Source organism: Clostridium sp. 1001283B150210_160208_E6, assembly GCF_015669365.1.
Classification (GTDB): Bacteria; Bacillota; Clostridia; order Clostridiales; family Clostridiaceae; genus Clostridium; species Clostridium paraputrificum.
Genome location: NZ_JADPAA010000001.1, coordinates 173,015 through 230,685 on the forward strand (window position 1 = coordinate 173,015; position 57,671 = coordinate 230,685).

At 30.2% G+C, this 57,671-nt stretch carries 59 protein-coding genes, 1 tRNA gene and 3 other annotated features (1 of these 63 cut by a window edge); of the genes, 16 read left to right on the forward strand and 44 right to left on the reverse strand.

Annotated elements, in window-relative coordinates:
* From pheS to ytxC, 8 genes are all read right to left on the reverse strand, one after another.
* Positions 1–641, reverse strand: partial view of a phenylalanine--tRNA ligase subunit alpha gene (gene pheS, locus I4V16_RS00960; RefSeq protein ID WP_099329472.1) — the 5' portion only. 379 nt of this gene lie to the left of the window's left edge; the window shows 641 of its 1,020 coding nt (coding positions 1–641); its start codon is at positions 639–641; its stop codon lies off the left edge, out of view.
* A gap of 84 nt (positions 642–725) precedes the next feature.
* Positions 726–945 (reverse strand) — a binding site (T-box leader).
* A gap of 36 nt (positions 946–981) precedes the next feature.
* On the reverse strand, positions 982–1,773 hold the full coding sequence (locus I4V16_RS00965; protein WP_049177558.1) for an RNA methyltransferase: 792 nt from the start codon (positions 1,771–1,773) through the stop codon (positions 982–984).
* Between the two features lie 14 nt (positions 1,774–1,787).
* Positions 1,788–2,456 (reverse strand): TrkA family potassium uptake protein, encoded by a 669-nt coding sequence (locus I4V16_RS00970; protein ID WP_049177559.1) that lies wholly within the window; start codon positions 2,454–2,456, stop codon positions 1,788–1,790.
* Between the two features lie 11 nt (positions 2,457–2,467).
* Positions 2,468–3,814 carry a TrkH family potassium uptake protein gene (locus I4V16_RS00975; protein ID WP_049177628.1) on the reverse strand — a complete coding sequence of 449 codons (1,347 nt, stop codon included), beginning with the start codon at positions 3,812–3,814 and terminating at the stop codon, positions 2,468–2,470.
* A gap of 236 nt (positions 3,815–4,050) precedes the next feature.
* Complete coding sequence (gene rplT, locus I4V16_RS00980; protein WP_049177560.1) at positions 4,051–4,410, reverse strand: 50S ribosomal protein L20; 360 nt, start codon at positions 4,408–4,410, stop codon at positions 4,051–4,053.
* 24 nt (positions 4,411–4,434) lie between these two features.
* Positions 4,435–4,632 (reverse strand): 50S ribosomal protein L35, encoded by a 198-nt coding sequence (gene rpmI / locus I4V16_RS00985; RefSeq protein WP_027097618.1) that lies wholly within the window; start codon positions 4,630–4,632, stop codon positions 4,435–4,437.
* Positions 4,633–4,653: 21 nt separating this feature from the next.
* On the reverse strand, positions 4,654–5,175 hold the full coding sequence (gene infC, locus I4V16_RS00990) for a translation initiation factor IF-3 (protein ID WP_027097617.1): 522 nt from the start codon (positions 5,173–5,175) through the stop codon (positions 4,654–4,656).
* 25 nt (positions 5,176–5,200) lie between these two features.
* Positions 5,201–5,328: a sequence feature (ribosomal protein L20 leader region), on the reverse strand.
* A gap of 40 nt (positions 5,329–5,368) precedes the next feature.
* A complete protein-coding gene (ytxC, locus tag I4V16_RS00995) occupies positions 5,369–6,259 on the reverse strand; it encodes a putative sporulation protein YtxC (RefSeq protein WP_049177561.1) in 891 nt (296 codons plus the stop codon).
* A 142-nt stretch (positions 6,260–6,401) separates the two neighbouring features.
* On the opposite strand from ytxC, the gene I4V16_RS01000 reads away from it, so the two are divergent.
* Entirely contained in the window at positions 6,402–7,103 is a 702-nt protein-coding gene (locus I4V16_RS01000; RefSeq protein ID WP_195963235.1) for a DUF6873 family GME fold protein, read from the forward strand.
* A 149-nt stretch (positions 7,104–7,252) separates the two neighbouring features.
* Here the strand turns inward: I4V16_RS01000 and I4V16_RS01005 are convergent, their stop codons facing one another.
* Positions 7,253–7,876, reverse strand: a complete 624-nt coding sequence (locus I4V16_RS01005) for an HD domain-containing protein (protein ID WP_065423160.1) — start codon at positions 7,874–7,876, stop codon at positions 7,253–7,255.
* 115 nt (positions 7,877–7,991) lie between these two features.
* Here I4V16_RS01005 and I4V16_RS01010 point away from each other — a divergent pair.
* Positions 7,992–8,065 (forward strand) — tRNA-Cys (locus I4V16_RS01010).
* A gap of 219 nt (positions 8,066–8,284) precedes the next feature.
* Here I4V16_RS01010 and hslO read toward each other — a convergent pair.
* From hslO to I4V16_RS01025, 3 genes are all read right to left on the reverse strand, one after another.
* On the reverse strand, positions 8,285–9,172 hold the full coding sequence (gene hslO / locus I4V16_RS01015) for an Hsp33 family molecular chaperone HslO (protein WP_049177565.1): 888 nt from the start codon (positions 9,170–9,172) through the stop codon (positions 8,285–8,287).
* Between the two features lies 1 nt (position 9,173).
* Positions 9,174–9,923, reverse strand: coding sequence for a class I SAM-dependent methyltransferase (locus I4V16_RS01020; RefSeq protein WP_049177567.1), 750 nt, complete (start codon positions 9,921–9,923; stop codon positions 9,174–9,176).
* Positions 9,924–9,989: 66 nt separating this feature from the next.
* Positions 9,990–10,241 (reverse strand): small, acid-soluble spore protein, alpha/beta type, encoded by a 252-nt coding sequence (locus I4V16_RS01025; RefSeq protein WP_027097611.1) that lies wholly within the window; start codon positions 10,239–10,241, stop codon positions 9,990–9,992.
* Positions 10,242–10,418: 177 nt separating this feature from the next.
* Between I4V16_RS01025 and I4V16_RS01030 the strand changes: the two genes are divergently transcribed.
* The 4 genes from I4V16_RS01030 (at position 10,419) to I4V16_RS01045 (ending at position 13,371) form a co-directional block, all read left to right on the forward strand.
* Entirely contained in the window at positions 10,419–11,408 is a 990-nt protein-coding gene (locus tag I4V16_RS01030) for an aspartate-semialdehyde dehydrogenase (protein WP_049177568.1), read from the forward strand.
* A gap of 16 nt (positions 11,409–11,424) precedes the next feature.
* Positions 11,425–12,303 carry a 4-hydroxy-tetrahydrodipicolinate synthase gene (dapA, locus tag I4V16_RS01035; protein ID WP_049177569.1) on the forward strand — a complete coding sequence of 293 codons (879 nt, stop codon included), beginning with the start codon at positions 11,425–11,427 and terminating at the stop codon, positions 12,301–12,303.
* An 11-nt stretch (positions 12,304–12,314) separates the two neighbouring features.
* Positions 12,315–13,070 (forward strand): 4-hydroxy-tetrahydrodipicolinate reductase, encoded by a 756-nt coding sequence (dapB, locus tag I4V16_RS01040; protein WP_049177570.1) that lies wholly within the window; start codon positions 12,315–12,317, stop codon positions 13,068–13,070.
* A 145-nt stretch (positions 13,071–13,215) separates the two neighbouring features.
* Positions 13,216–13,371, forward strand: coding sequence for a hypothetical protein (locus I4V16_RS01045; RefSeq protein WP_165438808.1), 156 nt, complete (start codon positions 13,216–13,218; stop codon positions 13,369–13,371).
* A 110-nt stretch (positions 13,372–13,481) separates the two neighbouring features.
* Here I4V16_RS01045 and I4V16_RS01050 read toward each other — a convergent pair whose 3' ends face one another.
* Positions 13,482–13,997 (reverse strand): cob(I)yrinic acid a,c-diamide adenosyltransferase, encoded by a 516-nt coding sequence (locus tag I4V16_RS01050; RefSeq protein ID WP_049177571.1) that lies wholly within the window; start codon positions 13,995–13,997, stop codon positions 13,482–13,484.
* Positions 13,998–14,113: 116 nt separating this feature from the next.
* Between I4V16_RS01050 and dapD the strand changes: the two genes are divergently transcribed.
* Positions 14,114–14,824: a 2,3,4,5-tetrahydropyridine-2,6-dicarboxylate N-acetyltransferase gene (gene dapD / locus I4V16_RS01055; protein WP_049177572.1), complete on the forward strand. Its 711-nt coding sequence runs from the start codon at positions 14,114–14,116 to the stop codon at positions 14,822–14,824.
* 106 nt (positions 14,825–14,930) lie between these two features.
* Here dapD and I4V16_RS01060 read toward each other — a convergent pair whose 3' ends face one another.
* Both I4V16_RS01060 and pdaB read right to left on the reverse strand, forming a co-directional pair.
* Complete coding sequence (locus tag I4V16_RS01060; RefSeq protein ID WP_049177573.1) at positions 14,931–15,587, reverse strand: single-stranded DNA-binding protein; 657 nt, start codon at positions 15,585–15,587, stop codon at positions 14,931–14,933.
* 107 nt (positions 15,588–15,694) lie between these two features.
* On the reverse strand, positions 15,695–16,453 hold the full coding sequence (pdaB, locus tag I4V16_RS01065) for a polysaccharide deacetylase family sporulation protein PdaB (protein ID WP_195572328.1): 759 nt from the start codon (positions 16,451–16,453) through the stop codon (positions 15,695–15,697).
* 100 nt (positions 16,454–16,553) lie between these two features.
* Here pdaB and I4V16_RS01070 point away from each other — a divergent pair, with 100 nt between their 5' ends.
* Entirely contained in the window at positions 16,554–17,087 is a 534-nt protein-coding gene (locus I4V16_RS01070; protein WP_049177614.1) for a DUF4364 family protein, read from the forward strand.
* On the opposite strand, the gene I4V16_RS01075 is transcribed toward I4V16_RS01070, so the two are convergent.
* Complete coding sequence (locus tag I4V16_RS01075; RefSeq protein ID WP_195966361.1) at positions 17,080–17,961, reverse strand: YncE family protein; 882 nt, start codon at positions 17,959–17,961, stop codon at positions 17,080–17,082. The genes I4V16_RS01070 and I4V16_RS01075 overlap by 8 nt on opposite strands.
* A gap of 154 nt (positions 17,962–18,115) precedes the next feature.
* Here I4V16_RS01075 and I4V16_RS01080 point away from each other — a divergent pair, with 154 nt between their 5' ends.
* Complete coding sequence (locus I4V16_RS01080; RefSeq protein WP_049177617.1) at positions 18,116–18,364, forward strand: TIGR03905 family TSCPD domain-containing protein; 249 nt, start codon at positions 18,116–18,118, stop codon at positions 18,362–18,364.
* A gap of 31 nt (positions 18,365–18,395) precedes the next feature.
* Here I4V16_RS01080 and I4V16_RS01085 read toward each other — a convergent pair whose 3' ends face one another.
* The 4 genes from I4V16_RS01085 to I4V16_RS01100 all read right to left on the reverse strand — a co-directional run bounded on the left by I4V16_RS01085 (position 18,396) and on the right by I4V16_RS01100 (position 25,119).
* Entirely contained in the window at positions 18,396–20,282 is a 1,887-nt protein-coding gene (locus tag I4V16_RS01085; RefSeq protein ID WP_049177619.1) for a hypothetical protein, read from the reverse strand.
* Positions 20,283–20,306: 24 nt separating this feature from the next.
* Positions 20,307–21,614 carry a folylpolyglutamate synthase/dihydrofolate synthase family protein gene (locus I4V16_RS01090; RefSeq protein WP_049177620.1) on the reverse strand — a complete coding sequence of 436 codons (1,308 nt, stop codon included), beginning with the start codon at positions 21,612–21,614 and terminating at the stop codon, positions 20,307–20,309.
* Between the two features lie 142 nt (positions 21,615–21,756).
* Positions 21,757–23,529 carry a M3 family oligoendopeptidase gene (locus tag I4V16_RS01095; RefSeq protein ID WP_049177621.1) on the reverse strand — a complete coding sequence of 591 codons (1,773 nt, stop codon included), beginning with the start codon at positions 23,527–23,529 and terminating at the stop codon, positions 21,757–21,759.
* Between the two features lie 147 nt (positions 23,530–23,676).
* Entirely contained in the window at positions 23,677–25,119 is a 1,443-nt protein-coding gene (locus tag I4V16_RS01100) for a deoxyguanosinetriphosphate triphosphohydrolase (protein WP_049177622.1), read from the reverse strand.
* Positions 25,120–25,245: 126 nt separating this feature from the next.
* Between I4V16_RS01100 and I4V16_RS01105 the strand changes: the two genes are divergently transcribed.
* Together I4V16_RS01105 and I4V16_RS01110 are read left to right on the forward strand one after the other, a co-directional pair.
* Complete coding sequence (locus tag I4V16_RS01105; RefSeq protein WP_111937294.1) at positions 25,246–25,656, forward strand: DUF3944 domain-containing protein; 411 nt, start codon at positions 25,246–25,248, stop codon at positions 25,654–25,656.
* A 52-nt stretch (positions 25,657–25,708) separates the two neighbouring features.
* Positions 25,709–26,191: a hypothetical protein gene (locus tag I4V16_RS01110; RefSeq protein ID WP_099329028.1), complete on the forward strand. Its 483-nt coding sequence runs from the start codon at positions 25,709–25,711 to the stop codon at positions 26,189–26,191.
* 188 nt (positions 26,192–26,379) lie between these two features.
* Here I4V16_RS01110 and I4V16_RS01115 read toward each other — a convergent pair whose 3' ends face one another.
* The 13 genes from I4V16_RS01115 to glyA all read right to left on the reverse strand — a co-directional run bounded on the left by I4V16_RS01115 (position 26,380) and on the right by glyA (position 43,900).
* Positions 26,380–27,594 (reverse strand): hypothetical protein, encoded by a 1,215-nt coding sequence (locus tag I4V16_RS01115; protein ID WP_153061829.1) that lies wholly within the window; start codon positions 27,592–27,594, stop codon positions 26,380–26,382.
* Positions 27,595–28,076: 482 nt separating this feature from the next.
* On the reverse strand, positions 28,077–29,267 hold the full coding sequence (locus tag I4V16_RS01120) for an ABC transporter permease (protein ID WP_111937296.1): 1,191 nt from the start codon (positions 29,265–29,267) through the stop codon (positions 28,077–28,079).
* Positions 29,260–29,991, reverse strand: a complete 732-nt coding sequence (locus I4V16_RS01125; protein ID WP_111937297.1) for an ATP-binding cassette domain-containing protein — start codon at positions 29,989–29,991, stop codon at positions 29,260–29,262. The genes I4V16_RS01120 and I4V16_RS01125 overlap by 8 nt, the downstream gene beginning before the upstream one ends.
* A gap of 126 nt (positions 29,992–30,117) precedes the next feature.
* Positions 30,118–31,389 (reverse strand): dicarboxylate/amino acid:cation symporter, encoded by a 1,272-nt coding sequence (locus I4V16_RS01130; RefSeq protein WP_049177626.1) that lies wholly within the window; start codon positions 31,387–31,389, stop codon positions 30,118–30,120.
* Positions 31,390–31,571: 182 nt separating this feature from the next.
* Entirely contained in the window at positions 31,572–34,067 is a 2,496-nt protein-coding gene (locus I4V16_RS01135) for a glycosyl hydrolase family 18 protein (RefSeq protein ID WP_195616902.1), read from the reverse strand.
* Positions 34,068–34,084: 17 nt separating this feature from the next.
* Positions 34,085–36,541 (reverse strand): glycosyl hydrolase family 18 protein, encoded by a 2,457-nt coding sequence (locus tag I4V16_RS01140; RefSeq protein WP_080351800.1) that lies wholly within the window; start codon positions 36,539–36,541, stop codon positions 34,085–34,087.
* A 178-nt stretch (positions 36,542–36,719) separates the two neighbouring features.
* Complete coding sequence (locus I4V16_RS01145) at positions 36,720–39,362, reverse strand: valine--tRNA ligase (protein ID WP_195542290.1); 2,643 nt, start codon at positions 39,360–39,362, stop codon at positions 36,720–36,722.
* Positions 39,363–39,427: 65 nt separating this feature from the next.
* Positions 39,428–39,635 (reverse strand) — a binding site (T-box leader).
* Positions 39,636–39,684: 49 nt separating this feature from the next.
* Positions 39,685–40,194 (reverse strand): DUF1648 domain-containing protein, encoded by a 510-nt coding sequence (locus I4V16_RS01150; protein WP_099329032.1) that lies wholly within the window; start codon positions 40,192–40,194, stop codon positions 39,685–39,687.
* Between the two features lie 105 nt (positions 40,195–40,299).
* Complete coding sequence (locus I4V16_RS01155) at positions 40,300–40,545, reverse strand: hypothetical protein (protein WP_049180321.1); 246 nt, start codon at positions 40,543–40,545, stop codon at positions 40,300–40,302.
* A 30-nt stretch (positions 40,546–40,575) separates the two neighbouring features.
* On the reverse strand, positions 40,576–40,701 hold the full coding sequence (locus I4V16_RS17570; RefSeq protein ID WP_271805043.1) for a CPC_1213 family protein: 126 nt from the start codon (positions 40,699–40,701) through the stop codon (positions 40,576–40,578).
* A gap of 63 nt (positions 40,702–40,764) precedes the next feature.
* Positions 40,765–42,033, reverse strand: coding sequence for a hypothetical protein (locus I4V16_RS01160; RefSeq protein ID WP_195966363.1), 1,269 nt, complete (start codon positions 42,031–42,033; stop codon positions 40,765–40,767).
* A gap of 12 nt (positions 42,034–42,045) precedes the next feature.
* Positions 42,046–42,597, reverse strand: coding sequence for a hypothetical protein (locus I4V16_RS01165; RefSeq protein ID WP_195542288.1), 552 nt, complete (start codon positions 42,595–42,597; stop codon positions 42,046–42,048).
* Between the two features lie 70 nt (positions 42,598–42,667).
* Positions 42,668–43,900 carry a serine hydroxymethyltransferase gene (gene glyA / locus I4V16_RS01170; protein ID WP_049180327.1) on the reverse strand — a complete coding sequence of 411 codons (1,233 nt, stop codon included), beginning with the start codon at positions 43,898–43,900 and terminating at the stop codon, positions 42,668–42,670.
* Positions 43,901–44,029: 129 nt separating this feature from the next.
* On the opposite strand from glyA, the gene I4V16_RS01175 reads away from it, so the two are divergent.
* The 4 genes from I4V16_RS01175 (at position 44,030) to I4V16_RS01190 (ending at position 47,125) form a co-directional block, all read left to right on the forward strand.
* On the forward strand, positions 44,030–44,797 hold the full coding sequence (locus I4V16_RS01175) for a threonine/serine exporter family protein (RefSeq protein WP_049180329.1): 768 nt from the start codon (positions 44,030–44,032) through the stop codon (positions 44,795–44,797).
* Positions 44,797–45,261 (forward strand): threonine/serine exporter family protein, encoded by a 465-nt coding sequence (locus I4V16_RS01180; protein ID WP_049180331.1) that lies wholly within the window; start codon positions 44,797–44,799, stop codon positions 45,259–45,261. The genes I4V16_RS01175 and I4V16_RS01180 overlap by 1 nt, the downstream gene beginning before the upstream one ends.
* Positions 45,262–45,764: 503 nt before the next feature.
* Positions 45,765–46,640 carry a cation diffusion facilitator family transporter gene (locus I4V16_RS01185; RefSeq protein ID WP_195542287.1) on the forward strand — a complete coding sequence of 292 codons (876 nt, stop codon included), beginning with the start codon at positions 45,765–45,767 and terminating at the stop codon, positions 46,638–46,640.
* 29 nt (positions 46,641–46,669) lie between these two features.
* Positions 46,670–47,125 carry a L,D-transpeptidase gene (locus tag I4V16_RS01190; RefSeq protein ID WP_242979737.1) on the forward strand — a complete coding sequence of 152 codons (456 nt, stop codon included), beginning with the start codon at positions 46,670–46,672 and terminating at the stop codon, positions 47,123–47,125.
* A 49-nt stretch (positions 47,126–47,174) separates the two neighbouring features.
* Here I4V16_RS01190 and I4V16_RS01195 read toward each other — a convergent pair whose 3' ends face one another.
* Positions 47,175–47,576, reverse strand: a complete 402-nt coding sequence (locus I4V16_RS01195) for a hypothetical protein (protein WP_049179227.1) — start codon at positions 47,574–47,576, stop codon at positions 47,175–47,177.
* Between the two features lie 83 nt (positions 47,577–47,659).
* Here I4V16_RS01195 and I4V16_RS01200 point away from each other — a divergent pair, with 83 nt between their 5' ends.
* Positions 47,660–48,058: a DUF2871 domain-containing protein gene (locus I4V16_RS01200; protein WP_111937865.1), complete on the forward strand. Its 399-nt coding sequence runs from the start codon at positions 47,660–47,662 to the stop codon at positions 48,056–48,058.
* Between the two features lie 77 nt (positions 48,059–48,135).
* On the opposite strand, the gene I4V16_RS01205 is transcribed toward I4V16_RS01200, so the two are convergent.
* From I4V16_RS01205 to I4V16_RS01255, 10 genes are all read right to left on the reverse strand, one after another.
* Positions 48,136–49,089, reverse strand: coding sequence for a calcium/sodium antiporter (locus I4V16_RS01205; RefSeq protein WP_049179225.1), 954 nt, complete (start codon positions 49,087–49,089; stop codon positions 48,136–48,138).
* 43 nt (positions 49,090–49,132) lie between these two features.
* Entirely contained in the window at positions 49,133–49,735 is a 603-nt protein-coding gene (locus I4V16_RS01210) for a hypothetical protein (RefSeq protein WP_195616899.1), read from the reverse strand.
* On the reverse strand, positions 49,735–50,592 hold the full coding sequence (locus I4V16_RS01215; protein WP_195616898.1) for a hypothetical protein: 858 nt from the start codon (positions 50,590–50,592) through the stop codon (positions 49,735–49,737). Before I4V16_RS01215 ends, I4V16_RS01210 begins: the two co-directional genes overlap by 1 nt.
* Before the next feature lie 148 nt (positions 50,593–50,740).
* The gene (locus tag I4V16_RS01220; protein WP_049179222.1) at positions 50,741–51,013 is read right to left on the reverse strand and encodes a metal-sensitive transcriptional regulator; all 273 of its coding nucleotides are present in this window, start codon (positions 51,011–51,013) and stop codon (positions 50,741–50,743) included.
* Positions 51,014–51,095: 82 nt separating this feature from the next.
* Positions 51,096–52,475, reverse strand: coding sequence for a radical SAM protein (locus tag I4V16_RS01225; protein WP_195966365.1), 1,380 nt, complete (start codon positions 52,473–52,475; stop codon positions 51,096–51,098).
* Between the two features lie 200 nt (positions 52,476–52,675).
* The gene (locus I4V16_RS01230; protein ID WP_195963228.1) at positions 52,676–53,869 is read right to left on the reverse strand and encodes an LL-diaminopimelate aminotransferase; all 1,194 of its coding nucleotides are present in this window, start codon (positions 53,867–53,869) and stop codon (positions 52,676–52,678) included.
* Between the two features lie 284 nt (positions 53,870–54,153).
* On the reverse strand, positions 54,154–54,993 hold the full coding sequence (gene dapF / locus I4V16_RS01235) for a diaminopimelate epimerase (protein ID WP_195966367.1): 840 nt from the start codon (positions 54,991–54,993) through the stop codon (positions 54,154–54,156).
* 217 nt (positions 54,994–55,210) lie between these two features.
* A complete protein-coding gene (locus tag I4V16_RS01245) occupies positions 55,211–56,119 on the reverse strand; it encodes a ribonuclease Z (protein ID WP_195963226.1) in 909 nt (302 codons plus the stop codon).
* Between the two features lie 62 nt (positions 56,120–56,181).
* Complete coding sequence (locus I4V16_RS01250; RefSeq protein ID WP_195963225.1) at positions 56,182–56,988, reverse strand: hypothetical protein; 807 nt, start codon at positions 56,986–56,988, stop codon at positions 56,182–56,184.
* Positions 56,989–57,188: 200 nt separating this feature from the next.
* Positions 57,189–57,398 (reverse strand): hypothetical protein, encoded by a 210-nt coding sequence (locus I4V16_RS01255; protein WP_195966369.1) that lies wholly within the window; start codon positions 57,396–57,398, stop codon positions 57,189–57,191.
* Positions 57,399–57,671: the final 273 nt, after the last annotated feature.

Below are 57,671 nucleotides of genomic sequence, written 5' to 3' on the forward strand. Positions count from 1 at the left end.
AACCCTTCCATTTGATAGAATATTGGTGAGTGTGTAGGGTCTACTGCATCTGATCTATAAACCTTACCTGGAGATATCATCTTTATTGGTGGTTCTTGATTCTCCATAGTTCTTATTTGAACTGGTGAAGTTTGAGTTCTTAAAACTATATTATCATTAATGTAGAATGTATCTTGTTCACTTCTAGCTGGATGGTTTTTAGGAATATTTAAAGCTTCGAAGTTATAGTGGTCTAATTCTACTTCTGGACCATCTTCAATTGAGAATCCCATAGATATAAATATATCCTTAATTCTTTCAAGAGTTAATTCTAATGGGTGTCTCTTTCCTAATACATTCTTCTTTCCAGGAAGAGTAATATCTATAATTTCATTTTGAAGTTTTTCATTCTTTTCCTTTTCTTTTATAGCGTTAATAGCTGCATCTAGTTTTTCCTCAACAACCTTCTTAACGTCATTAACCATCTTACCAACTATAGGTCTTTCTTCTTTTGATAACCCTCCCATACTTTTTAAAATAGTTGTAAGTTCACCTTTTTTACCTAAATACTTAACTCTTATATCACTAAGAGCTGAACTGTTATTTGCCTCTTCAATTTCTCTTAAAGCAACTTCTTGAATTTGCATTAACTTTTCTTGCATTTTTATTCTCCTTTCTTCTTTACCTCTAGGGCCATTGAATACTTTATAGAAAATTCTCTATAAAATAAAAAAAACCGTCCCTAAAAAAGGGACGGATTATCCGCGTTACCACCCTAATTGGTTCTATAAAAATAGATACCCAACTCTAGTTAATTTAACGGTTCCCCGCTAACTACTACTATTATTTCATAGTTAGAACTCCTGAGCGAACTTCAATATAATTCTCTATAAAGAGGCTTTCAGTCCACGACCCCTTCTCCCTGAAAAAGTTTCTTATATTTACTCTCTCAATCATAGTTTATTTAATATTCTATTACTTTCCTATTATACAAATGTTTTTCTAAAAATTCAACTGATTCTGTCTAACTTTTTCATAAATCACTATAGATGTAGCTATTGCTACATTTAGTGACTCCGCTCCTCCTGGCATAGGTATTTTTACCTTCTTATTAGAAAGGTTATATACTTCTTCACTTACACCATTACCTTCGTTGCCTACGGAAATAATAATCTTCCCGCTTAAATCTTCTTTAAAGAAATCCTTATCACCATCTAAGGATGTAGCTAAAAGAGAAAAGCCCTTATTTATTAAGGATTTAGTAATTGTAAAATCACTATCCTCTAAGATTATTGGAATATAAAACATAGATCCCATTGTAGAACGTATAGTCTTTTCATTATATATATCAACAGTTCCCTTAGTTAGAATTACTCCATCTACACCTGCTGCATGAGCAGTTCTAATAATAGTACCTAAATTACCAGGATCTTGAACCTTGTCGCATAAAATATAAAAACTACCTTCTTTATTTAAGTCAACTTCATTCATCTTAACAACAGCAACAACCCCTTGAGGTTCTTCAGTTGAGCATAGCTCTCTTAACAAGCTGTCTTTCAATGTATAAAGTTTCATATTATTAGTTATATATTTTCCCAAATATTCTTCAAACTTGTTTTCTTCTAACCTATGACTTATAAAAATACATTCTATAGGTAGATTTGCTTTACAAGCTTCTTCTATTAATCTAAATCCCTCTATTAAATACTTAGAGCTCTTATTTCTTCCTTTTCTCTCTTTAAGCTTTTTGGTTTCTTTAAATAAATTGTTATCTTTACTTTCTATAAGAACCAAAGTTTACACCTCAATTATTTAAATTTAACTATTACACCTTCAAGATTTGCTAAATCTTGAGCTGACCCTATAGCAACAATAATATCTTTCGATTCAACAGTATCATCTGCTGAAGGCGTAAGATTAATTTCATCACCTTTCTTAATAGCCATTACATTTATTCCGTACTTACTTCTAAGCTTAAGATCTCTTAATGTTTTATCTTGCCATTCATCTAAAGCCTCAATTTCCATTATACTATAATCAGGTGATAATTCTATATAATCAAGTATACTTGATGAAACTAGATTATGAGCAACTCTAACCCCCATATCTTTTTCTGGTAGAATTACTCTATCAGCACCAATTTTATATAATACTTTTGCATGTAAATCACTATTTCCTTTAGCAATTATATATTTTACACCTAATTCTTTTACTAGCAGTGTTACCATTACACTGGATTGAATATTAGCACCTATTGTAACTACTGCAACATCAAAATTTCTAAGACCTAATGTTCTTAATGCATTTTCATCAGTTGCATCCATTTGTACTGCATGAGTAACACTATCTGATATATCTTGAATTAAATCCTCATCTTTATCAATAGCCAAAACATCATTTCCTAAAGAATATAATGTTTTTGCAACTGAAGCACCAAATCTTCCAAGTCCTATTACAACGAATTGTTTATTAGCCATTAAATCATCCCCTAACCTATTAATATCTTTCCTTCTGGATATTTATAATCAACTTTTTTCTTTCTATTAGTAAGTGCAAGCGCAACAGTTAGTGGACCAACTCTACCAAAGTACATCATTATCATTATAATAATTCTACCTACTGTACTTAGTTTTTGTGTAACACCTGTAGTTAACCCTACTGTAGCAAAGGCTGAAGTTGCTTCATAAAGTAAATCTATAAATTCTATTCCTTTTTCAGTTACTGATAATAACATTGTAACTACTATTATTAATCCCATTGCTATTATCAATAATGCAAAAGCCTTATATACTAATTCCTTGGCAAATCTTCTTCCAAAGGCTTCTGTATCTTCTCTACCTTTAATTACACTTATAACTGTAAGTATTACCAAACCAAAAGTTGCTGTTTTAAGCCCTCCAGCTGTTGAACCTGGTGATCCTCCAATAAACATTAATATAATTGTTAAGAACTTACCTGCTGTTGTCATTCCATCTGTAGATACACTATTAAATCCTGCTGTTCTTGGGCTAACAGATGCAAAGAAGGAATTTAACAACTTATCCTTTAATCCCATGCCACCAATAGTTTCTGGATTGCTATACTCTATAAAAAACATAGCTACAAATCCCCCTATTAATAAAATACCTGTTATTAATAAAACTATTTTAGCATGTACGGATAATTTTTTTAATCCTTTATACTTATAGCTATATATTTCAAGCCATACTGTAAAGCCTAACCCTCCAATAATAATAAGTGCACTTATTGTTAAAATTACTGCTATATTGCTTGAAAATCCAGTAAGACTTGAAAATTTACCAAACAAATCAAAACCAGCATTACAAAAAGCAGATATTGAATGGAATATACTGTAAAAAAATCCCTTTTTAAGTCCAAACTCAGGTATAAACTGTGTTGATAACAGCAATGCCCCAAAGAATTGAACCGCAAATGTGAACCCAAGTACATATTTAACCATTCTTACAAGACCTTGTATACTAAATGTATTCAAAGCTTCTTGCACTATTAATCTATCTCTAAGAGTTATCTTTTTACCTAATAATATTGCTACAAAAGTAGTAAATGACATGAAACCTAGGCCACCAATTTCTATTAGTAGTATGATTACTGTTTGCCCAAATGCATTCCAATGAGTCCCTGTGTCCAATGTTACTAAACCAGTAACACATACAGCAGAGGTAGACGTAAATAGAGCATCTAGTAAATTGGTACTCTCTCCACTTGCAGAAGATATAGGTAAACTAAGTATCAATCCTCCCATAATAATTAGAGCAATGAAACCAAGGGCTAACGTCTGTACCCCATTTAATTTATATTTATTAATCCTCTTCATTTTTTGCATATAATCACTCCAAAAGTTAATGCTTTATTATACCTCTTTATAAACCAAATCAATTTTCTTTTGTTTTATATTTATATAAAAGTAAGAGTATATAATATCCTGCCAATAGTATTATCATACTGAGCAAGACATAATATACCCTAAGTAACTTTTTTCTTTAGATAATAAAGCAATTTACTACTTTATTAATATTAAAAGAAAATGCGACCTTAGGCCGCATTCTTATATTAAGCGTTTAATTGCTTCTTAGCTAATTCAACTAAGTCTGCAAATGCTTTTGGATCGTTGATAGCTATTTCAGATAACATCTTTCTGTTTATGTCAACTCCAGCTAACTTGATTCCATTCATGAATTTTGAATAAGAAAGACCATTCATTCTTGTAGCAGCATTTATTCTAGCTATCCATAATCTTCTGTAATCTCTCTTCTTTAATCTTCTTCCAACATAAGCATTTCTTAATGCTCTAATAACTGATTCGTTAGCAGTTTTAAATAACTTGCTCTTCCCACCGTAGTATCCTTTTGCAAGCTTTAAAACTTTTTTATGATTCTTACGAGAATTAACCGCTCTTTTTACTCTTGCCATTCCTTAAACCTCCTGTACCAATTCTTATAGATATGGTAATAATTTCTTCATTGCTTTTTCTTGAGTAGTTGAAACATATCCTGTCTTTCTAAGATTTCTCTTTCTTTTTGAGCTCTTCTTAGTTAAGATATGGCTCTTGAAAGCCTTAGCTCTCTTTAGCTTTCCTGTACCTGTCTTCTTGAATCTTTTTGCTGCACCTCTATGAGTTTTCATTTTTGGCATGATAAATTTCCTCCTCTCAGTTTATGCCTTTTTAGGGCCAATAACCACTGTCATATTTCTTCCTTCTTTTTTAATTGGCTTTTCTATATTACCTACATCAGCCAATTTGTTAGCGAAGTTTTCAAGGATCTTTGCACCTAAGTGACTAAGTTCCATTTCTCTTCCTCTGAACCTAACAGTGATTTTAACTTTGTCTCCGTCTAATAAGAACTTTCTAGCATTTTTAGCTTTAATTTCGATATCGTGCTCTTCTATTGTAAGACTAACTCTTACCTCTTTAATACTAACAACTTTTTGCTTCTTCTTAGCTTCTTTTTCCTTCTTTGATTGCTCATAAATGAACTTTCCTAAGTCCATTATTTTACAAACTGGAGGCTTAGCATTTGGTGATATCATCACTAAATCTAACTCCGCTTCTTCAGCCATCTTAAGGACTTCTTTTGTTTGTAAGATACCTAATTGAGAACCATCAGCACCAATAGCTCTGATTTCCTTGTCTCTAATATCCTCATTCACTATATAATTTTTATTAATAGTTTTCACCTCCGAAAAAATTAAAGCAAACTTTATAATATAAAAAAAACGGCGTAAAACGCCGTTTTCTATTATCGTAATTACTTCACATAAATAATCTAGATAAATAACCAAGCTAACTCAAAGTTGCATGGTGAGAAACGGCTGTTTCTTCTTAACAAATGTTATTTTATCATTGCTTATATACATTGTCAACAACTTTTTACATTTTTATATTAGTTTTTGAACACAATTTACATCCGTCACAAAATACTACTCTTTCACCAAAGACATTTATTATAGTTTCTATAAACTCTTTATTTTTACATTCCTCTCTTTTGTGTATTACTATCTTTTGAGGGGCATTGGTTATCAATCCACTTATAACTATATCTTCAACATTGGCATCAATTCCTATTTTACAGTCTGATAATTCATTTAAAAATGTAGGAAATATATCTTCTCCATATCCATCTGTCACTATATATCCCCCTGATGGTAAGGCTGTTAAGTTAATTTCCTCAACTCTACACTCTTGAATTTCAACAAAGTATTTTAACAGTCGTATAAATTCTCTATATTCTTTTTCAACCATATATCTTTCAACTACTTTATCTATAACATCTTCAATATCTTTTCTCAACTCTCGCATCCTAAAAGTAATGAATCCATTAATATTAATCTCATTATTTTCTTCAATACATTCTTTTATTTTATCTATAATTGCGTTTGTTTTATTAGAATAAAATATAAAATTAGAATCATGAACGCCTTCCTCACAATATAGGACCTTCATTATTTCTTCTTCTACTTCTAATATTTCATCTTGCTTCAAGAAAAAGTATGTGTCTGTCAAATACTCAAAAAGTTCTTTTTCTTTGTACTTTGTAATAACAATTTTATAAAGGATATTACTAATATATAAATTAATTATATTACCTGTTCTATCACTATAATTCGAATCATCACACATAACTTTTATGACATGTGTCTTCCCTTCTAAACTTTCAACCACACCTATTATTATGTGCTTCTTTTTCAATAGTTCCTTTAGCTCTTGAAGTTCTTCAACAAAATCTAGTTCACCTGAATAAGCTAACTGTAGTACAAGCATGGGTTTCACTCCCTTCCATAGTAATAGTATGTATTAAAATCTCTTCAATATACGGAATTTATTTTTACCCCTTTGTACATATTGATTTTTGCTTACATGATATAGTAATGTATTCTTATAGAAATAATTAGGAGTTTTTATCATGTATTGTTTTTTAGACTACAGAATTAGTAATGAAGAATTAAATAATATAATAAATTTAAATATAGAACCTATTTTAATACCAAAATGTTCAAAGGTTTATGAAGCTATAAATGGTCATGTTGATATCCAACTTAACATCCTTGATAAAAAGAATAAGAAAGTTATTGTGCAAAAGGATATTTCTAAGGATTTTTTAAATCTATTATCCTCTAAAGGAATTGGTTATATACTCTCTGAGAATTCTTTAGGAACTAATTACCCAGAAAATATAATTATAAATGCACTAATTACTGATAATCTTTTTGTTCACGATTTAAATTACACAGACCCAAACCTTCTTAAACTTCAGGATAATAAAAAGGTAATTAACGTTAAGCAAGGATATACCAAATGTTCCGTATTACCACTAGGAAAAGATACCTTCATTACAAGTGATAAAGGAATTTATAAAAAATTAATTCAAGAAGACTTAGACGTACTTCTTATTCCCCCTGGAGACATACTATTACCCTCTTTGAATTATGGATTCATAGGAGGAGTTGGCGGAATGATATCCGAAAATAGGTTAGCCTTATTTGGCGAATTAAATTCTTATGCTTATGGCAAAGAAGTTTATAACTTTCTTTACAAGCATGATATAGAGCCAATAGCGTTAAAAAAAGGAAAGCTCATAGACCGAGGAAGTCTCTTATGCATCTAGCTTTCCATATATATTACGTAGGAGTTATAAAAATGTTTCTATGAAAATTATTTACCTTTAAATAATTAAAAATAGGATTAAGCTTTAAAACTTAATCCTATTTATATAAGAAAATATAAAATTTTAATTTGCTATAATCAAAGGTGTTATTATATTTTCATATTAAAAAACTTATTTCTAAATGACTCTACTTCTTTTTCTACCTTCTCTATTTCTTCTTTATCCATTCCTCCTCTACCTAACCTATCACTTAGAAATACATATGATAAATCATGTAGATTAGCTTCTTTTTTCATTCCCTTTATATCTCCATATGGCAATTTATTCATTATAAATAACAAATGCATATGATATCTTACTAATATAGAAACCTTCGTCTTAAATTCTTCATCCAAATTAAAACAACTTAAAAAATCATAGGAATCTTTTCTTCCAACCTTATCATGATCATATGAAGTCCATCTTCCATTTCTTAGCTTAGTTGTACTTCTCTTCCCTAAGTCATGTAATAATAATGCCCACATAAATACCTTTTTATCTTCTACATAATCTCTATAAGAACTCCCTTTATCAACAACCATCATAGTATGTACCCATACATCTCCTTCTGGATGATGTTTAGGTGATTGTTCTATTTTTTCTAGACTTATTAACCAATTAAAAGGTTCTACAGCTAGTTCTCCTGAACTCTTTAATTCATTTAAATATACCGAAGGCTTATCATCTTCTAATAAATGTTTTTCAATTTCATTAAATTTCTCTTGTAATTTCACAAGTATCACCTCCTATTACAACTAGTATTTCCTTTTGTCCACTTCATTATAAATCAATCTTTATAAAAGTAGTATCAAATCTAAGGTTAATGTATACATTATTAATATAAGCTTTGGCGCTGTAGCCAAGTGGTAAGGCAGAGGTCTGCAAAACCTTTATCCCCAGTTCAAATCTGGGCGGCGCCTCCATAAAAAAAGACTGCTACAAAATATTTTATTTTGTAGTAGTCTTTTTTAAGCTATCGAATTAGCATATCATCTCACCAAGATCCATTCAACATCGCATTTTTACTATAACTTCTTAAGTTCTTAAGTTTTTAAAAACTTAAGAACTTATATTTTTGCATATAGAATTTAGAATATAGTCTTGGTAATAGAGAATAAGTTTTCTCTATTGCCACTGTCTCCTTATTTATTCGTAGCTTTTTCTAATAAATCTTTTATATCCTCATTAGTAAATTTGTATTTTCTATTACAGAAGTGGCAAACAACTTCTTCTTCTTTACCATCTTCATATATTTCTCTTAAATCTTTTTCACCTATACTAATTAGGGCTTTTTCTATTCTTTCTCTTGAACAATCACAAACATACTTAGGTTCAACTTCATCTAATATCTTTAAATCCATTCCATCAAAAATGAACTCTAATATTTCTTCAATTGTTTTACCTTCACTTATCATTGTTGTTATTGAAGGTATTTCTTCTAATCTATACATTAATAAATCTGCTAATAATGGATCTGCACCTGGCATCATTTGAATTACAAACCCACCTGCAGCCTTTATTGAATAGTCCTTATCTACAAGCACCCCTAAAGATACTGCTGAAGGAGTTTGCTCAGAAACAGTAAAATAATATGTTAAATCTTCAGCGATTTCTCCAGTTTGTATTGGAACTTGACCTACATATGGTTCTTTTAATCCTAAGTCTTTTATTACATATAATAAGCCATCTTTACCTATTGCTCCACCTACATCTAATTTACCCTTAGCGTTTAGTGGTAGCTCTAAATATGGATTACCTATAAATCCTTTAACTGATGCATTTTGATATCCTGTAACTGTTACTCCCTTAGCTATTCCTCCGCCATTTATCTTTATAGTTACAACTTCATCATCTGATTTTAATGTTCTTCCCATTAAAGCTGCTGCTGTTAACATTCTACCTAGTGCTGCAGATGCTAAAGGTGTACATTCATGAACGCTAGTTCCATCATTAACCATAGTAGTTGTGATACCACCAATTATTCTAACCATACCATCCTTAGCAGTTGCTCTTATAATTTTATCTTTCATACTATACCTCCATATTCTTTCCTACAACATATAAAATTCTTTCACTTTCTTGTTGTACTTCATCTCTATTGTATCCATCAAATTTACCTAATAAAGTAAATCCTACTTGCTTTAAAACTTCTTCTATTTCACTTTCTTCATAAGCTCTCTCAAAATGCTCTTCTTCAAATCTTTCATAAAGTTCATTTTTCTCTTTAACAAAGAAAGTTAAAAACATATTTACAACATTATCTTCAATTGTATTTTCCCAAGTATAAAAAACATCCTCAGAACTGTATGTGTAAATATTGTTTCCTAAAATATTGGTTAATTTATAAAAAGAATTGATATCAAAAATAAATAATCCTCCATCTTTAAGATGTTCATATACTCCTGTGAAGTATTTTTCTAAATCACCATCTTCTATAAGATAATTAGTTGAATCTAATACACATGTTATTACATCAAATTTATGGTTTAAGGAAAGCTCTCTCATATCTTGACATATGATTTTAGCTTTAATCCTTTCAGCTTTAAATTTATCAAAAGCCTCTCTTAACATATCTTCAGATAAATCAACTGCATATGTAGATTTAAAATATTTAGCCATTCTTACGCCAATATTACCTGTTCCGCAGGCTAAATCTAAATAATCAACTGGATTACTTTGATATTTATCAATTATTTCTTTCAATCTTACTACCATTGAATCATAGTTAATATCTTCATTTATTAACTCATCATAAATCTTTGCAAATTCGCCATAGGCCATAACTTTTCCCCCAGTAGTTTTATAATTACTACAAATATATTAAAGCTATTCCTTCATTAAGTCAATTTATTTTCTACCAAGAATTTCATTATTGGTAGGTATATGAAGATCTTTTTTTCTTTTTGTCATAATTCCTCCAATTCTGCCTGTTTCTTCTGCTGTTAGTCCACCCCAACCAAAGGCATCCACTTTATCCTTTAACCCAAGTTCCTCTGCTATTTCGTATTTTATTTTTTCTCTTAACTCCTCTTCAGGTGTTAATTCTTTATTTCCTTTTAATTTAGCTTTTATTACTTTTTTTAATGGTGTCTTACTCAAAACTTTCACTCCCTCTTAAATTTCAAGCTTATTATTCCCCCATAGCTTATATTTATTCCTTCTTGTAAATACAAGAAATTTGTATTATTTTTACCAATACTATTGATATTTCCCAACACTTTAACTATATTAATTGTATATAAGAAATTATATTAATAATATTTAGGAGGGATACTTTTGTATAACGTTGCAATTGTTGGGGCTACTGGAAATGTAGGTAGAAAATTTTTAGAAATATTGGAACAAAGAGATTTTCCAGTAAAAAATTTGTATCTTTTCGCATCTAAAAGATCCGCAGGTACAACATTACAATTTAAAGGAAAGGACTTCATTGTTGAGGAGACTTGCGATGAAAATATAGTAAATAAGAAAATTGATTTTGCTTTATTTTCGGCAGGGGGAAGTGTAAGCTTAGAATTTGCACCTAAATTTGCTAAAATCGGTGCTGTTGCTATTGATAATAGTAGTGCTTGGAGAATGGACCCAATGGTACCACTAGTAGTACCTGAAGTTAATCCTGAAGATATAAAGTGGCATAACGGAATAATAGCTAATCCAAATTGTTCTACTATTCAAGCTATGCCTGTACTAAACGCTATTCATAAGAAGTATGGAATCAAGAGAATTGTATATTCAACTTACCAAGCGGTATCAGGGGCTGGAATTCAAGGAATAAAAGACTTAGAGGATGGTTATAAAGGAATTGAACCTAAAAAATTCCCTTATCCAATAACAGGTAATGTATTACCACACATTGATGTATTCGAAGAAAATGGATACACAAAGGAAGAAATGAAGATGATTAATGAAACAAGAAAAATTCTTCATGATGACACATTAAAAATAACTGCTACAACTGCTAGAGTTGCTGTTTTAAATTCTCATAGTGAAAGCATTAACTTAGAGCTTCAAAATGAATTTGAATTAAATGATATAGTTAACTTATTAAGCAACACTGAAGGCGTAGTTGTATATGATAATACTAAAGAATTGAAGTACCCTACACCTTTATATGTAACAGGAAAAGATGAAATATATGTAGGAAGAATTAGAAGAGACTTTAGTGTGGACAACGGTTTAAATTTATGGGTGGTTGCTGATAACATTAGAAAGGGTGCTGCATTAAATGCAATTCAAATTGCAGAGCTTATGATCGATAAAAAGTAAGATTGGAGGATTTCTAATGTCAATTTTTGAAGGTTCTGGCGTTGCTATAGTTACTCCTTTTAATGATAATGGAGTAAATTATGAAAAGCTTAAGGAATTATTAGAGTGGCACATAAAAGAAGGTACTGATGCCATTATTATTTGTGGGACAACCGGTGAAGCTACAACTATGAGTGAGGAAGAAAAAAAACTTACAATAAAATTTACCGTTGATGTTGTAAATAAAAGAATCCCAGTTATAGCAGGTACAGGTTCAAATAATACTCTATCATCTATAGAAATGAGTAAATATGCTGAAAGTGTTGGTGTAGATGGCCTTTTAGTAATTACTCCTTATTATAACAAAACAAATTCAAGAGGTTTAATAAAACATTTTGAGGCAATAAATAATTCTGTAAACACACCAATTATTTTATATAACGTTCCTAGTAGAACTGGAGTTAACATTACTCCTGAAAACTTAAAGGAACTATCTACCCTTTCAAATGTAGTTGCTATTAAAGAAGCTAGTGGAAATATTAGTCAAGTAGTACAGATGAAAGCTTTATGTGGTGATAAAATAGATATTTATTCAGGAAATGATGACCAAGCTATACCTATATTGTCTTTAGGTGGTAAGGGAGTTATATCAGTACTAGCCAATATTATTCCTAACGCTGTGCACACCATGATAAAGTGCTATTTAAATGGAGATGTAAAAAAAGCTTTAGACCTTCAATTAGAAAATCTAAAACTATCTAACACCTTATTTATAGAAACAAATCCTATTCCTATTAAAACAGCCTTAAATTTAATAGGTAAGGAAGTTGGTCCTTTAAGACTACCACTTTATGAAATGAGTGATAGTAACTTAATGAAATTAAAGGACACATTAAAAGAATATAATTTACTTTAGGGAGTGACCATATGACAAAAGTAATTTTAAATGGATGCTCAGGAAAGATGGGAAAAATGGTTGTTGAATCTGCCAAAAATTTCAGCGATATTGAAATTGTAGCTGGAATAGATAAGTTTCCTTCTGAAACTAGCTTTCCTATTTTTGAGAATGTTCATGATGTAAATATAGATTATGATGTACTTTTAGATTTCTCAAGAGCTGATGCTTTATCAAATCTTCTTGAGTTAACAGAAAAAACTAAAAAACCTTTAGTTTTATGTTCAACTGGATATTCTAAAGAAGATTTAAATTTAATAAATGAAAAGAGTAAAACTCTTCCATTATTTAAATCAGCTAATATGTCTCTTGGAATTAATCTAATAAATTCTCTATTAAAGAAGGTAGTTCCATTATTATATGAAAACTATGATATTGAAATTATAGAAAAACATCATAACCAAAAAGTAGATGCTCCTAGTGGAACAGCTATTCTATTAGCAGATACAATAAAAGATTCTATTCCATATGAAACAGAATATATTTATGGAAGAGAAGGAAATTCAAAGAGAAAAGATAATGAAATAGGTATACATGCTGTTAGAGGTGGCTCCATTGTTGGGGATCATGATGTAATTTTTGCTGGAACTGGCGAAGTTATAGAATTAACTCACAAAGCAATCTCTAGGGAAGTTTTTGCTGTTGGTGCTTTAAAAGCTTGCCAATATATGAGCAAAGTAACTGAGGCAGGCTTATATAATATGGAAAATGTTATAGAAAATAAATAACAGTAAATTAAGCTATTATAGGTAGAAAATTTCTATCTATAATAGCTTCTTTTATATTTTTAATAATAATTTAATTTCACGGTATAAGAGTAATATTAGTTATACATACTAAATTAGTAGATAAAAGTAACGAGGAGTGATTAACTTGACAAAAGATAGCCAACCCGATAATAAGCACGCTAGAATGGAAAAATGTAATTACCAAACTCCAATAACTAGTGAAGAAGGAAAGAATAATAATAGAACTAGAAAGAAACATTCAGTAAAAAGAGAAGGCTTCCAAAGCGATCATATAAATTAGCAAGTATATTTCCTTTGTTTTTTACAAAAGATATCCTTGTGATATTGAATATATCTCCTTACGCATTTTTGACATAGAAAAACATGTGGCTCTTACTAGCCACATGTTTTTTAATACTCTATTCCCTCTCTAGCAGGTACACCTTTTTCATAATAATGTTTTACCATATTCATCTCTGTAATTAAATCTGCCCTGTCTGCTAGCTCCTTAGGCACATCTCTTCCTGTCATAATAATTTCTATATCATGTTTATTTCTATTAATTATTTCTATAATATCTTCTACCGATAAAAAGCCATTCTTTAATACTCCCATAATTTCATCCATTATTAAAAGATCACATTCTTTATTTTCTACAATTTCTAAAATAAAATTATATGCATTAATAACTTCTTTTTTTAGCTCTTCAATTTCTTCTTCATTCAAATTCCAAACAAAATCCCTTTTCTCTTCAAATCTAAAAACTTTAAAATTATCTATTTTCTTTAAAGATTCCAACTCTCCTGTAGGGGTACCCTTAAGAAATTGCACCATATATACCTTAAATCCTCTACCAGCTGCTCTAACGCCTTGACCTATAGAAGCAGTTGTTTTTCCCTTTCCATTACCTGTATATATTTGTATCATACATCCACCTCATTTCTAGTTTATATATATTATAACCAAAAAAATTTATAATTTCTGCAAATATTACTACTCTTAATCATAATTATAATACTAAGAGTAATTTTAGGAGCTTAAATATGGAATACAATTTTACTGATCCCTACGAATTAGCTAGGTTTATCAAACAATCAAAAAAATCCACACCTGTACAAGTATATGTTAATGGTGACCTTTCTAAGGTTAACCTTGAACAAACTGAATGGTATGGATTTAATAATTTTTATATATTATTTGGAGAGTCAAATATAATTACTAATATAATTCTTGATAACAAAGATATAATTAAGCATTTTAGAATCGAAAATGATAGAAGAAATTCTGCAGTACCTATGCTGAATTTACTAGAACAAGATGCAAGAATTGAACCTGGCGCTATAATTAGAAGCAAGGTTAAAATAGGCAGAAATGCTGTTATAATGATGGGTGCTGTTATAAATATAGGTGCTGAGATAGGGGAATCCTCTATGATAGATATGAACTCAGTTATCGGTGCACGTGGAAAGATTGGCAAAAGGGTTCATGTAGGTGCAGGTGCAATTATTGCTGGTGTTTTAGAACCACCTAGTATGTCTCCTTGCGTTATAGAGGATGATGTAATGATTGGAGCTAATTCAGTTATTTTAGAAGGAGTAAAGATAGGCTCTGGATCTGTTGTAGCAGCTGGTTCAGTAGTTACAAAAGATGTTCCAGAAGGTGTTGTTGTAGCTGGCTCTCCTGCTAAGATTATAAAAAATGTTGATGAACAAACAAAGTATAAAACTAAGTTACTTGATGATTTAAGAAAGTGATACATATTGAAAAAGCAGTCTTTCAAAGACTGCTTTATATCTTACTTTATAATTTTCTTGTGGTTTTTCTTATCTTTATCCAAATATGTTTGAAATTTAATTTAATCTACACTGCTCCTTCTTCATCTTGTGAAGCACTCTCTTCTTTACCTACCTTCTCCATCTTAGAAATAGAAACTTCATATGCTATTTTCTTTACTGCTTCTGTTTCTGTTATCTTCTTTTGATATTCCCTACTTTGTAATCTTCCCCACACTCTAATATTGTCACCAACACTTAAAGTTTGACAGAATCTAGAATTTCTTCCCCAAGCTATAGTTGGAATGTAATCTGACTTATTATAAGCTCTATTTACAGCTAATAAAACATCAGCTATTTCTCTTCCAAATGGTGTTGTTCTATATACAGGCTCCTTGCAAATATACCCATCTAAGAAAATTTCATTTGGATTCTTGCTTCTTTCTATACAAGGCTCTATATTTCTAGCAAAAACAGTTAAGATTAATTTATTAGTACCATCCATAAATTTATTGTAGGATCTTAGTTGACCTTCAACAATTATATCTTTTCCTATAGTAATATCTATCCCAGTTAAAAGTCTTTCTGATACAGTAATATTTAACATGTCTACTGAATCACTAAGTCTCATAACCTCCAAATTAAAACTATAGAACCCTTCCCCATACATTTCATGACTGAATTCTAGCTCAGATACTATCTTACCTTCAAGATAGATTTTGTTATTTAACATTAAATTATCCATTGTAACCCCTCTCTCCCTTAGTAATAAAATTGTAAATAAAGAAGATCCCACAAGCACCTATTTCCATTATAATACATTACATATTCCATTTTCAATATTAAATAGAATTATTTTCTATGTTGTACTCCATCTTTGTCAACATAAGCATCTTCTGTATAGATTAATTCTCCTACAGTGACAAATTTATACCCTTGCTTTTGTAGTTCAGGTATTATTCTATTTAAATTACTTGGAGTATATTTAGCATTATTGTGATATAAAAGAATAGATCCTGCTTTTACCTTCTTCATGACTTTGTTATATTCTACTTCTTCACCTTGTTCCTTCCAATCTACAGAATCTGCATCCCATTGAATACATTTATATCCTAAAGATGTTACAGTCCTATATGATTGTGCATTATAATCTCCACTTGGAAATCTAAAAACGCTTGGCTTTTTTCCTGTGTATTTTTCAACAACTTCATCTGTTTTTCTAAGTTCCTCTTTAATTCTTTCTTCTCCTATCTTGCTAAAGATAGGGTGCTTATAACTATGATTCCCTATCTCATGCCCCCTCTCGCTAATCTTCTTTAACTTCACCACATTTTCATCACTATAATTTACCCATCCTCCCATTACGAAGAATGTTCCCTTTACATTATATTTATCCAAGGTATCTAATATGCTATAGATGTAATCATTTTCCGCCCAATTGATATCGAAAGTTAGTGCTATTTCTTTTTCTTCCTTATCTACTGAATAAATTGGTACTTCTGCAACTTCCCCAAAAGTACTTTTAGTCTTTCCATTAATCAAAAAAGATCCACCTATTAAAACAGCTATTAGTAACAAGGATAATCCAATTCTAACCTTTTTCCATTCCAAACTTCTAACCCCTATCATTTCTATCTCTAAATTTATATTCACTTAATAATAATTTATGATATAATAAATCTATACTTTCAGTGGAGATGGAGGTTTTATTATGTTTGAAAACACAGCAGAATTAGCTGAAAATAAGCTATTACTTTTACATATTTTAAAGGAATTAAACAGGCCTATATCAAATACTCAGCTTACAGAAATAGTGCTAGAAAACAATCTTATTAACTACTTTACACTTCAACAATATATAAGCGAACTTGATTCTAGCGAGTTTATAAGATATGAAGACATAAATGAAAAAAAGTTAATAGTACTAACAAAAAAAGGAGAAAATGTTCTATCCTTTTTTAAGGACAGAATTTCCCCTTCAAAAATATCTATAATAAACAATTATATTAACGAAAAAATAGAGTTAATAAAAAAAGAATTAACTATTCAAAGTGATTACACTTTAGCTAAAAATGATAACTTCTTAGTAGAACTAACAGCAATTGAAGATAATTTACCTTTAATTGATTTAAAAGTATCAGTTCCTACTAAAAAACAAGCTTCCTTGCTTTGTAGTAAGTGGCAAGAAAACCCTTCTGAAATTTATAATAAAATAATTAATATTTTATTTGAAGAAACTAATTAATAAGGATCATACCATTAGGTTCATTGCCTATAGGTATGGTCTTTACTTTTTCTTTACTAAAGTCTATAATTCTTAATTTTCCACCCATATAATCTCCTATATATATAGTATATTTTTGCTTTATAATTCCTCTTGGCATTCCACCTACGTATATTTTTTTAGTCTCCCTTAATCTATTTATATCTACCACACTAATAGATCCCTCAGTAAAATTAGATACATATAATTCTTCTCCATCTTCATACATATCAACTGGTGTAATACCTACCCTTACTCTTCCAATGCTTTTATAATTTTCTGTAGAAATTATATCTATATAACCTTCAATGTCATACCCTAAATAACTTTCACATAGGTAAATCTTTTTTTTATCCTTAGATAGTAAAATCTTTGTTGGATACTCTGGTGCTTTAATTCTTCCAATCACCTTGTTATCTAAACAATCTATAATAGATACAGAGTGTCCGTCCATATTACTAATGTACATTCTTCCCTTCTCTTTATCTAATGCAATGCTATGGGGATATGATTCAAGTTTTATATTACATGTTATTTCCTCACTTGCCATATCCATTACTAATAATGAATTACTTTCTCCACAGGCAATATAAGCCTTATTTTCATAAAGCTTAACATCATTAGGATGCGCTCCAACATATAGATTGCTTACCTCTTTCTTTGAATGCATATCTATTAAAGATATGCTATTGCTATAATTATTTGATGTGATTATAGTATTATTTTCATACTCTATCCCATGAGGTCCAACAGGTTTTTCTCCTAAATCTAAGGGGATATGGTCTACTGAATAACTCTCTATATCTATTAAGCTTAAATTATCACTTGATGTATTGCAAATTGCTATAGAATTCATTAAAAACAACCCCTTTAGGAAACCTTATTGTACTTATAATATATGTGTCATTATCTCTAATGGGACAACTTTCACCATATTTTTTACTTTATTTCTATGCCCTTACCATATATAATATAATTTGTTATAAATAAAATTACAGGGAGGTATGTTCATGTATTCATACAAGACAAAGGGGACATGTTCTACAGAAATTACTTTTTCAATAGAAAATGATATTATTAAAGAGGTTAACTTCTTAAGAGGTTGTGAAGGTAATCTTCAAGGTATATCTAGATTAGTAGAAGGCATGAATGTTGAAGATGCAATAAATAAATTACAAGGTATAGACTGCAGAGGGAGAGGTACTTCTTGTCCAGACCAACTTGCTAAAGCTCTTAAAGAGTGGAAAGAAAATAGATAAAAAAGAAACTCAAGTAATAATACTTGAGTTTTTAATCTTCTATAAGAAATTTGAACTTTTCATTTATTATATTACTTAACTCTTTAATTAAGTAATCTCCCTTTTTATATAGACTTATATACATAAAATCTATATTATCATCATATTTTTCAATCTTACCTGCAATCCTCTCTCCTGCCATAATAAGATTCTTAATAACTTCTCCTTCTCTACTGCTTAACTCTCCAAGAACTAATCCAAAGCTAGTAGTAATGAATATTCTATCCTCTTTATATCCATCTAAGCCATTTATAAGAGTCAAAACATCTCCTTCTTTTACTAACTCATTATTATATTTAAGCTTGTTAGCAGTAACTGTAGGTATAATTATATTAGTTAAAAATATATCTTCTCCTTCAATCTCCTCTTCTGGATTATTAATATCAGTAATTATAAAATTGTTGTTATTTTCATATATAATGAAAATTAACTTTTTTCTTATCCAATCAACAACTTCATTTTCAATTGCATCTTCAAGTGAAGATAGGGTTTTTCTTGTCCATCGATCTTCAATAGACCATAATTTATCAATTGCTGATAATCTTATATCTATTAAATCAGCATTTAAGCATTCTACAAGGAAATCTTGATTTCTAATTATGCTCTCTCTTGTTAGAGATTCTAAAGCTATTAAAAGTAATGAATAATCACTACTATCCTCAACATAAACTTCCTTTGATAAATCCTTTGGACCTATAAATATTTCCTTTAAATTTAGAGATTTCTTAACTGTACTTATTAATAAATTTGAATAAGAAGTTTCATTTAACATTTCTATATACTTATACCAAACATAATCTCTAGGATTCCTTTTTAAGATCATGTTTAATTCCTCTACAGATAGGTCCTCATCCATTTCAACAGCTAATTGAAATAATAATGGTGAATCAATAGTCTCATCTTTTATAGCATCATTAAATACTCTTGTCCAATCTATTTTTAAATAGAACTTTTGAGTTTTTTTATAATATTCATCCTCCATTATTGATTCATCAAGTATATATCTATACACATTTCCTAAGGTTAAATAACTTTTAGTGTCTTTACCATACTCCTCAAATAAATCAATATATCTTTTTACTAACCTATTAAATATAGATAGCTTTTCATAATTATAGTATACAAATATATTGTTTACTACTTCTCCAAAAGCCCTGAAAGTTTTCTCATTAATGTTGTCATTATTCAGGAAGTAATCATAACCCACCTTAATTATAGTGGTATTCCAAAGAAAATTCTTAAAATGCTCCCCTTTCCAACCTTCACAGACCATCCACTCTTTCATATTTTTATTGAGTACATCTATATAATTTGTATACATTACTCTTCCTGCTGCCTGAGATACTTTAGCTAAATCAAATAATATCTCATCAGAATCTTTTAACTTTACAAGTAATTTAGCAACATAAAAAGAATACTCATTATATAAGGCTAAAACAAAAAGTTTTTCCTTTATTTCTTCAATTTCATCAAAAAACAAAAGGGTTAATCCAAGCTTTATTTCTTCTTTTGAGCTCCCTTTAAAAGCCATTGATCTTCCAACTTTTATTATATCCCTTTTGCTAATAATATTAGATTCAATTCTTCCATTAATTAATACTATAAACTCCCCATAATACTTTATTAAAGGATGTTCTTCTATGAAAGATATTGCTTCACTAATATTAGATTCATCTTCAATTATTAAGTCAATAATTCTTAATAACCTTTTAGAATTTCCAATCATATCAAAGGTAGGTAAATCATTGCCCATAAAAATCGAATTTACCTCATCTTTTCCTGCTTCCTCAAAGTTTTGGTATGTGTATACCTCCCCTTTATTTTCCTCATAAAATGTTTTTAGGTCCTTGTAGCATATATCCTTTCCTTCACAGGTCATAAAATCCCCACCCTCTAGCATATTTTATTTATTGAATTTCCTTCTAATAATGCCTCTCATATCACCTATCATATATAGTGACCCACTTATTAAAATCAAGTCTTCTTCATTAGCCTCTGATAAAGCTAAATCTAGCCCTTCTTCGTAGCTATCTAGAGCAATACAATTTGAATTGTACTTGTCTATAACCTTCTTTAAATCCTTTGATAACTCTGCCCTATTGCTATGAGGTGTTAGCGCATACACCTTTTTAGCCTCTGGAGTAATAACTTTCACCATATCTTCAACTTGCTTATCAGCTAATATCCCTAATAATAAATATATATTCTTATAAGTGAAATACTTATGTACATTTTCATTTAATGTTTTTATACCTTGAATATTATGAGCTCCATCAATAACAACTAAAGGATTATTTTTCATAACCTCTAGTCTACCTTTCCATTGTACCTTTTTTACAGCTTCTTTTATATCGTCTAGAGTAAACTTAATATTTTCAATTTCCTCAAGCAGGCTTATACCCTTTAAAGCTACTAATAAATTAGTAATTTGATGTTCTCCAAGAAGAGCAAAATCTAATTCTATTTTTCTATCCTTAAATTCTACTTCTACCTTTTGGTATATCTTATCCTTATTAACAACACTTAAAAAATGCCCTTTGTTTTTATCTACTATATATAAGGAAGAGTTATTTTCCTTACATACTCTTTCAATGACAGCCCTTGCCTCCTCTTCCTGAGGATAGCTAATAACAGGTATAGCTTTTTTTATAATACCAGCCTTTTCACCTGCAATTTCCTCTAAGGTACTTCCTAAAAGGTTAGTATGGTCTAAACTTATAGAGGTAATTATGCTAAGTATTGGAGTTATAACATTTGTAGAATCTAGTCTTCCTCCTAAGCCTACTTCAATAACTCCATAATCTATATTTTCCTCTTTAAAATATAAAAGCATTAAACAAGTAATTATTTCAAACTCTGTTGGATGATTATATCCCTCTAAAATAACCTGGTCAACAGAAACTTTTAAAACATCCATTAGTCTACCTAAAGTATCCTTAGGAATATTATTTCTATTAATTTGTATTCTTTCTTCAAACTCCTCTAAAAAAGGAGATGTATACATGCCAACCTTAAACCCCTTCTCCATAAGTAAAGAAGTTATTATAGATGTGGTTGATCCTTTACCATTTGTTCCTGCTATATGTATTAACTTTAATCCTTCTTGTGGATTGCCAAGGATTTCTAGTAGTCTATAGGTTCTTTCAAGGCCATAATTAGATCCGAAATTACCTACCTTATGTATATAATCCATTGCTTCATCATACTTCATTTATATCATCCTATCTATATTGTAAAATCTATCCTTTATCTAAGTATTATAAGTCAAATAGTTATAACTAACAAGTTAATAATACTTCTTCCAAAAAAGAAAGAGATGTATCATAAATATTTTTGATACATCCCTTTTCTATCTATTTAGTTAACTCTATAAATTGTTCTATATCCTCTTCTATTGTCTTTAGGGAATTTTTCCAGAATTCCTTATTATGAATATCAATTCCTACAACTTTAGTTATATCAGCTATAGCATTTTTACCTGTAATTGAAAGAAGATTTTCATATTCAGTAGTAAATTCCTTACCCTTCTTTAAATACTCAGCATATAATCCCTTAGCAAATAATAATCCAAATGCATATGGGAAGTTATAGAAGTTAGAGTCTGCATAATAGTAATGTGGCTTCCATGTCCACATATATGGATGTAAGTATTCTGGGTCTAATCCATCACCATATGCTTCTCTTTGAGCATTTAACATTAATTCTTTTATCTCCTCTACTGATAAAGCACTTTCTCTTCTCTTTTCAAAAAAAGCCTTCTCAAATAAGAATCTAGAATATATATCTACAATAACTTGTGTACAATCTGATATTTCATTTTCTAGAATAGCTAAAGCCTCTTCCTTAGTTGCATCTTTTATAGCAGCTTTTTTAATAATAGTTTCACAGAATGTAGAAGCTGTTTCTGCAATTGGCATTGGATAATCAGAGTTTAATATCTCTTCATTCTTTAAACACTCTCCATGGAATCCATGTCCAAGCTCATGTGCCATAGTTACAACATCACCAAACTGTTCTCCATAGTTTAGTAAAAATCTACTTTCACCTAAGAAATGAAGGTTATGACAGAATGCTCCTCCAACCTTACCTTCTTTAGGCAATACATCTATCCAGCTTTTCTCAACTGCAGTTTTAGCAAAATCAGCTAAATGGTCACTGAAAGTTCTAAAGTTCTTTTCTACATACTTTGCAGCTTCTTCATAAGTAAATTTCATTTCAGCTTCTGAAACAGGTGCATACATTTCATAGAATGGTAATCCATTTTTGTATCCTAAAAGTTCACCTTTTCTTCTTAAATACTTTCTAAATAAAGGCATACTTTCCTTCATAGCTTCAAGCATTGCATCTAATGATTCTTCATCCATTCTAGAATTAACAAGAGTCATATCAAGAGGTGATTTATATCCTCTTAAATCACATACTGTTAAAACCTCACCTTTAATTCCATTTAAGGCTGCTGCTACACCCTCTTCAACTTTTTTATATGATTCAATTTCAGCAAAATAAGCTTTTCTTCTTAATTCCCCATTTGGATCATAAGCCATATTTAATACCACTGTTAAAGGTAGTTCTTTCATTTCACCATCTATTTCTATGTCCACCTTTAAGTTAGATATTAAATTATCCTTTAATTTTAGCCAAGCATTTGATCCTGTATTCTTCATTTTAGAAATTATAGATTCTTCCCTATCTGAAAGAAGATATTTACTCTTTTCTATTATTTCTTTAATGTAAAATTCATGCTCTTTTAAAACTTCTGATCCCTTAATAACAATATCGATATCTTTTATATTACTAATCCATCTTTCAAGCTTTGTAGTTGCTTCAACAATCTCAGTAAGTTTACTATCTAATATATCAGAATATCTTAACCCTTCTGAATTTTTAGTGTCTGCACTTAATGTAAGAGAAATAAAAGCCTCAAGCCTACCAATTAACTCAGATAATTTTGAAGATCTTTTTATATATTCTTCAAGCTTTGGTCTTACATTACCTTCCTCACAAACCACTTCATCAGCCCAAGTATTTAAAGACTTTATACTTTGGTCTAACTTTTCTAAATCATTTTTGAATTCTTCACTTTCAAATGAAGGATATATTTCCTTCAAGCTCCAATTTAATTCCATATTATCCCTCCTCAATAAATAATATAATACCACAATTCATTATTAAATTACTATTACTTTTTAATTTTTTATAACACATACTTAATTATCTCTATATTTTTTCATGCATTTTGTATTTTGTTAGAATAATAATAAAAATTTAATATTTTAAACCCTCATGCCCAACAATTCATGATAAATATAAGCAGCATATGAATCTGTCATACCACATATAAAGTCAGTAACTAATAATAATCTACAATATTCTTCGCTACAATCCTTTTGTTCAATACTATGTTCACATACAAATCTATAATTTTTAGAAATAAGTGAATATAGTTTTCCATCATACCCCTCATAAGGTTTTACATCCTTATTTAACGCAACAGGTATAAAGGTATCTAGTAAAAATTCTATTATTTTATACCCTACAATTTCATTAGATACAATTCTATCATTATTATATACATATTCATTAGATATTCTTCTTAAAAAGGATGATACCTTATTTGCTTTAGAATTTTCTATAAGATTCCCCTTATATTCCCCCCTCATAATCTTATCATAGGAGGATATAAATTCTTCTGAAACACAATCCTTAAAGTATCTATTTAACTTTATTATAAATGACTTTAGGGCATATTCCCCTGGATCTTCATATCCATATTCTTCTTTTGCAATCTCATAATTCTTAGAAAGATAAAAAGATAAGCTTTCCTCAAGGGTTTTCTCTTCATATCCTTCTTCCTTTATAAACTCCCTATATTTATTTTTAAATAATTCATGTGAAAATATTTTCTTGCTAAATGCATCTTCTAAATCCCCTAAGAGATATGCAATATCATCAGCAGCCTCTAGTATATATACTAATGGATTTCTATTTTTACCTATCTTAGTACTATTAACTATATAATTAAAGGTATTCTCCTCTGCTTTAAAATATCCAATTTTCTTGCCACCAAACTTCTTATTTCCTAGTTCTAAGGATGATATAGGATACTTTATAATTGAATTTAAAACTCCAGTAGTTAGGTTCATTCCATATCTATCTATAACAAAATGTAACTTAGTTAAAATTCTAAGACCTTGAGCATTCCCCTCAAAGTTTAAAAGATCTAATGCTTCTTGCCTTTCTAAGTTAAATTCATATTCCTCAAATTTAAAATAGAAACTCCCATCCTTATTTTCTTTTAACTTAGAAGCAAACCATTCTCTAATGGCAACCTCCCCAAAATGTCCAAAGGGTGGATTTCCTAAATCATGTATAAGTCCTGCACAGGATAACACATTCCCTATTTCTTCTACCATTTGAAAGTCTATTTCATCATCTGTTCCTTTAGTTAAAGAGATTAACTGTAGCCCTATAATCATTCCTAAGGATTTTCCAATTGAAGATACCTCTAAGGAGTGAGTTAATCTTGTTCTAACAAAATCTAATTTCTCAAGGGGAAAAACTTGAGCCTTATCTTGAAGTCTTCTAAAGGATGCACTAAAAAGAATCCTATCATAGTCATTTTCAAATTCATCTCTACCATCAAAATTCTTTTTGGCAGATTTATATTCTTTAATTCTATTTTTATTTAAAATATCATTCCATTTAAATGTAGTCATAAATATCATCTTTCCTTATGTTTCAATTATTTATTATATTTTTTACAATATAACTAAAGTTATACTTATCATAAAAATGGAAATAATATTATAGACATTACTATAAGTATTTTTAGGAGGATATAAATGAGTTATAGATATGATCCTGATTTAGAATTTTTACAAAATTGTTCTAATGATGACTTAGAAAAACTAGCTAACTATCTTAACTTAAAAGATTACAAAAATAAGAATACCCCTTGGACCTATATAGCTGAAGATATACAAAAGCTAGGGGCAACTTCACTGCAAGATTACTTTTTAAATGGCTCTGTTTATTATAAAGATATGCTTATTGATATATGTAAGAAACTTAAGATAAATTTTAATTCCAATTATTCAACAGAAAAAATAGAAAGCTGTCTATTAAATGAAATTAAGGAAAACTCAATAGTATACTCAGATTTTAAGTCTGAAATATACAAACAAATAATGCCTTCTTGTATTCAAATTGCTTATATACGAAATAAGTACAACAACTCTGTGAATACTCATTAATTGTTTGTCACATACTAATTTTGTTCAAAATTATATATAGAGGTGAATACAAATGATAAAAAGATATGTAAGTGCTATAGCATTATCTCTTGCTTTAGTTAGTGGATCTTCTGCTATAATAGCAAGTGCTGTAGAATATCCAAATGAAACTACAACAGTTACAGCTCCAGAATCTGAAAAGAAAGATGCTGGAAATAAGGAAGATGAAAGTAGACATCATAAGCATAAGCTTGGTAAAGAACGTGCTGCTGAAGATATTAAGATGCTATCTAAAGCTGAAAATCTAAAATTATTATCTGATGATGATAAAAAGGCACTTGGAGAAATCAATAAGTGTTTACAAGAAAATAACGATCTTTCAAAGGATCAAATTAAGAAATTAATATCATTAAAAAATAAGATAGCTAAATGTAAGTTAGGGGATAAAGATTACGCAAAATTTAAAGAGCTACTAAAGAAATCTAAAAAAGACTGTTTAAAGGATGACGAAAAGAAAGAATTAGATGGCTACTTAAAGAAAATTTACTGTAAATAATTTAAAACAGGAAGGTACTGCCTTCCTGTTTTATTTTCACTCTATATTTGATCTCTAATATAATTTTTATCATTGCCCCTTTGAAGTTCTTAATAAAAAAACGAAGGAAGTAACTTTTCAGTCACTTCACCTCGTCTCTACATACCTAGTAAAATCTTTATATTATATCCTAAATATTAAGTATATACTTAATCTATACCTGCATATTTTTTCATCTCTTCAACAGTACCATTTCTTTTTCCATTCATCGCATCTAAAAATTCCTGCTTATTATATGAAGAAATAGTTTTTGCCATATCAAAATTTTCTGGATTTGTAATTCGTGTAAAGACTGCACGTTTTACTTTTGACATTGTAGTTGTTTGTACTCCATAGCCTTTTGTTATATCTGCTTTAGATCCGTTACTTGACCAATAATAAATAATATCATCACGTTTTCCATTACTATCAGTATTGGGTTCAGAACCTAAATAAACCACCATATGACCTGATTCATCTACTTCCCCACATCCAATATTTTCATTCCAGAAAATTTTCATAAAATCTAAACGTTGTGCTTGATCCCATGCATTATAATATTCTTGTTCTTTGTTATACTCATTACGAGTTCCAACATAAAAGTTTTTGCCAGCTCCTAATTCATGGATAAGAATTGAAAATCCATTTGCGTTTGCATTAGCACGTCCCCAACATCCATAACCATCGTCTTGTCGAGGCTTCTCTTCTGTACCAATAGTAATCGGTTTCAAATTTCTCCATGCAGATTGTGAAACATGACGTTCCTCTTGCTTAGCATCCCAATTTGATATTGTCTTTAATAATAGCATATATGTGGCACTTGAACAAAAGGAAGGTCTTGCTTTAGAAATATCGATTGTTGGATACAAATCATTATCTCCCATCTTAAAGGCTTCATCCATCCCTTGCCATGTAGTTTGTGTAAATCCTTGAGCAATCAAATTGTCATTCAATTTTAAATTAGTTAAATAGCCACCACCATCTTGAAATTCAGATATTGCTCCCAATAATGCTGCCTCCCATGAGTTTAAAGCAATTGGTTTATTTGTTGCCGAATCTCCCTGTGGTCCCTGTACACCTTGTGGCCCTTGTACACCTTGTGGTCCTTGTATCCCCTGTTGCCCTTGTGCTCCAGTTTCACCTTTATGTCCCATCATTCCCATAATGCCTTGCAAGCCATTTACTCCATCTTTTCCATTCTCACCCTGAGGTCCTTGTGCTTTTACACCTGTATCTTCTCCATTAATAGCGAAGTTACCATTTTCTAAAATAGTAATAAGCTTTGCTAAATCTTCAGCATTAACTTCATAAGACTGTGATGGTGCTTGTACAGTTTCATTTTGTTGAGATTTCTCACCACTTTGACACCCACTTAATAAAAGCATTGCGCTGAGAGATCCTAAAATAACTTTCCTGTAACCTTTTTGCATTTATCTTCCTCCTTTAAAATTTTATTTCATATTAATTATACAAAATTTAAAATTATATTTCAATACAAATATGTATTTTTTTGTAATCTATTGCATGAATGTATTTTTTATAGTTCCTTATTAAATTTGAAAATTATTTTTCATAAACTTTAAGATTAAAATAATATATTAAATAGTTAATAAGCATATTTTAGTTATGATATAAATACCGAATAAAAAAGTACAAATATGATGATTTAGAAATGTAAATATAACAGATAACAAGAAAGTGTTTGCAGCATGTAAATAAAGAGACAGGAAGGTATTACCTTCCTGTCTCTTTATTTCTTATAACTATAGTTAATTTGAAGTATCTCTATATGAGAAAATTTAATATAATCCTATTTAAATATTCATATATTTATATAAATATATATTCTTATATTTTTTTATTTATCTTAACTTCTAAAGACAACTTCTTCTCTTGAGAACATTATTTTAGCACCTACAACAGCAGCAATAACATATACTATTTGCCATCCTAATACAAAAAGAATATGCTGAGTATTAAAAATTCCAACCATAGCTTCCTTTATAACACATACAGAATTTATTATTGGTATGTGGAAGAAAACTTCATTAATACTTTTTGCATCTAAGAACATTGGAATAAATGAAAGTATCATCATAGGCATCATTAATCCAGAAAGATAAGTATTAGCTTCCTTTGTGCTTCTAGCAAATAAGCTTATACATATTTGAAGGGCACAAATTATAACTATAAGTAATAATGAGAAAACTATTGTTAATACTATAGACTTTCCACTTAATGAAAGAGCTATTTCTTCTCCTCCTGATAATTCAGAAATATATTGTTTAAATGAAATCCACAAAGATATCATACTAAAGCATAATGTAATTGCTCCCATTATACAAAGGCTACCTATTTTGCCCCAAAGTATTGAGCTTCTATTTCCTGATGTAGATAAAAGAGGTTCAAAAGTATTTTTCTCTTTTTCTCCTGCTCCAAGCTCAGATGCAAGTCCAAGTGTTAAAGATAAAAGAAGTAATACAACCATGCTTGGTAACATTCCTGTCATATAATTTCCTAATTGATTCATATTACCATCTTTACTTACTCCAGATTTTATATCAACATTAAAAGGCGTTAAAAGATCTTCATCTACACCTTGTTCTTGTAATCTTGAAGTTACTATTTGTTTGCTATATGCATCATAAATAGAAGATATAATTCCTGCTGCAGCTGTTGATTTATTGGATTCATCATCCATTAATATTTCTACATCAGTAACTTTTCCACTAGCTATGTTTGCATCAAAATTATTAGGTATATTAATTATTAATTGTATATCTCCACTTTTTAATGCTTCTGATGGGTTTTCCACCTCTTCAATTATTATACCTTCTTGATTTTTTAATAGAGCTGCTATACTTGAGTCCTTGTCACCTTGAAGTACAATTCTACTTTCCTTCTGTGCTTCAGTTGTTGAACTAGTCATTGCTGTTGACATAACCTTAAACATTAAAGGATATATAAGAATAGGTAGAATTATTGTAAAGGCTAAGGTTTTTCTATCTCTAATAATGTCAGTTAATTCTTTCTTTAAAACTGTTAAGAAATTACTCATCCTTATCACCTCCAATTAAAGATACAAATACTTCTTCTAAATCCTCTGTATTATACTTTTCCTTAAGTTCATTTATTCTACCCTGCTCTACAAGCTTGCCCTTATGAATAATAATAACTCTATCACATAGTTTCTCTACCTCAGCCATTGAGTGGCTAGAAAATAAAATAGTCTTATTTTCTTCTTTACACTTCTTTATAAATTGATGAACAACCCTAGTAGCTCTTACATCTAAACCTGTACTTGGTTCATCAAATAACATAACTGATGGATTATGAACTATTGAACGAGATATAGATACTTTTTGTTTCATCCCTCTTGAAAATTTACCAACCTTTTTATCAATATAATCTTCCATACCAAAATCCTTAGAAAGTTCATCTATCCTTTTGTTTGCTTCATCATTTTTAATTCCAAAAAGATTAGCAAAATATCTTATATTCTCTCTTCCTGTAAGTCTATCATAAAGTCCAATATCTCCACCAAAAAGTATTCCAATTTCTCTTCTTACCTTTTCAGGTTCCTTTGAAGCATCATAGTCATTCACTCTAACTTCTCCAGAAGTAATTTTTAGCATTGTTGATATCATTCTAAGAGTAGTTGTCTTTCCTGCTCCATTCTCCCCAAGAAGACCAACTATCTCCCCTTTATTTACATTAAAAGAAAGCTTGTCTACAACCACGGTGTCTTTAAATTTTTTACTTAATTCCTTTACCTCTAACATAATCTTCCCTCCTTTTACTAGTAATATTTTACTATACTCTATTTATTTCATCAAACTTGTAGCTTCCCTAAAAAAATAAGAACTACAACCAATTTATAAACCTTGGTTATAGTTCTTAAATTTAATCTATTTACATTCTTTATCCACTATGTAAGCTGCAAGTCCAGCTCCTGTTACATTAGTAAGAGTTCTTGCCATATCTATTATTGCATCTACACCTAAAATAATAGCCATACCTTCTATTGGAAGTCCTAATGTTGTTAAAATAAGTGTTGTAGACATTGTAGCTGCACCTGGAACTCCTGCAATTCCTACGGAACCAACAACTATAGTTAAAATCATTAAAATATAATGAGTTAATGTAAGTTCAATTCCAAATACATTTGCAACAAATATAGCTACTATAGCTGGGAATACTCCTCCACATCCATTCATACCAACTGTAGAACCTAATGAAGCAACAAAACTTGCTGTACTACTTGATACCCCAATATTATCTTCTAATGATTCTATAGTTACTGGTAATGTTCCAAAGCTACTTTGAGTTGTAAATGCAACAACTTGTGCTGGCCATATTCCCTTAAAGAATTTAATAGGGCTTCTTCTTTTAAAAATTAATATAAACAAGCTATGTACAATAAAAATTTGAAAAGCTAGGGCTAAATAAATTGCTACTACAAAAGTTAAAAGTGGCATTAATGTACTTACACCATTTTTTGCCCCTACAGCTGTCATAAGACCAAATACTCCAAATGGTGTTAATCTTAATACAATTCTAGTTATTCTCATTAATATGGTACTAAATGAATTTATGAAAGCCTTAAAAGGTGCTACCTTTTCCTTATTATTTTTCTCCTCCATAATAATTGCAAAAGCTATAAATAATGCAAAAATTATAACTGGTATAATTTGTCCTTCAGCCATTGATTTTATAGGGTTTGTTGGAAGCATATCATTAAATACATCCATAAAGCTTGGAATTTCCTTAGGAACAAAATTTTCTGCTCCTTCGAATACTATACCTTTCCCAACAGAGAAAATTTTTCCAAATACAATACCAACAATTCCGGCTATAGCTGTGGTTCCTAAAAGCATCCCCATAGCTCTAATTCCTAAAGATTTTAGTTTACTGCTATCCTCAAAATTAGATATACTGTTAATTATAGATACCATTACTAAAGGAATTACAACCATTCTAATTAATGAAATATATACCTTTCCTATAGGTTCTACAATTAGTGAATTCTCTTTTAAAGTTAATCCAAAAGTAAGACCTAATCCTAATCCAATTAAAGTCCTTACTGAAAATGAAACTTTTCTTTTATTAAGGTACCAAAGTAAACCTAAGGCTAATATAGCAAATACAATAGCTGCTAATAATTCAATATTAAATGTCATTTAAACTTCCTCCACTTATCTTTTGTAACTAATAATTCAATTCATACTATTTTACTATGAATAGATTATAGTAGATAACTTATTTCATGTCAAATACTTCTTCTCGAATATTATTAATAAACATTTAAGAGTTTTTTATACAAAAAAGGGGTAAATCAAAATGATCTACCCCTAATAAAATATTAACTAATTTTTTCCCATGCTCCCCATTCTGATGCTCCTGGTATTTCACCTTGAGTCCACCATTTACATTTATAAGTTTCTCCGTTATAAACAACTATATCTCCACCAGTATAAATTGTCTTAGAGTCGTAGGTTGGATATTTTTGATCTTCAACAGTTATATTACATGAAGCTTCTGCCTTGCCACCATCTTTATCTACAACAGTGTAAGTTAATTTATATACTCCTGCTTTAGAAGTGTCTACACTGCCTGTTACCCTAATGGCACTAGTTAAATCTCCATCTTCTTTGTCTGTTGCCTTTACCCCACTTAATGGATTGAAAGTTGATCCAAGTTTTACAGTTTGATCTTTAACTCCAGTAATTTCAGGATTTGTATTTACTACAGGAGCATCCTTATCAAAAACAATAACAACTCTTGTAACTGTTGTTTCTTTACCACTACTGTCTTTAACAGAATAAGTTAAAGTATATTCTCCTGCCTTTAAAGTATCTACAGTTCCTGCTACTTTAATGGCACTAGTTAAATCTCCATCTTCCTTATCAGTAGCTGTAACACCACTTAAAGCATTAAACTTATCACCTAAGTTTATAGTAATATTATTAGCTCCAGATATAACTGGTGCTGAGTTTGTATCACCCCAAATTGTTTGTTTCATAATTTCAGGAGCTGTTTGATACATTCTTTGTGATACTTCAACACTTATAATACTGCTAGTATCTTCAATAGCTTTATCAAGATTTAAATCAAAAGTAAATTCTGTTCCTGGTTTCATTAACTTACCATCTGACATGCCACCAAAGTCTATAACGTAGTAATCTCCTACCTTTGAAACTGGTCCTGCTGGATATTGTGAACCTGTAATTGCTACACCATTAGTCTTAATATAAACCTTCATATTTTTAACAGTTTTAGCTGCGGTTTCAACTGTTGATAACACTTCACCAGACTCACTTAATTTTTCATTATTTTTTATTGATACATTTAGTACTCCACCAGTTCCCCATGCTTGAGTTACTGGAGTTACTGTACAAGTTAAATTAGGATTTGTATATTTTACATCGTACTTAGGTAATTCACCTGAACCAAATAATGCTTCCTTAGTAGCATTTGTTAATTCATCTCTCTTAGTAGATGTTGTAGTTGCATCTTGTGATGCCATCCAAGCAATCATACCACCAAGATTATTTTCTTTAACATATTTAGCTTTTTCTTGAATTGACCTTACATTATCGTAAGTAAAGAATGCACCTGTTTCTGGGTTATATAAATATGGAGCCTTAGCACTATCATCCCAGTACTCTTTTAATCCAGTGTACTTAGCCTTTAACTTATCTAGAGCATTATATCCCCATACTCCACCAGCTCTTCCACCTTCGCCATTCTTCATTGGAGCTTCATTAAGTGCTCCTGGTGTTGGTGAAAGGTCTGCATTCTTATTAACTACTGCAGCTTCTCCAAAAAGTCCTGGATTTTTTGGATCAACACCTTTATCTGAAACTTTTTCCCATCCACGTGTATAGTATGCTGCACCAACAACTATTTTTTGTCTTTCTGCACCTTGAGATATATAATACTTAATACTTTCATCTACTGAAAGCCCCTTATATTCCTCTGGAGCATTCGGATTTGTATATAATGCAGTTTGATGGCCGCTTGTTGTACTCCAAGCTCCTGCCATATCATAAGTCATTATATTAGCAAAGTCTACTATATCAAATAACTTATCAACATCTATACCAGCCTCTATTTTAGATACTCCTGCTGGTAATGCTACAGATAATTCATAAGTTTTTCCAAGCTCTTTACCTTGTTTATTTAAAGCATTCTTTAAATCTTGTAATAACAAGATATAATTATCTTTGTCTTGTGGACTTGCATTTGGTGTTCCTTCATCGTTTGTATTATCAGTCTTATCAGGCTCTCTATAGTCACCAGGATACTCCCAGTCTAAATCAACAAAATCCATATTTGTATATTTAATAAACTTCATAACGTTTTCTACAAACTTAGCTCTTGTTGAAGCATTTGCAGCTATTGTTGAGAAGTCTCCAGACTTAGACCATCCACCTAAAGATACACCTATCTTTAAGTTAGGATTTTCTGCTTTTAACACTTGGAATGCATTTAAGATACCACCATTAACATCACCATAAGTTACACCTGCATTTCCTAATGGATGTCCTGTAGCTGCATCTTTATCACAATAAATCAACTCACCTGAAGCGTTAAAATCCATAAAAGCAAAATTTAAATGTGTTAATTTATCTGCTGGTATATCCTTTGGATAGAAATTACCTTGTCCTCCCCAAATAGACCAGTCACCATAATACATTACATTACGTAACCCTGTAGTAGCTTGTGAAGTAACCTCAGTTGTATTGGAAGACTGAGTTAAAGCACTAATTGGAATACCATTAGTTAACAATAAAGCAGTAATAGCACTAAATGCAACAAAAGTTTTTAAGTTCTTTTTTAACTTTCTCTTTGCCATATTATCATCCTCCTATATTATGATATTTTTTCCCATGGTCCCCATTGAGCACCTGGTGCTTGTCCTTGAGTCCACCACTTACATTTATAAGTTTCTCCATTATAAATAACTATGTCTCCACCGTTATAAATTGTATTAGAGTCGTAAGTTGGATATTTTTGTTCTTCAACAGTTATATTGCAGGAAGTTTCCGCTTTACCACCATCTTTATCCACAACAGTGTAGGTTAATTTATATACTCCTGCTTTTGAAGTATCTACAGTACCTACTACTTTAATAGCACTAGTTAAGTCTCCATCTTCCTTATCTGTTGCCTTTACTCCACTTAATGGATTAAAGGTTCCTCCAACTTTTATAGTTTGATCCTTAACTCCAGTAATTTCTGGATTTGTGTTTACTATAGGTGCATTCTTATCAAAAACAGTAACAACTCTTGTAACTGTAGTTACTGCACCTTTGCTATCTGAAACTGAGTATGTTAAAGTATACTCTCCTGCCTTAGTATTATCTACTTTACCATTAATAGAAATTTTACTTGTTAAATCACCATCTTCACTATCTGATGCTTTAACTCCACTTAAAGGATTAAAAGTATCCCCTAAGTTAATAGTAATATCCTCAGCACCTGAAATAACTGGTGCTTCATTATTACCTATTGGGTTCATTCCATTAAATGTAATATTTCTTACTCCTGAGAAACATAATCCAATCATACCTTGTATTGTAACTGTTGCCCCTGAAGAAATATTTTGCCATGCCCCTGAGGTTAATGTTACTCTAGCAAAGTCACCATTATCTTCTACACTATAAGTACCTCCCCATGAAGACTTATATAAAGCAGACTTTGGTAAATCAAAGGATACAGTCCATCCTCCCTTAATTTCTTCACCAGTATGGTTAGTTATATTTAAGGAATAAGTGTAGTTTGGATGATCATAATTACCTGTAAGATTAACATCTACATTAATAGGTTCTAGAGATGAATTAGAATCTTCAGGTGATTTTGTGCAGTCACCCATCTTTGTTAATCCTTCACTTAATCTCTTTGTTAAGGTATCACCAAATGTATACTTTCCTTCATTAACATCTGTTGAGCCCTCTACATAATTTGGATTTAAGCCATAGTCACCATTCATTACCCAAATTAATGCTCCACCAAGATTTTTGTCTTCAATATAATCTAATCTTGCATCTATAGATTTTTCGTTTTCAAAAGATAAGAATACTTTTTCATTGTTTTGCCAAACATATGGCACCTTAGAAGTATCATCCCAATATACTTTTAAATTAGGATCATTTTCCATAAGATTTAATACGTGCCATAAAGGATTTGCTCCTGCTGGTTCTAAATTACCATCACCATCAAGGTCATCTCCCCATATATTGTATTTGCCTGATGCTGGAGTTTTACTTGTTCCATGAAGGCCATTAGTACCACCCTGGACATTTTCCCATCCTCTTGTGTAGTATGGAATACCCATTAAGATTTTCTCAGAAGGTAAAACGCCTCTGTAATATCTGTATGCCCAATCCATACATAAAGTTGGCATTATTTGAGATACTGTTTCTCTATCCTCTGCATTTGGATATATACCAGCTAAGTGCTCAACAAACTCATTCCAACCACCATGATAGTCATAAGACATTACACTTAAGAAATCTAGGTACTTAGCATAAGAATTATCACTTACACCACCTAATACCCAAGGAGATGCAGTAACAGCAGCAGTTAACAAATAATCTTTTCCATCTGCTTTGGCTGCTTCATCTATTTTTTCTCTTAAAGTTTTTATTAAGATATTATATCTTTCGTTAAGCTTTGATCTTCTTGGTTCTGAAAGATCAAAATCATCTGGATTTCCTGATTGGCTTGTAGCTGAAGGATATTCAAAATCAATATCTACTCCGTCAAATCCATATTGTCTAATAAAATCAACACATGAATTTGCAAAGGTATTTATTCCTGCATCTGTATCTAGCATAGTATAAAAACCTCTTGATCCTGCCCAACCACCAACAGAAATTAATAGATCTACATCTGGGTAACTTTTCTTCATAGTCTGTAAAACATTAAAATGTCCTTTATAAGGTAAAGAAGGGTCTAGTTCTACTTTCTTTCCCTTATAACTTAGGTCATATCCTGCAAAATCCTCTTCAATAGCAGCATGCTTATCCCCTAATGTAATTTTATTAGTTGATGGATCAACCATTGCGAAGGAATATTGGATATGAGTTATAGAATCCCACTGTAGATCTGTTGCATTAAAGTATCCTTGAGCTTCACTTGAATAAGCCCATTCTGGAAAGTATCCTACTATTTTTCTCTTAAGTTCATCTGATTTTTTTTCATTTGTAACGTTAAGCTGTTCATTATCTTTTGCTTCCGTTGCACTAGTACCTACTGTAATTCCTGCTGACGTTAGCGCAACTACTAAAAGTGTCGACAAAAACTGTTTAAACTTTCTAGTTTTCATCCTTCTCCTCCTTTAATAGTTTTTTTGAACTTAACGTTCCTCTTTATTTTAGAATATTCAGAATATTTATTCAATTAACTTTTTGTGAATTTTTCCCACAAAAGATAATCTGTATATATTTCAACTTAAAAAGGTGCTATAAGATTATATCTTATAGCACCTAAATAAAACATATTTTTTAGTTTAAAGCATCTATTCTTCCTTTTACAGCTTCTAACATCTCAATATACTTTTCTCTCTTAGCTTTTTCTCCATCTACAACTGCTTGTGGAGCCTTAGCTACAAATCCTTGGTTATTAAGCTTCTTGTCAATTCTTTCAATTTCACCTTCAAGCTTCTTAACTTCTTTATTTAATCTTTCAAGTTCCTTTTCCTTATCTACTAAATCAAGAAGTGGCATAAATAATTCTCCACCCTTAACAACAACAGATACAGCGTTTGCTGGAACTTCTGACTTATCAGCTATAAATTCAACTTCTGAAGCTGATGCAAGCTTTTCAATATAAGCTGTTCCTGCCATAAATGCATTCTTAGCTTCTTCTCCAATGTAGCAAATAACCTTTGCTTTTCTTGAAGGTGGAACATTCATTTCAGCTCTTACATTTCTTAAAGCCTTAACACCTTCTATTACATATCCCATTTCAGTTTCAGCATCAGCATTATTTAGTTCCTCTGAATATTCTGGCCATACTGAAGTTGTTATAGTTTCTTCACCAGTTAAATGAGTGTAAATTTCTTCAGTGATAAATGGCATTACTGGGTGTAATAATTTTAATCCTGTAACAAGAACAGTATTTAATACGTTATAAGTTACTCCCTTAGCCTTTTCATCATCTCCGTAGAATACAGGCTTAACAAGTTCTATATACCAGTCGCAGAATTCTGTCCACATGAAGTCATATACCTTTTGTAATGCAATACCAAGTTCAAACTTATCCATGTTTTCAGTAACTTCTTTAACTAATGTGTTCATCTTAGATAATATCCACTTGTCAGCTAATGAATATTCCTTACAATCTGCATACTTATTCATAACTTCCTTATCAAGATTCATCATAACAAATCTAGATGCATTCCAAATCTTATTAGCAAAGTTTCTTGCAGATTCAACTCTTTCTGGATAGTATCTTATATCATTTCCTGGAGCATTACCTGTAACTAGCATGAATCTTAAAGCATCTGCACCATAAGTGTCTATTACTTCAAGTGGGTCAACACCGTTACCTAGGGACTTACTCATCTTTCTTCCTTCTGAATCTCTTATAATACCGTGAATTAATACAGTATCAAATGGAGTCTCTTTCATGTTGTGAAGGCCTGAGAATATCATTCTAGCAACCCAGAAGAATATAATATCATACCCAGTAACTAATGTACTTGTTGGATAGAAGTATTCTAGATCTTCTGTTTTTTCTGGCCATCCTAAAGTTGAGAAAGGCCAAAGTGCTGATGAGAACCATGTATCTAAAACATCATTTTCTTGAGTTAAGTTTTCTGATCCACACTTAGAACACTTACATGGAGCAACTTCTGCAACGTTTATTTCTCCACAGTCACCACAGTACCATACTGGTATTCTGTGTCCCCACCATAATTGTCTTGATATACACCAATCTTGAATGTTTTCCATCCAGTTGAAGTAAGTCTTTTCAAATCTTTCTGGTACAAACTTAGTCTTCTTTTCTCTAACTACATCTATAGCAGGCTTAGCTAAAGATTCCATCTTTACATACCATTGATTTGATATCATTGGTTCAACTGTAGTTCCACATCTATCATGAGTTCCTACATTATGAGTGTGAGGCTTAACTTTTACAAGTAATCCTTGCTCTTCTAGGTCTTTAACCATAGCTTTTCTAGCTTCATATCTATCCATGCCTTGGTACTTTCCACCTAGTTCATTTATAATTCCCTTATCATCCATAACCTTAATTTGTGGAAGGTCATGTCTTAAACCAACTTGATAGTCGTTAGGGTCATGAGCAGGAGTTATCTTAACTGCACCAGTACCAAATTCCATATCAACATAATCATCTGCTATTATAGGAATTTCTCTATTTGTTAAAGGTAGGATTAACATCTTACCTACTAAATCCTTAAATCTTTCATCATTAGGATTAACTGCAACAGCTGTATCTCCTAGTAATGTTTCAGGTCTAGTTGTAGCTATTTCAAGTGAACCTGATCCATCAACTAGTGGATAGTTAATGTGCCAGAAGAATCCATCTTGTTCTTCATATTCAATTTCTGCATCAGATAGTGCAGTTTGACACTTAGGACACCAGTTTGTTATTCTGTTTCCTCTGTAGATTAAACCTTCATTATATAATTTAACGAAAACATGCTTTACAGCCTTGTCTAGGTGTTCATCCATAGTAAATGCTTCTCTTGTAAAGTCAGCAGAAACACCCATTTTCTTTAATTGTTGTCTTATCTTTTCTCTATATTCTTCAGTCCACTTCCATACTTCTTCAAGGAAAGCTTCTCTTCCCATTTCCTTCTTATCTAAACCTTGCTTTGCAAGTTCATTAGCAACCTTAACTTCTGTTGCAATTGAAGCATGGTCTTCACCTGGTAACCATAAAGTACAGTAACCTTGCATTCTCTTAAATCTTATAAGCATATCTTGAAGTGTATTATCAAGTGCATGCCCTAAATGCAATTTACCAGTTATATTTGGTGGCGGCATTACTATTGAATAAGGCTTTTTACTCTTGTCTACTACAGGTGTAAAATACTTATTTTCTTCCCAAGTCTTATAAATTCTATCTTCAAACTCTTTAGGATTATAAGTTGTAGATAATTCTTTGTTTTCTAACATATTAATTCCTCCTTTAAGTTAATTGCTTTCTTTATTTTATAAAATAAAAAAGAGTCTTCAATCCAAAAAAGGACGAAGACTCGCGGTACCACCTTTATTCCCACTATTATGGGCTCTTAATTAAATAACGATTTAGAAAAACCGTCTTTAGCTACTTAAATTTCACTAAAGAAGCTCAAAAGCTACCTTCAAAACCTTCCATATAAGGGCTTACACCTTTTCCCTCTCTCTTTGATACTTTCAGTTTTTACTCCTCTTTATCACTGCCATTAAAATTATTAATTTATTTCATAATATATTATTCCACTTTTTTTGTCAATGTTTACTTTAACTTATACATTTTATATATTTTATATCCTAAAGTTATAAATAAAACTACAACAAATACTATAGCAGACCATATTCCTAGTCCTTTAGCTTGTCCTAACGCTACTTGAATACAACTCCACTCTAAAAATGCAAAAAATAATACCATTTCTGTGTTCATATAATTTATTAATTCCCTAGCATTTCTATACTGATTCTCTGCATTTTCTCTTGTTATCTTAACAGAATAATTATATCCATTAGGAAATAAAGTAAATACCATCATTAATCCATAAGTTATGGTACATAATATAGGAAATATCATAAGTGTTCCTTTATTCCCCCAATTATCTACTTCACCTGCCCCATTAAAATGAACTGGAATTTCTTTTGGTAAGTCTCCCCAAGTAATAACTAAGTATATAATTGAAAATAAAATTCCTAGTACTCCTATAGCTATAACAACCTTTTCCCATAACTTATATTCAACTTTTATTTCTGGCCTTATTGAGTCATAATCCTTCATCTCATCCCCCCTATACTTATTATATTACTACCAATAAAGAAAAGGGAGTGGATATTTATTTTTCTTGTTCTAAGTAAAACAAATACCTACTCCTTCATACTAAAATCACTTTATATTTAATGCATTAAATATGGCATTAAATTCTTCTTCATTATTATTTATTAATTCAAATAACTTTTCTTTTGCACTTAAATCTTCACCACTTATTATTCCTCCAGCAAGCCTGTGAAATTCACCAAAAATTTTAGGATTATTCTTTGCAAATTCCTCTATTTCAGGTATATGCCTTTCACTCTTTGTTGCAGTTTTCATCCATTCAAGTAATTTATTAATTCTTTCTTCCTTAGTCATTATATATCTCCTTCTACTTAAATGTAGGTATTACTTAAAAGTTCTTGGAGTAAATTCATCACCCTTAGCTTTAGGTTCTCCAAAAACAGCCCTAGAGCTTTCTGCTTGTGGATCATGATTTATGTGTACTTTATTATTTGTTTTCTTTTTTCCCATAATATCACCTCAAGTATAGGTTGTTCTTTTTAATAAGATTTATTCTACTTATATTATGAATAACTATTTTATTACTTCACTGCTATAAGTCCAAGTAAGTCCATTATCCTCACTTACAAACCTTGCAAACTGGCTTCCTGCTGCTCCATAATCTCCATCGCTACCTTGACCAACTAAAAGTTCTCCTTTTCCATCCTTAAAAGATGGTACTAATGGAGTGTCATAGTATACCCTCAAATCTACAGGCACATCCACTTCAACTGTGCTCCAGGTTTTTCCTCCATCTACAGTTCTCTCTAATCCTGCATTAGTAGAAATAAATCCTATTTTATCTGTTGAAAAGGATATTCCAGTAGATAAACTAGAGCCTCCTTCATCCTCTAACAACCCAATATAATTCCACTTATGGCCACCATCATTACTTGTAAATATAGATGCTGTTTCCCAGCTCATTACCCTATCTCCACATAAAAGTGCATAACCAAATCCATCTTCAGTAAATCCAACAAAGCTTGCTCTTACACCAACAATACCAGCTGGTCCAACTTTAACCTTATCCCATGTTAAGCCCTTATCCTCAGATAATATCATATCTCCTGATGGGGATATAAATGCTGTCTTCTCTGGTGTTATATAATAGCTTCCCTTTGGTAACTCAGGCATATAACTTCCATCTGGTAATTGTGGATTTCTTCCATTATCTACGATATCTCCTATAAAATCACTATAAGTTAGAGAGGTATCAACCCACTGCTCTCCTAAATCATAAGTAACATATATCTTATCATTTTCTATCTTATAACTACACTTATTAGCTTCAGCTACTACCTCCATCAAATTTGTATTGTTATCTAATTGAAGCTCTTTAATTACCTCTTTAGTATCTTTTATATCTATTAATTTATATTTATTTTCATCAATTTTTCTAATTATGAAAGTCCAATTACAATGTATAAGACCATCATCTCCATAAATCCCCCAGTTTACCAAGCCTCCTATATCCCTAGGATTTTTAGGTTCTACCTGAAAAATAGTTGATACTGCAAAAACCTCACTGTCTCCTGCAATAAGCTGGCTATTTTTATATTTATAACTAGCTATATTTATATTTTCCTCTTCATTACTTGTATTATTTACATATTTATTTAAATACTCTTCTAACATTGGACCAGCTATATACCTCATTCTTGATGTATCACTATATTCTATAACTGGATATTTTTCTTCATCATTATATTTCCTATTTTTAAAAATATATATAGAAGAAAATATGCAAAATAGCAATAAGGCTATAGAAGTACATATTAATATTTTTCCTGTTCTTTCCTTCATTTTATTCTCCCCCTATTCACCTAGATTAGCCCCAACTTCAACTAATTCATAAGTTGCTGGCTTATTAGTCTTTTTTATATGATATCTAGTTTTGAATAAGGGCCTACTTTTATCTTTATCCCTATCCTTTAATAAAACTGAATTTTCATCTAATCCATTTGAAGCATAGGTAAGCTCAATAATAAAGTCATTAACATCACCTTTTATTACCTTATGTCTTTCTATACCACCTAACTTTGCATATTCACTAAATTCATTATTACCTTTTGCTAAATTAACATGATATCTTTCACTCATATATACTGCTAATGTAGTGCAGTCATTTGAAGTGCTTTCAATGGTTGTTTCAATAAATGGTGGAGTAAATTCTATTACTTCAATGCCATTAATACTATCTTCTAAATTATTGTTTTCATCCATATTTGTAGATATAATTTTCATGTCCTTTAATGAGTATTTAAAAATCTTTTGTTTATTTATTGCTTTAATTAAATTGTATCCCAGTATTAAGGAGATACATGTTATTAACCCAGTTATTACAATAAGACATTTCTTCTTTCTCACTTCTTATTACCTCTCATAATTTTAAATTTATAAACAAAAAAGAGGCTCATATATATGAACCTCCTCTATTCTAGTACAATGGATGTTTGTCACAAAGAGCTTCAACCTTTTCTCTTAAAGTAGACAGATCTCCTTCTCTATTTTGTATTGCCTCATCTATTATTTCAGCAATAACTTTCATATCTTCTTCTTCAAAGCCTCTAGTAGTAACTGCTGCAGTACCAATTCTAATACCTGATGTTACAAATGGGCTTCTAGTTTCATTTGGTACTGTATTTTTATTAACAGTAACTCCAATTGTATCTAAAAGATTTTCAACTTCTTTTCCTGTTACATCCTTATTGTTTAAATCAACAAGGATTAAGTGGTTGTCAGTTCCATCAGAAACTAATTTAAATCCTCTATTTACAAGTTCTTCCCCTAAAACTCTACAGTTATTTACTACTTTTGTCATATATTCCTTAAAGCTAGGATCTAAGGCTTCCTTAAAGCATACTGCTTTACCAGCAATAACATGCATTAAAGGTCCACCTTGCATTCCTGGGAATATATTTTTATCTAAATCCTTAGCATACTTTTCTTTGCAAAGGATTAATCCTCCCCTTGGTCCTCTTAAAGTTTTATGAGTTGTAGATGTTACAAAGTCAGCATATGGTACTGGTGATGGATGTAACCCTGCAGCAACTAGCCCTGCAATATGAGCCATATCAACCATGAAATATGCACCAACTTCATCTGCAATTTCTCTAAACTTTTTAAAATCAATTATTCTTGCATAAGCACTTGCACCAGCTACAATTAGCTTTGGCTTACATTCTAATGCAATTCTTCTTACTTCATCATAATTAATTCTTTCAGTTTCCCTATCAACTCCATATGATACGAAGTTAAATAATCTTCCTGAAAAATTAACTGGTGATCCATGAGTTAAATGTCCACCATGACTTAAGTCCATCCCTAAAACAGTATCCCCAGGTTTTAAAATTGTGAAATATACAGCCATATTAGCTTGTGAACCTGCATGAGGTTGAACATTTGCATGCTCAGCACCAAAAAGTTCCTTAGCTCTATTTCTAGCTATATCTTCAATTTCATCAACAACGTAGCAGCCCCCATAATATCTCTTTCCTGGATATCCTTCTGCATACTTATTTGTTAAGTATGATCCCATTGCTTCCATAACAGCTTCACTAGCAAAGTTTTCAGATGCAATAAGCTCTATACCTTTTTGTTGTCTGTTTAACTCTTTTTCCATAAGAGCATAAACTTCTTCATCTACCTTTTTTACATTATCAAAATTCATTTTTCCACCCCAATCTAGTTTTTAATAAATTATAGTCTTTATTATACCAATTATCAACCAAAATTTATATAATATTTTCTTCTTATATGCTATAATACTTAAGTAATTTTTACTTTAGGAGTGATATATATGGATATGAACAAGCTCCTACATGTTTCTACATATGCTGGTAGAATAATGCTTGAAAGCGGTGCTGAAACATATAGAGTTGAAGAAACAATATGTAGAATATGCTATTCCTTTGGTGTTGACGAAGCTGATAGTTTTGTAACCCCTACTGGAATAATGGTTTCAATTTGCCATGACAATAAAACATATTCTTTAATAAATAGAGTTAAATCAAGAAGCGTAGACTTAAATAAAATAGATAAAATTAATGAACTTTCAAGAACTTTACAAAGTGAACCTATGGATTTAAGCCATATTTTAAAGCTTCTAAAAGAAATAGATAATGGTGAAAGATATTCTTTTCCTCTTACATTAGCTTTTTCTGCACTTGCAGCAGGTACATTCTCCATTCTTTTTGGAGGAGGCTTTAATGACCTTTTAGCTGCTACTTTTATAGGTTTCATAATAAAAATAGTTACTATAAAGTTCCAAAGGTTATCTATAAATGAATTCTTTATTAATTGTATTGGAGGGGCTACTGCAGCTTCACTTACATTACTTTTAGTTATATTAGGATTTAACATTAATATAGATAAAACCATAATTGGTGCTATAATGCTTCTTGTACCTGGACTTGCAATTACAAATGCAATTAGAGATACCATAGCTGGTGACTTTTTAGCAGGGCTAACTAAAGCAGCTGAGGCTTTCCTTATAGCTATATCAATTGCTGTTGGCTCAGGTGCAATATTAAGTTTCTGGATTAACACATTAGGAGGTAGTATATAATGACAATGGTTTTTATTCAAACTATAGCATCCTTTATTGCTTCCTGTGGTTTTGGCATTATATTTAATATAAAGGGGAAGAAGTTGTTTTTTGCAGCTATTGGTGGAGGTCTTAGCTGGTTTGTATATGCATTAGGTCTTCATTTAAACCTTTCTACTATTAGCTCTTTATTTATTTCATCTATATGCTTTAGTATATATTCTGAAATATTTGCTAGAATATTAAAAACTCCAGTTACTACCTTAGTAATATGTTGTCTTATTCCACTAGTTCCTGGAGCGGGAATGTATTACACAATGTATGAAGCAATTACTGGAAATGTAACTGGTTCTTTAGAACTTGGATTAACTACCCTAGCCTCTTCAGGCACCCTAGTTCTTGGTATTATTTTTGTTTCTACAATTACAAGGTTAATAAATAGAAGGAAGAGTAAAAAAAATTTATTAAATGAAAACAACCAATAGAAGAGAAATTTTATAAAAATTTCTCTTCTTTTTTAACGCCTAGGAAATTATAAAATTCTTATATGTTACAATTGAGAATTATAATGACATTTTGAAATAAAAAGATTATAAGGTCAAAGATAATAATTTTATAGTTTCCTTACCTTTAGTACAAAGGGAATAGATATTTATTTTTCTGTGACTTGGAGCTTACTATAAAAAAGGAAAATATAAAATTCTTATATATTACAATTGAGAATTATAATTACATTTTGAAATAAAAAAAATTATAAGGTCAAAGATAATAATTTTATAGTTTCCTTACCTTTAGTACGAAGGGAATAGATACTTATTTTTCTGTGACTTGGAGCTTGCGACGGAACGAGAAAAATAAATATCTATCCCCCCTTTTTCAATTGATAAGTACTATCACACTCTACTTTTGTAACACTCCCTATATTTATTAATATTATATAAAGAAATATTTTTTTTACTTATTCAATTGAGAACTAGGAGATGAATTTATGAAAGATGAACGATTAGAAATTGGGGTACGTGTAAGTAAAAATACTATTATAGGAAACTTTATCTTAGCATTTATAAAAATACTAATAGGCTTTATAGCTAGAAGTACTGCTATGCTTGCAGATGGAATGCACTCTCTTTCTGATGTAGTAACAACAATAGGCGTTATTATTGGTTTAAAGCTATCTCATAAGGAAGCTGATAAATCTCATCCTTATGGCCATGAAAGAATAGAAAGTATAACTTCACTATTTCTTTCTACAGTTCTTTTTCTTGTAGCAATTAGTATTGGATATTCTGGAATAATCAAAATAATTAACCACAACTATGTTACTCCTGGCTTTTCAGCTATAATTGCAGCTATTACTTCAATTATTGTAAAAGAATTAATGTATTGGTATACAATAAAATATGCTAATGAAATAAATAGTCCTTCTTTAAAAGCTGATGCATGGCACCATAGATCTGATGCATTATCCTCCATTGGAGCTTTAATAGGTATAGCTGGTGCTAGAATGGGGTATCCTTTTTTAGATCCTCTAGTAGCAATAATAATAGCCTTAGTAATAATTAAAGTTGCTTTTGATATTTGTAAACAAAGCATTGCACAATTAATAGACGAAGCTGCTTCTGAAGATGATGTCCAAGTCATAATTGATAAGATCAACTCAATAGATGGCATTTATGAAATAAAGAATTTAAAAACAAGACAGCATAGCAATAGACTTTATGTTGATGTTGATATATCTGTTGATGCTACATTAACTGTGGAAGAAGGGCATAACATTGCATCATATGTCCATAATTTAATAGAAGAAGATTCAAGAATAAAGCATTGCATGGTTCATGTAAACCCTTACTATAAAAATATTTAACGAGGTGTAAATTGAAAGTAATCAATTATATATCAAAAAAACTTTATAGAGCTTCTCCAAATTATACTGAAGAAATATTAAACTATATTAATTCAAAAAATTACTCAAGTTCAACACCCTATTTAATATGGGTAGATACAAAGAATTTTAAAACAAACATTTTTAAAGGCAAAACTAATAACTGGACACTAGTACACAGTTATTTATGTACAATAGGTAAAGCCTCTACCCCAACACCTAAAGGAACATATACAGTTGGCATTAAAGGATTATATTTTGGAGTAGAAAAAGGCTATAAATGCTGGTACTATACTCAATTTAAAGGAAACTATCTATTTCATTCAATAATTTATAATTTAGATGGTTCAGTAAGGGACGGAAGATTAGGAATGGCTCTTTCAGATGGATGTGTGAGACTTGCAAAAGTAAACGCTAAATGGGTATATGACAATATTCCAGAAAAAACAAAGGTTATAATAAGCTAAAAAAGTTGTATTGTAGAGAATATTTTAATTCCCTACAGTACAACTTTTCTTACATAATATCTAATTTTACTTCTCCATAAAAGTTAGTAAACTTAATACTTGCATTTATTCTAGTTTTTACATCAGAAGTATATTCAAACTCTTCACTTTTTCTATCATTAAGAATTAAACTTCCACTCTTATCCTTAATAGTTACAAGTACCTCTCCCTTTTCTCCTTCTACATTAAGTGATACCTTAACCTTTTTATTTGCTTCAAGTAAAAAGCTTTTATTTTTTTCTCCAGTTAAATTTCTACATTCCTTAAAGGATATTGACCCTTTACTTTCCTTCCTAACAGCAACACCTCTTAAAGCTGTACTACCTCCAATACCTATGGCTGTTTTATATGCTACAAAGCCTATTACAAACAAACCTGCTACTAACATAAGTAGAGCTATTATTGTACCCATATATTAATCCCCTCTTTACTTTTTTATTTTTTAATGTATAATTAATCTTAATTAATATTTATTATTTTTAAGGAGTTAAGCAAATGAAAAAATTATTTAATTTATCATTTATCTATCTTGGACTTGGACTAATCCTTGGTGTTTTCCACAGAGAATTTACTAAGTTCAATAATTTCACTGATGGAACAGTTCTTGGAACTGCACACACACATACTTTAGTATTAGGATTTTTATTTTTCCTAATAATATTATTGATTGATAAAAACTTTGATATTTCATCTTACAAACACTTTAACAAATGGTTAATATCATACAATGTAGGATTATTATCCTTAATTGGAACAATAGTATTCCGTGGAGTACTTGAAGTACTTTCTAAAGATTTTGCTGGGCTTCCTCATATGGCAGGTTTAGGACATGCTATATTAGGTGCTTCACTAATTTGGTTTATGGTTATATTAAACAAAAAAATTAAGAAATAAATCTTTTATTTTAGTATATCAAATTTTTATATAATAAAGAAGAGAGCTACAGATAATATAATCTATAGCTCTCTTTTTTAGTTTCTCATTATTATATAAGCTAAATATGCTACATATATTCCAACTAGAATTATTCCTTCTAATCTACCAAGTCTTTTCTCTTCCTTTTTATTTAAGAATATTAAAGCACCAATAAATAATGTTACTGCAATTAAAATTATGAAGTCTATTATCATTACCCCTGAAACTGCAATAGGAGTAATTGTTGCTGAGGCTCCAAGTATAAGTACTAAATTAAATATATTAGAACCTAAAACATTTCCTAATGCAATATCATTTTCACCCTTTAAAGCAGCAACAATTGATGTTACTAATTCTGGCAAGGAAGTTCCAACAGCCACTATAGTTAATCCAACTAGCTTTTCACTCATTCCTAAAGAATAAGCAATATTTGTAGCTGAATCTACAACTAAATTTCCTCCAAAAACTATTCCTACAACACCTATTAGTGATAATAATATATTCTTTGACATTTTTATTTCAGATGTATTTTCTTCATCTTTAACACTATCTTTTTTAGCAGCCTTAACTAATATAAACATATAAACAACACATACTACTAATAAAATAATACCACTTATACGTGAAAGCATATTTTCACTCTTAGGTACTACTCCAAAAATAAGGAAACAAGTTAAAATTGTTACTACTAATGTAGCTATGTAATCTCTTTTTATAGTAGATTTTTTTATTAAAAGTGGTGCTACTATAGCTGTTCCACCTAGAACTACTAGTGTATTAAACAAATTAGATCCTAAAACATTTCCTACTGCAATTCCATTGTTTCCATTAAAAGAAGAAATCAAACTTACTGCAAGTTCAGGCGCACTTGTTCCTAATGATACAATTGTTAGCCCAACTATTACAGAAGGGATTCCTATTTTTTTAGCTATTGAAGAAGCCCCATCAACAAATATATCTGCCCCCTTAATTAGCAAAAAGAATCCTATAATTAAAATAATGAAGTCCATGAGTTAATTCCTCTACTTTCTTTTGTGAATTTCCTTATAAATTTTATACTAAATCACTCTTATCCTCAAGAAGTTTTTTACTTCTATTTATAATAACCAAAATTAATATATTACATACCGCTTGTGCCCCTACAACAAATATAGCAATTGTCCTTATTACTCCTGCAAAATCTATGTTATATAAAAGAGGGGTCATAATGTGCTCTATGGCAAATAGTGTTAAATAACACACCATAGTAAAGTCAATATGCCTTAAAATCACATTATCTCCCTTTTCCTCTACCATTGCATAAACCCCTTTTAACAAGTAAAAAACTACATAAATCCAAAGTACAGTAGATACAATATTAAAGCTTTCTATTGCACAGAAATAATAGATACTATTTTTCATTTCTTCTGCAACATAAATATCCATCATAAAGTTAGTAAGTATAAATATTAATAATTTTATAATTGATATCCCAGTAAGAATTTTCAAAGGATTTACTGTATTTTTAAATAATTTCTCTTTTGATGATAGCATAACACATCCTTCAAGCATTAAAATATATCCTATAAAATCAGGTAACCAATTTATAAATATAACTATATCAAGGAAAACAAATATTAGCCCTATAAATATCTTTTTAAATCCATCACTTGTCATTATTTTATCCCCCTTAATTTTTTTAAGTCTTCAACTTGTTTTTTAGTAAACTCTTTACCTGTGGTATCTGTAGTTTCTATGTTTATTTTTTCATCCTTACCTTGTCCATTTTTAACTATAAAAGTTATGCTCCTACTTATCATATAATAAGGAGGGATATTATTATCAAGGCCTACTTGGACTTGTAACATCTCACCCTTTTTTAATTTAATAGGAAAGCTTTTTCTATTTATTTGCTTATTATTAATTTGAATCAAACCATTTTCTAAATATAACTTAAATAACTCATTATCTGTTCCTGTAATTTCAATATCATCTTCTAGGATAAAAGTAGTGTGCTGGTAGCCACTATCGTAAAATGAATCACTAAAACTAAGGATATTATTATCTAATGGAGTTAAATCTTTATCTTTAAACTTAACTTCACCAAATTCTATGGTACCTTCTTTTCCTTTAACTGTATTATAATTTAACTTTGTTACTTTGGTACCACTAAATAATTCCTTTTTATAGTCATCAGAAAAGTCCCATATTGGAATATAAAAATAATGTACTTTATACTTATCATCTATCTCCTGATTTAATTTATTATAAAAAAGACTAGTTGAACTTCCAGGATAACTGTCCATATTATGAATATTAAATTCTTCCTCCCCTAATTCAGGAAATACAACTCTCTCTATCTTATCTTCTTCATCACTTGTAAAATAAGAAATAAGAGCTAATTCATTGTCTCCATAGGTATAGCAAAACAAAGGATCATTGATACGAGTATTCATAAAATAAATCATATTTGCTCCCCATGAAAAAATAATTAAAGCTATTACTCCAAAAAGCATTTTTTTATTAAATTTCATTATTATCACCCCTATTATAATTCTAACTTGTCCAACTTATTTTTACTACATATTTGTATATTTATATATTTATAACAATATTTAAATATTTCTTTAAAGCATAAAAGAGAAGCTCTATTAGAACTTCTCTTTTATATCTTGGATTATATTATTTCATAAATGTATTCATTGTTTTAATTAACTCTTGTAATTTTTCTTTATCTTCAGAGTTTTCATCAAGGGACAAACAATTCATTGCATAGTTTTCTAGCATTAATGCTCCCACTTTATTAATAGCTGATCTAATAGCAGAAATTTGTATAAGAACATCCTTACAGCAAACATTCTTATCAACCATTCCTTGGATTCCTTTTACTTGACCTTCTATTCTTTTTAATCTATTTAAAATATCCTTATTTAATTTATCTTTGTCGTCACTCATTATTATTCCTCCTTATACCCTCTATCGGTATATTTATAGTTTAACCTAAAACTAAAAAATGATAAATACCTAACTATATATTTTATCCCTTAGAAAACTCATCATTACCTTTACAATTAAAATCATTTTTCCAAGCTTCATCGGCATATGGCTTAAATTCACTTGCTAAAGTATCTAACTTTTCTTTAAATTCCTCATCATTTAACATAGCATCTGCACTAGCATCTGTGGTATATGCCTTAACCTTAGCTGCAACTTCTCTTATTACATTAGGGTTATCTATCATCATGCATGGCATTAACATATTTTTATTATATGGTTGCCTACTTCTTAATTCCTTAAACATATTGCATCTAAATACATCTATAAGTTTTTTATCCTTTATGTTATCTGTAGCAATATGAGCAAATATACATGGCTCTACATCTCCACTAGAATTTATATGACAATAATACTTCCCTGCTATACATCCTCCTACATAAGGAGCATCATTAAAGAAATCTATTGTAAAGTAAGGTTTTGTAGTTCTTATTTTTCTAGTTCTTCTACCAAGCTCTATTCTTTGACTTGGAGTTAGCATATCCTTAACATTAGGCTTGTCTCCAACAGGCATATAAATAAAATACCAACTCATTAAAGATCCTTTATTTATAAGCATATCAATAAACTCATCAGAACTTACCTTATCTATATTATGAGTTGATGTAGCTGAAGAAACTCCAAAAGGTATTCCCCTATCCCTTAATAAATCCATACCTTCCATTACTTTTTTAAATATTCCTTTTCCCCTTCTACTATCAGTTTCCTCTTCAAAGCCTTCTAAAGAAAACATAGGCATTACATTTCCAAGCTTACATAATTTATCAGCTACATCATCATTAAATAATGTTCCATTTGTAAATGGAGTAAAGTACACATCATTATATTTCTCATATATTTTATACATGTAATCTACAAAAAATGGTTCTCCCCCTAATATAATTATATAATGTATGCCTAAATCTCTAGCTTCTCCAACTATTCTATCTACCTCCTCATATGAAAGGCCTGAATCTTTAGGATAATATGCAGCATAGCAACCAGTACATCTAAGATTACATCTCATTGATGGACTTAATAATAGTACAAAAGGAATCTTTGTATCTTCATTTTCCATCCACTTTCCTCTTTTAGGTACTCCACTCCATATAGCATTAGCCAAAAAATTCTTAAAAAACTTCTGTAAACAGTTTGAATTTGTGGTGGAAAGTATATGATTTACCTCTTCCTTTATAGAAGGTATTTCATTATAATATTTCTCTATACTCTCTATAGCATCCTTACTTTCTGTATCTCTTGATAATGCCTTAATAATACTAAATAACTTGTCTACATTCTTTTCTGGATTCTTTCCTAGTACTCTACAAACTTGAGAAATAATCACCTCCCTACTTTCCTTTCCGATGGTATCAATTATGTTCATAGCATTACCTCCTTAATAATCTTATATTGACTATTAGTCATTATAAGATTATATTCATTTTCAAGAGAATGAATACCTAAAAATATAAAAAGTAAGCTTAAAATATAACTTCTAAGCTTACTTAAAAATCTTTAATATATAATAATTAATTTTTCTCTTTACTTTTATAACTATGTTTATAATTCTTTTCTCTTTAGATACTACTTTAAATCATTTACCGCCTTAAGTACCCTTTGTGAAGCTTCTTTTATATCCTCCCTATCTCCAAAGCAACTAAATCTAAAGCATCCTTCACCATTTTCACCAAAGCCTACTCCTGGAGTTCCAACAACATTTGCTTCTGTTAAAAGATAATCAAAAAACTCCCAGGAAGACATATTGTTTGGACATTCAATCCATATATATGGTGAATTTACTCCTCCAGTATAAGAAATTCCAAGTTTATCAAATACTTTAGATATTATCTTAGCATTTTCTTTATAATAATCTATTACTTCCTTTACCTTCTCTCTTCCCTCTTTAGAGAATACTCCTGAAGCTGCTTTTTGAACAACATAGGATACTCCGTTAAATTTAGTAGTTTGTCTTCTAAGCCATAACTTGTTTAACTTAACTCCTTCACATTCTAATTCCAAAGGAACTATTGTATAACCACATCTCATTCCAGTGAAACCAGCTGTTTTAGAAAGGGAACATACCTCAATTGCACATTCTTTTGCTCCTTCTATTTCATATATGCTTCTTGGAATTTCTAAACCAGATATAAAGGCTTCATATGCTGCATCAAAAAGAATTATTGCTCCAATTTCCTTTGCATACTGTACCCACTTTTCTAATTGCTCTCTATTATATGCTGCACCTGTTGGATTATTGGGTGAACATAAATATATTATATCTCCCTTAACATTGAAATCTGGTAATGGAAGATAGTTATTTTCTGTAGTACAGTTCATATATTCTATCTTTCTTCCATCCATAATATTAGTATCTACATATACTGGATACACTGGATTTGGTATTAAAACTGTATTTTTCTTTGAGAAAATATCTAATAAATTTCCTAAATCACTTTTAGCTCCATCGCTTACAAATATTGATTTATCATCAAGCTTAACACCAAATTCACTATAATATTCCCTAATACCTTCTCTTAGGAAATCATACCCCTGTTCTGGACCATATCCTTTAAAGGAATCCTTGTTTGCCATTTCTTCAACACCAGTTTTTAATGCATTAATTACTGGCTCTGACAAGGGCAAAACTACATCTCCTATTCCAAGAGATATAACCCTTTTATCTGGATGTTTTTCTTTATAAGCCTTAACCTTTTTAGCTATTGTTGAAAATAAATAGCCCTCCTTTAAATTTAAATAGTTACTATTAATTTTTACCATATTTCCCCTCCTTGGATGCTTTTGCTAAGCTAGCATGCTTTAAACTTTCTGCTACAGAAATATATGCATCATTAAGTTGTACGTACTTACCTACTATTGTAATTTTATTTCTTACTGATTCATTTAATTCTATGTCACCTACAGTTCCTCCAGCATCGGTAATAACCTCATTATATTTTACATTATTTCCCAGAAAATAAATTTAGTTTTAACTTCATTTCTTTCATAAATAAATCCTTCATAGTGACCTAAACCTAAAGCCCTTTCTGCAAAAAATATACTTCTTACTCATTCTCTATCATTCCTTCGTACACAAATTTTGCAGGACCTTCCATATATACATCTCCCTGTGAAGTATAATTTATAATTAATTCTCCACCTAAAAGCTCAACCTTTATATCACTATCCCTCTTACAATATCCGTTTATAACAGAAGCTACAACAGAAGCACAAGCCCCTGTACCACAAGCAAGAGTTTCACCACTTCCTCTTTCCCAAACCCTCATTTTTATATAATTTCTATTAATAATTTCCACAAATTCTGTATTAATTCTATCTGGAAAAATTTCATTTTTCTCAAAGTATGGTCCTAATTTTTCTAAATCTAATTCATGAATATTATCCATAAATACTACACAATGAGGATTTCCCATTGATATGCATGTAATATTATATTTCTCTTTATTAATAATTAACTCTCTATCTATAACCTCTTCTTTATCTGATATAACTGGAATATTTTTTGCCACTAAAATAGGTTTTCCCATATTTACTTTTACAGATACTACTTTTTCATTTACTACATTTAAATCTAATATCTTAATTCCTGATAGGGTTTCTAGTTTAATACTTCTTTTTTTAGTTAGCCCCTTCTCATATAGATATTTCCCAACGCATCTTGATGCGTTACCACACATCTTTCCTTCTGATCCATCAGCATTAAACATTCTCATTCTAAAATCAGCTCTATTTGATGGTAATATAAGTACAATGCCATCTCCACCAACTCCAAAGTGCCTATCACTTAACTTAATTGATAATTCCCTTGGATTTTTGATTGTCTCTTCAAAGCAATTAAAATATATATAATCATTTCCTATACCATGCATCTTTGTAAATTTCATAATATCTATACCCCATATCTTTCAATAATTTTATCTACCACCTCTCTAGGAGTTACTCTTTTGTTCATAGCATGCTTCTCTATAAGCCTATGAAATTCTTCCTCCGTTATGATATTATATTGAATTAGTAAAGATTTTGCTCTATCTATTATCTTCTACTTTTCTTTTTATATATAAATTTAATAAAGGCGTAATTCTAAACAGAATTACGCCTTTATTATTCTCTATAACTAATTGTCTTTAATTCACCATCATAAGCAATAGATGAATTTTCAAAAACCTCTTTAGCATTATGTATAAAATCCTCAGGATTTGGAAGTGATGGACTAAAATGAGTTATTTTAAGTTCCATACATTCCCCTAACTTTGCAAGTGTTGCACTTTCTCTAAAAGTCATATGCTTATTTTTTAAAGCTTTATCCAAATCATTATCATCCCCATAGTTCCCTTCACAAATAAACAGATCACTCTCTTTAATAAATTTAGGTATTTCTTTTATAGGCCTTGTGTCTGTAATATAGGATAATTTTATTCCCCTTCTCTCATCACCTAACACCATTTCCTTTGTATATATATTACCCTCATATTCAATTTCCTCTTCATTCTTCTGAAGCTTTGACCATAAAATTTTAGGAACATTATTTCCTTCTGCCTTTTCCCTATCAAACTTTCTTCTTCTCTTAAAATAGAAGCTGTATCCAACGCAATTAGTTGAATGCTCTAATTCTAATGAAGAAATAATAATTTCATCACTTAGCACTATTTCTTCTGTAGCCACCTCAACTACCTCTAATTCATAGGGTAAATAAGGGTTAATAATATTTAATCCATCTACTACTTTCTTTAATCCTACAGGACCTATTATCTTTACCTTCTCTCTTCTATCACTATTTCCCATGGTAGATAATAACCCTGGAAGTCCTATTATATGATCACCATGTACATGTGTTATACATATACAATCAATATTCTTAAAGCCTAAACCACCTTCCCTAATAGCTACTTGTGTTCCTTCACCACAATCAACTAATATCTTTCTTCCATTATAAGCAACCATTAAAGCTGCTAAATGCCTATTAGGTAAAGGTATATTTCCTAGTGTTCCCAAGAAACATAAATCAACCATTTTATCCCTCCTAACGAATAAAAAAAATTAAAAAGGACAGCATTTACTTGCTGCCCCTTAGATTATTTTATATGTTCATGATCTAAAATATGCTTTTCACAATAAGCGTGCTTTCCATTACATCTACTACAATATCTAAATTCTATATCTGGATCATCTACATCAGTAATGCCACAAACAGTGCACTTATGAGTATATGACTTTTTAACAGAATTAATTTTTCTCTTATAGTCCTTCATTCTTATAACAGAACTATTTCTCATTTTCTTTTCCCTATAATTACTTGCTCCAAAGAATAAAAGGTAATTAATAACAGGAACTAGATTAATTAAAATTCCTTGTATGCTAAAATTAATAATGCTTTGTAAAACTCCTAATATTATTATTGCCCAGTTAAAATATCCTAAATACTTTGCTTTAATAGGCAAAATGAAAAATAGTAAAAATTCTGCATTAGGATATAGCTTAGCATAAGCTAAAAATAAAGATAAATTTATTATATCAGCAGTAACAGAATTCATTGTTATAAAAGATATAACAATTGCTGATATCATACCTACCAAATAATAAAGATTAAATTTAAACCCGCCCCACTCATATTCTAAAGCGTTCCCAGCTATATAATAAAAGTAGAAAGCAAAAACTGCAAATACTATACTTCCTGGATTCATTACAAAAACAAATGTTACAAGTCTCCATATTTGACCTTGTAATACTAAAGCTGGTTCTAAATAAAGCATACTTCTTATATTTGTCTTTAAAACATAATCTATTATAAATAAGGCTGCACTACCAGCTATAATTATTCCCATTAAATTATGAATATAATGTCTTCCAAATTTTCTATCTAGTTTATTTATCCAATTCAAAAGCAAACGCCCCTTTATCTCATATTTTGTTTAATATAAATTCTACCACATAATATAATAATAGCCAAGAAATTTGGAGAGGATATTTATTTTTCGCGTTCCGTCGCAAGCTCCAAGTCACCGAAAAACAAACATCCTCTCCTCCCCCACTGAATGTAAGGAAATTATAAAATTATTTTCTTTGGTTTTAGTTCTTTTTTCTATCTAAAGTTTGCATCAGGACAGCATTTATAACATCCATCACTATTATGATAATAGTTCTTTTTGCAGGCTTCTACTGCTTCAATATCGCTATAATACTCCCCCATATAAGTTATATTTAATTCTTGAGGCATATTCTTGCATCCCTCTTCATGAACTATATGCATACCATTTAAGTCAACTTTATTACTAACATAATATGAACTCATCCCTTATTCTACCCCTTTTTCCCTTTCTTATATGAATTATTATCGCACTAGTATACATAATTGTAAATATTTAACAATTATTTTTCTATGTAAATTATACTTTTCTAACAAATTTGTATCTCTTAAAGGTCAATCCATATATTTTTCTTGCTAATATATGTTTTTAAACCATCTCATATATAAAACTCACACTTTCCTCTTATATGCTGAATATATCTAGGCAATCCTGTATTTGACTAACTTAAATAATTACCTTAATATAAAAACATACTT

Coding starts and splice junctions, on each gene's coding strand:
- I4V16_RS00970 (WP_049177559.1), bottom strand. CDS start 2,456: ATGGCTAATAAACAATTCGTTGTAATAGGACTTGGAAGATTTGGTGCT.
- I4V16_RS00975 (WP_049177628.1), bottom strand. CDS start 3,814: ATGAAGAGGATTAATAAATATAAATTAAATGGGGTACAGACGTTAGCC.
- rplT (WP_049177560.1), bottom strand. CDS start 4,410: ATGGCAAGAGTAAAAAGAGCGGTTAATTCTCGTAAGAATCATAAAAAA.
- rpmI (WP_027097618.1), bottom strand. CDS start 4,632: ATGCCAAAAATGAAAACTCATAGAGGTGCAGCAAAAAGATTCAAGAAG.
- ytxC (WP_049177561.1), bottom strand. CDS start 6,259: ATGCTTGTACTACAGTTAGCTTATTCAGGTGAACTAGATTTTGTTGAA.
- I4V16_RS01000 (WP_195963235.1), top strand. CDS start 6,402: ATGTATTGTTTTTTAGACTACAGAATTAGTAATGAAGAATTAAATAAT.
- hslO (WP_049177565.1), bottom strand. CDS start 9,172: ATGAAAGATAAAATTATAAGAGCAACTGCTAAGGATGGTATGGTTAGA.
- I4V16_RS01020 (WP_049177567.1), bottom strand. CDS start 9,923: ATGGCCTATGGCGAATTTGCAAAGATTTATGATGAGTTAATAAATGAA.
- dapA (WP_049177569.1), top strand. CDS start 11,425: ATGTCAATTTTTGAAGGTTCTGGCGTTGCTATAGTTACTCCTTTTAAT.
- dapB (WP_049177570.1), top strand. CDS start 12,315: ATGACAAAAGTAATTTTAAATGGATGCTCAGGAAAGATGGGAAAAATG.
- I4V16_RS01050 (WP_049177571.1), bottom strand. CDS start 13,997: ATGATACAAATATATACAGGTAATGGAAAGGGAAAAACAACTGCTTCT.
- dapD (WP_049177572.1), top strand. CDS start 14,114: ATGGAATACAATTTTACTGATCCCTACGAATTAGCTAGGTTTATCAAA.
- I4V16_RS01060 (WP_049177573.1), bottom strand. CDS start 15,587: ATGGATAATTTAATGTTAAATAACAAAATCTATCTTGAAGGTAAGATA.
- I4V16_RS01070 (WP_049177614.1), top strand. CDS start 16,554: ATGTTTGAAAACACAGCAGAATTAGCTGAAAATAAGCTATTACTTTTA.
- I4V16_RS01075 (WP_195966361.1), bottom strand. CDS start 17,961: ATGAATTCTATAGCAATTTGCAATACATCAAGTGATAATTTAAGCTTA.
- I4V16_RS01080 (WP_049177617.1), top strand. CDS start 18,116: ATGTATTCATACAAGACAAAGGGGACATGTTCTACAGAAATTACTTTT.
- I4V16_RS01085 (WP_049177619.1), bottom strand. CDS start 20,282: ATGACCTGTGAAGGAAAGGATATATGCTACAAGGACCTAAAAACATTT.
- I4V16_RS01090 (WP_049177620.1), bottom strand. CDS start 21,614: ATGAAGTATGATGAAGCAATGGATTATATACATAAGGTAGGTAATTTC.
- I4V16_RS01095 (WP_049177621.1), bottom strand. CDS start 23,529: ATGGAATTAAATTGGAGCTTGAAGGAAATATATCCTTCATTTGAAAGT.
- I4V16_RS01100 (WP_049177622.1), bottom strand. CDS start 25,119: ATGACTACATTTAAATGGAATGATATTTTAAATAAAAATAGAATTAAA.
- I4V16_RS01105 (WP_111937294.1), top strand. CDS start 25,246: ATGAGTTATAGATATGATCCTGATTTAGAATTTTTACAAAATTGTTCT.
- I4V16_RS01110 (WP_099329028.1), top strand. CDS start 25,709: ATGATAAAAAGATATGTAAGTGCTATAGCATTATCTCTTGCTTTAGTT.
- I4V16_RS01115 (WP_153061829.1), bottom strand. CDS start 27,594: ATGCTTTTATTAAGTGGGTGTCAAAGTGGTGAGAAATCTCAACAAAAT.
- I4V16_RS01120 (WP_111937296.1), bottom strand. CDS start 29,267: ATGAGTAATTTCTTAACAGTTTTAAAGAAAGAATTAACTGACATTATT.
- I4V16_RS01125 (WP_111937297.1), bottom strand. CDS start 29,991: ATGTTAGAGGTAAAGGAATTAAGTAAAAAATTTAAAGACACCGTGGTT.
- I4V16_RS01130 (WP_049177626.1), bottom strand. CDS start 31,389: ATGACATTTAATATTGAATTATTAGCAGCTATTGTATTTGCTATATTA.
- I4V16_RS01135 (WP_195616902.1), bottom strand. CDS start 34,067: ATGGCAAAGAGAAAGTTAAAAAAGAACTTAAAAACTTTTGTTGCATTT.
- I4V16_RS01140 (WP_080351800.1), bottom strand. CDS start 36,541: ATGAAAACTAGAAAGTTTAAACAGTTTTTGTCGACACTTTTAGTAGTT.
- I4V16_RS01145 (WP_195542290.1), bottom strand. CDS start 39,362: ATGTTAGAAAACAAAGAATTATCTACAACTTATAATCCTAAAGAGTTT.
- I4V16_RS01150 (WP_099329032.1), bottom strand. CDS start 40,194: ATGAAGGATTATGACTCAATAAGGCCAGAAATAAAAGTTGAATATAAG.
- I4V16_RS01155 (WP_049180321.1), bottom strand. CDS start 40,545: ATGACTAAGGAAGAAAGAATTAATAAATTACTTGAATGGATGAAAACT.
- I4V16_RS17570 (WP_271805043.1), bottom strand. CDS start 40,701: ATGGGAAAAAAGAAAACAAATAATAAAGTACACATAAATCATGATCCA.
- I4V16_RS01160 (WP_195966363.1), bottom strand. CDS start 42,033: ATGAAGGAAAGAACAGGAAAAATATTAATATGTACTTCTATAGCCTTA.
- glyA (WP_049180327.1), bottom strand. CDS start 43,900: ATGAATTTTGATAATGTAAAAAAGGTAGATGAAGAAGTTTATGCTCTT.
- I4V16_RS01175 (WP_049180329.1), top strand. CDS start 44,030: ATGGATATGAACAAGCTCCTACATGTTTCTACATATGCTGGTAGAATA.
- I4V16_RS01180 (WP_049180331.1), top strand. CDS start 44,797: ATGACAATGGTTTTTATTCAAACTATAGCATCCTTTATTGCTTCCTGT.
- I4V16_RS01185 (WP_195542287.1), top strand. CDS start 45,765: ATGAAAGATGAACGATTAGAAATTGGGGTACGTGTAAGTAAAAATACT.
- I4V16_RS01195 (WP_049179227.1), bottom strand. CDS start 47,576: ATGGGTACAATAATAGCTCTACTTATGTTAGTAGCAGGTTTGTTTGTA.
- I4V16_RS01200 (WP_111937865.1), top strand. CDS start 47,660: ATGAAAAAATTATTTAATTTATCATTTATCTATCTTGGACTTGGACTA.
- I4V16_RS01205 (WP_049179225.1), bottom strand. CDS start 49,089: ATGGACTTCATTATTTTAATTATAGGATTCTTTTTGCTAATTAAGGGG.
- I4V16_RS01210 (WP_195616899.1), bottom strand. CDS start 49,735: ATGACAAGTGATGGATTTAAAAAGATATTTATAGGGCTAATATTTGTT.
- I4V16_RS01215 (WP_195616898.1), bottom strand. CDS start 50,592: ATGAAATTTAATAAAAAAATGCTTTTTGGAGTAATAGCTTTAATTATT.
- I4V16_RS01220 (WP_049179222.1), bottom strand. CDS start 51,013: ATGAGTGACGACAAAGATAAATTAAATAAGGATATTTTAAATAGATTA.
- I4V16_RS01225 (WP_195966365.1), bottom strand. CDS start 52,475: ATGAACATAATTGATACCATCGGAAAGGAAAGTAGGGAGGTGATTATT.
- I4V16_RS01230 (WP_195963228.1), bottom strand. CDS start 53,869: ATGGTAAAAATTAATAGTAACTATTTAAATTTAAAGGAGGGCTATTTA.
- dapF (WP_195966367.1), bottom strand. CDS start 54,993: ATGAAATTTACAAAGATGCATGGTATAGGAAATGATTATATATATTTT.
- I4V16_RS01245 (WP_195963226.1), bottom strand. CDS start 56,119: ATGGTTGATTTATGTTTCTTGGGAACACTAGGAAATATACCTTTACCT.
- I4V16_RS01255 (WP_195966369.1), bottom strand. CDS start 57,398: ATGAGTTCATATTATGTTAGTAATAAAGTTGACTTAAATGGTATGCAT.